This window comes from Clostridium polyendosporum (assembly GCF_018332455.1).
Taxonomy (GTDB): domain Bacteria; phylum Bacillota; class Clostridia; order Clostridiales; family Clostridiaceae; genus Clostridium_AY; species Clostridium_AY polyendosporum.
On the sequence record NZ_BOPZ01000017.1, the window covers coordinates 1 to 57,671 of the forward strand.

Sequence of the window (57,671 nt, forward strand, 5' to 3'; positions counted from 1 at the left end):
TTGCAGTTGGCAGACCGCAATTTTATTATATCAAAAGGAGTTTTTATATTGTGTCCCATAGCTAAAAGCTTCACTGAACCCCTGGTCTAACCAGGGGTTTTCTAATACAAAAAAGCAAGACGATATAATACGTCTTGCTTAAAGATACACAACTTGAACCGTTAACGAATTTTAATGAAGGTTTAACCTCGTTCTTTTAAAGAATGCTCTATAATTAAATCTAATAACTTAGAAAAACTTACACCTATACCTGCAGCACTTTTAGGGAAAAGACTATTTTTGGTCATTCCAGGAAGCGTATTAACCTCAAGAATATAAGGAATACCCTTACTTATTATCATATCAACCCTTGCATAAACACTACACTTTAGTGCTTCATAAGTATTAAGAGCCATCACTTCTACTTCCTTATGAAGGTTTTCTTCCAGTTCTACGATGAACTCATCAGCTCCTCCATCAGAGTATTTTGATGTAAAATCAAAGAAATCTGATTTCGGTTTAATTGCTAGTACAGGTAGCATTTTCCCATCTAAGATTGGACAAGTAATTTCATCTCCTTTTATATATTCTTCTATCATAACTTCCTTGTCCCATTTTAGCCCCTCTTCTACAGCAGCTTTTACTTCTTCTTTTCTATGAATAATAAATGTTGCAACAGAGGAACCACCACTATTAGGTTTTATAACCACAGGGTATCCCATATCTTCAATCTTCTTATAATCTATATCTTCAATCTTTTTCACAGTAAACCACTGTGCTGTTCTTATTCCTGAAGCCTTTAAAACCTTCTTAGTCATATCCTTATCCATGCACACAGCACTACTTAAGGTATCACAACCTGAATAAGGAATACCTAATGTTTGAAGAATAGCTTGTACCGTTCCATCTTCTCCAAACTTACCATGCAAAGCAAGTAAAGCAAAATCTATTCCCTGTACTTTTTCTACAATATCTTCCTTCTTATCAATCACTACAGGAATAACTTCATACTTTTCTTTATCTAAAAAAGCAATTACGGATTGTCCACTTTGTAATGATACTTCTCTTTCAGAAGATATTCCACCCATTACTACCCCGATCTTCATAATAATTACCTCCAGAATTTTATGTTATTAAATATATTTACCTATTAATTTTATTGATAAAAATACAAAAAAATAAACGAGACTTTTTAATATAAGTCTCGTTTATCATTATACCACTATATTTTACTTTATTAAAGTTGAAACACTCTTTTCGACCAGACAAAAACCGGCTTTAATTTTATTGTAATTAAAATAATTAACTTTTTCACAATATATCATAAGTTCTAACAAATATCATAAATATCAGAAAACTCTATGTTTATCCTTTCAATATTTGCTTCTTGCTTTTCATTAAAATTTTGATTTACATTGTCTATCTTCATTTCAATAAAAGGCATGTTTATTATAAACTCACTTCCTTTATTTATCTCACTTTTTACTGTTATTTTCCCGCCATGAAGTTCAACCAAAGATTTTACAAGAGATAATCCAATCCCACTACCCTCTTGCTCTCTAGTAAGGGATTTATCTACTTGTCTAAATCTTTCAAAGATTATATCTAACTTATCCTTAGGAATACCTCTTCCTGTATCCTTTACCGAAATAAATACTTCCGTTTCATTTGCATCGATAAATACAGTAATACTTCCTCCATTATCAGTAAACTTTATAGCATTAGATAATAGATTCAATATTATTCTTTCTACTTTATCCGGGTCACAGTAAATATAAAGTTCTTCTACTAATGTATCAAAAATTACTTCTATTCCCTTATTTTCAGCATAAGTAACAACAGATATAGTTATATCTTCTATAATGCCTACTATATCATGCATTCCATAGTTTAGTTTAAAATATCCAGAATCTATTTTGGTTATATCTATAAGATTGTTTATAAGTCTTAGCAGTCTATAACAATTTTGCTTCATTACTATACTATACTTATCATAAGGCATATTGATTATGTGAGTGTTAGGTTTATATATATCTAAAACCTGTAAAGCAGAAAATATTACGTTAATTGGTGTTCTTAATTCATGAGAAATGTTAGCAAAAAATTCTGTTTTGAGTTGGTCATATTGAAGAGCTTCCAGCAATCTCTTTGTACTTATTTCATGCTCATGCTGTAGCTTAATTATCTTTCTTTTTTCCGTAACATCTCTAGCCAAACATAATATCTTTGCAAGTTTTCCACCTTCAATTAAAGGAGAGTAATTTACTTCAAGATATCTTTGTTCTCCACAATGATTGAAGGAAATTTCATGTCCTATAACTGTTAATCCCTGTTCTAAATAATTTAATATGTCTTGCTCTTCACTAAAGTCAAATCCATTAAAAACGTTGCTTGCATTTTTCTGCAATAATAATTCTTTTGACTTGCCAAGTAATTCACACATTGATGGATTCACATCTAAAATGTTAAGGCTGTTAACTTCCATTAAATATATCATATCTGGACACATATTAAAAATATCCTTATATGTCTTCTCTGTCTTTTCAAGCTTTTTCACTGCATTCTTTCTCACAGTAATATCTCTTGCACTTATTATAGCACCGCCAGTTTTCTCTTTTTCTTCTATTGGATCTATTACATATTCAACATAAATAAAATTGTTTTTATTTTGTTGAATTTTACATTCATTAGTTACAGTCTTTCTTTCTTTTATACATTGTTGAATATCATTCAATACCTTTTCTACATCATCATCATGAACATTATGAATCCAAGGAACTTTTTGATAGTAGTCATTAGATCCTCCAAATAACTTTGTATATGACGGAGAACAGTATTCTATCCTTCCCTCTTTATCTACCTTACAGATTAAGTCATGAACACTATCAGTTATCTGCCTAAACTTCCTTTCGCTTTTTTGAAGCTTTATGGCAATACTTTTATTTTCTGTTTCATCTATCATAAGGACAACATATTGTTTTTTTTCCTCATTAAAAATCCCCATAACAAAAACATTAAAATAATATTTTTTCTTATCAATTCCTGTTAATGCTATGTTATCATTCCACAGCTTATTTCTATCTACTGTTACCATAATTCTAGGAATCATTTTAGCAATATCCAATTCTACTATAAGCTCATTTATCTTTTTCCCTATAATTCCTTTATAATTAAAGCATTTTTCTATTAGTGCTACTAATGATGGGTTAGCATACTCAACTTTTCCATTTTCATCTATTATAAATATGGCATTAGGAGTCTTTTCAGTAACACTATAATGCTTTAATAGCTTATTTTCTAATTTTTTAGTTTCTTCAAACACACTAAAAACAAGATTATACTTTTCTATAAATACAATCACTATCCCCACTAAAGGAAGTATTCTATAAATAATATAGAAGCAATCTGCTGCAAAAATCAAAGAACCGCTTTCACCAAAGGAATAAAAACAATAAATATATCTTAAAATCTTAAATACATAACTTAATATTACGGTAAATAAAAATATATCTTCTTTCTTTTCTAACAACTGTTTCAATACTAAAATAGCGATAAAACAAATTGAGATATTAATACAACCTAAAAGAATTTTTCGCCAAATCTCTTGATTATATATAAAGTTAACTAAAATTTTCACATCTAAATAACGAATTAGGATTCCTAGTATAAAAGTAAAAACTGTAATTAAGCAAAGTTTTTTATAATTAATCTCCTTTACTTCTTTACTTTTGTAGCAACCATATATAATGACCATGCTAACTATAGAGTAGGATACGTTTATTGTATTGTTTAAATAAGGGAATATTTGAACATTTGTATTAGAAAACAGAGATATCATATCTCCCAGTTTCAAGCCTGAAAGTACTATATAGTCTAAGGTTATAAACAAAACGTACTGTTCTTTTGACAATATAAAATAAATTAGACAAACTAAAGAAAGTACAAGGGTTAATATAAATTGAGTTGTAATTGAACTCAAAAAATATGTGTACGTAAGCTGTAATTCCTTACCTCCAATAAAAGTCAACAATACTAAAAAAAATACTATTATGCATATGCTTATATGGGCAATTCTGTTTTCTAATTTACTTATGTTCATACTGCATATCCCCTTCTGCTTATATTATATGTTCTACTTTGTGCCCTAGAGCTATATATCTAGTTAATATAAATTTTTATATACATTTCTTCAATGTTTTGATGTTTAATTTTTAAAAATAATAATCCTTAATAAAAACTTTAATTTTTTCTTTAACCAAGGATAAGCAACTTTAATCCTTAGATAACTAAATTATGAAATTCTCTATCTATAGACATATCAGGTAATCCTTTACACTGCAAGTTAATATAGTACCCACTATAATTATACTATTTCTCTCCACTTTTCCTCTACTTTTTTTACACTTTTTTTACATTTTATTTATCGCAATTATCGATATTTTTTTCATAATTTACAACATATTATAATATTTATCTCCATTCTCTTAGAATGGAGATAAATGTAACTTATTGTTATGCAGCTATTGTTCGAAACAATCTTGTTAACTCGAGTAACCTTGCTCCGTTGGGAGTATTAACCGAGAAGTCCGCTCTTCTAAAGCAGGCATGATTTACTGAATTTCATATATATCAGAAAACTCTATGCTTATCCGCTCAATCCTTGCCCCTTCTTTTTCACTTAAACTTCCAGTTACTTCTCCTTCTACTTTCTCCATAAAAGGTATGGTTACTATAAACTCACTCCCTTTATTTTCCTCACTGTATACTACTATTTGTCCATTATGAAGTTCAACTAGAGATTTCACAAGAGATAATCCGATTCCACTTCCTTCATGATCCCTTGTAAGTGATTTATCTACCTGCCTAAATCTCTCAAAGATTATATCTAGCTTGTCCTTAGGAATTCCTCTACCTGTATCTCTTACTGAAATCACTACTTCATTCTCACTTGCCTTCATAAATACATTAATTCTTCCTTTACTTTCCGTAAACTTTACAGCATTGGCCAATAAATTTAATACTATTCTCTCTATTTTATCAGCATCACAGTACATATAGAGTTCCTCTACTAATGTATCAAAAACCACTTTTACTTCCTTATTTTCAGCATAAGTAACAACAGATGTAGTTATATCTTCTACAATCTTTACTATGTCATACTTTCCGTAATTTAGTTTAAAGTAACCTGAATCTATTTTCGTTATATCAATAAGATTGTTTATAAGTCTTAATAGCCTATAGCAATTTTGCCTCATAACTCCACTATACTTCTCGTAAGGCATATTTATTATATGAGCACTTGATTTATATATATCTAAAACCTGCAAAGCAGAAAATATCACATTGATTGGTGTCCTTAACTCATGGGAAATGTTAGCAAAAAACTCCGTTTTAAGCTGATCATACTGAAGGGCTTCAACTAATCTTTTTCTATTTCTTTCATGTTCCTCTCTTAACTCTATTATCTTCTTTTTTTCCGTCACGTCTCTAGCTAAGCATAATATCTTTGTAAGTCTTCCCTCTTCACTAAAACGGGAATAATTTACTTCTAAATACCGCTGTTCCCCGCAATGATTAAAACAAACCTCATGTCCTCTAACTACTAATCCATCTTCTAAAGAATTTATTATGCTTTGTTGTTCATCCAAATTAAATCTATTAAAAATAGTTCTCGCATTTTTCTGTAATAATATTTCCTTTGGCTTGTCAAGTAATTCACACATTGATGGATTAACATCTAAAATGTTAAAGTTATTAACGTCTATCAAGTATATCATATCTGGACACATATTAAAGATATCCCTATATCTCTTTTCTGTCTTTTCAAGCTTTTCCATTGCGTTTTTCTTTATAGTTATGTTTCTTGCACTTATTATAGCACCCTTAATTTTTTGTTTTTCTTCCACAGGATTTATTACATACTCTACATCAATAAAGCTATCCTTGTTATGTTTCATTTTACATTCATTAGTTACAGTTTTGTTTTCTTTAACAGACTGCTCAATATCCTTTACAACCTTTTCCGCATCCTCAATATGAATATTATGAACCCATGGAAGCTTTTCATAATCTTCATGAGATCCACCAAACAACTTTGTATATGAAGGAGAGCAATACTCTATTCTTCCTTCTTTATCTACTTTACATATTAAATCATGAACACTGTCAGTTATCTCTCTAAACTTTCTTTCACTCTTTTGAAGTTGTAAAGCAATATTTTTATTTTCAGTTTCATCTATCATAAGGACTACATATTGTTTTTTTCCCTCATCGAAAATCCCCATAACAAAAATATTAAAATAATACTTCCTGTTATCATTGCCTGTTAAAACTATTCTATCATTCCACATTCCTTTGTTATCTACCGTTACCATAACTCTAGTAACCATTGTCATAATATCTGGCTCTAGTTTAAAGTCGTTTATCTTCTTCCCTAAAATATTACCATAATTGAAGCATTCTTTTACCAGCTTTATTAATGATTGATTAACATATTCAATTTTTTCACTTTCATCAATTATAAATATAGGATTAGGAGTTTTTTCGGTAACACTATAATACTTTAAAAGCTTATTTTCTAATTTTTTGGTTTCCTCAAACATCCTATAAACAAGGTTATATTTTTCTATAAACACAATGACTATACCCACTAATGGAAGTACCCTATAAATAATATAAAAACAATCTGCAGCAAAAATCATAAATCCATTTTCACCAAAAGAATAAACCAAATAAATATTTCTTAAAATCTTAAATACATAACTTAATATTACGGTAAACAAAAATATATCTTCTTTCTTTTCTAACAATGACTTTAATACTAAAATAGCTATAAAAGAAATTAAGATATTAAAAAAACTTAAAAGAATCTTTCGCAAAAGCTCTTGATTATATATAAAATAAATTAAAATCTTTACATCTAAATAACGAATGAACAGTCCCAGTATAAAAGTAAAAATTGTAATTAAACAAAGTTTTTTATAGTTAATTTCTTTTACTTGTTTACTTTTGTAGCACCCATATACAATAATTATACTAAATAAAGTGTATGCTATGTTTACTGTATTATTTAAATAAGGAGATATCTCAACATTAGTATTAGTAAACAGTGAAATAGCATCTCCCAGTTTAAATCCTGAAAGTACTATATAGTCTAAGGTTATAAACAAAACGTATTGTTCTTTTGACAATATAAAATAAATTAAACAAACTAATGATAGTACCAGTGTTAATATAAACTGAGGCGTAATTGAACTCAAAAAATATGTATAAGAAAGCTTTAATTCCTTATATCCAATAAGTTCTAAAAGTGCTAAAAATAATACCATTATATAGATGCATATATGAGTAACTTTTTTTTGCAATTTACTTATGTCCATACCACGTATCCCCTTGTGCTTATATTACATAATCTAATATTGTAACCTTGAACTGTATCAATGTAATTTTTCATATATATTTTTTTCTCCAATCCCCTAATATTTATTTTTAAAAAATAAACAAAAATATTCCGCTGAATTTAAAATCTTCAGCGAAATATCAATAGTATATAAATATCTAGCTATTTAGCTACTAAAAATTATCTTTTGGAATGTTACTATAATAGTTAATTATATTTCCGTCATATTCTCTTTCCATTAGACTTGATGTTAGGAGAAAATCTGCTGTAGCTTGGTTCATTGCTACTGGAATATCGTATAGCACCGCAATTCTTAGAAGTGCTTTCACATCTGGATCATGAGGTTGTGAAGTTAAAGGATCCCAGAAGAATATCATAAAATTAACTTCCCCATCCACTATCCCTGCACCAATCTGCTGATCTCCGCCTAAAGGTCCACTCTTGAAAGCTTTTACAGGAAAGCCAGTGTGTTTTGTAATTAGATTTGCCGTAGTGCCTGTACCACAAAGAAAGTGTTTACTAAGAAATTCACTATTTTTCTTCACCCAGCTTACCAATTCTACTTTTTTATTATCATGTGCTATTAAGGCAATATGCTTTTGTTTTCCTATCTTAATATTATTCATAAACATCTCCATCTAATTCTATAAATTATATAAACATATTAATTACTAATACTCCGATTAATCCCATAACAGAAATTATTGTTTCCATCATTGACCATGAAGCTATAGTTTCTCCTATGGTTAGATTAAAGTATTCCTTGAATATCCAGAACCCTGGATCGTTTACATGTGAGAAAATTAGACTTCCTGCGCCAGTTGCTAACACCATAAGTGCTGGATTTGCACCACTTGTGGCTATCATTGGAAGTACAATTCCTGCAGTTGTCATTGCTGCAACAGTAGCTGATCCAAGTGCTAAGCGTAGTATAGCAGCAATTAACCACGCTAGTACTAATGGTGATATATTAGTGCCTGCCATCATAGTAGCTATATACTTACCTACCCCACTGTCTATAAGTACTTGCTTTAAAGCTCCACCACCACCAATGATTAGGAGAATCATTGCAACACTGCTTATTGAGCTAGAAACAATTTTCATAATATCTTCCATTTTCTTTCCTCTAGCTAAACCTAGAGTATACATAGATACTAATACTGAAATTAACATAGCCATAACAGGATCTCCAATGAAATGTACTAACGCTCTAGCATAAGTTCCATTGGCAAGAGTCATTTCTCCTATAGCAGAAGCACCCATTAATACAATTGGAATTAGAGCAGTGAACATGCAGGTACCAAAGCTTGGCATCTCCTCTTCTTTAAATATTCTAGGGTTAAATAATCCCTTTGGCGGTTCTTTTTCAAATCTCTTTAAGAGTTTAGAAAATAATGGTCCTGCTATAATAACAGTAGGTATGGCGATCATTATGCCGTATAATAAAACCGTGCTTACATTTGCCCCATAAATTACAGCTATAGCTGTTGGACCTGGATGTGGAGGTAAGAATCCATGTGTTACAGATAATGCTGCTGCCATCGGTACACCTACGTATAATAATGGCAATTCTGCTGATGCACAAACTGTAAATACTATTGGAATTAATAGTACGAAACCAACTTCATAGAACATTGCAATACCAACTACAAAACCAGTTATAAGTAGTGCCCATTGAACATTTTTCTTACCAAACTTATCTATCAAAGTTGTAGAAATTCTTTGAGCGGCACCACTTTCGGCTATAAGATTTCCGATCATGGCACCAAATCCAACTACCAACGCCATATGGCCTAAAGTTCCTCCAACACCACCTTCAACAGACTTAACAACTTTGTCTAATGGCATTCCTTCTGCAACAGCAACAAACAAAGAAACTAAAACTAAAGATATGAAACCGTTTATTTTAAAACCAATCATTAACAGAAGTAATATTGCTACTCCAATAGCTACTATTATTAAAGGCATAATTGTATCCTCCTCATTAAATTACTTTTTTATTAATACCCTTTTATGTTTTAGTGGGAGATATAGAGTATTTCTACTCCATATCTCATTGCTAGTCGTATAACTTTAAATTCAAGGTAGAAATCTATTGAATAGATTACTCCATATATCCGCCCTTCATTGGAGATACTGCTAACTTCGTATAAATTCCTAGAGCACCTTTTGTGTACTTTGGTGCTGGCTTAACCCATCTAGTTTTTCTTTCTTTTAGAATTTCTTCAATTTCTTCTTGAGATTTTTCAACTCCATTTACACCAATTATATCTAATGTTCTTGCATAAATATCTACCTTTATTAAATCACCATCTTCTACTAACGCTATTGGTCCGCCTTCACAAGCTTCAGGTGAAACGTGTCCGATTGCTGGTCCTCTAGTAGCTCCTGAAAATCTACCATCTGTAATTAAAGCTATTGACTCTACTAAGGTAGGATCCGAGGCGATTGCTTCAGTAGTATAGAACATTTCTGGCATTCCTGAACCCTTTGGTCCCTCATATCTTATAAACACCGCATCTCCTGGGTTTACTGCTCTAGTAATTACAGCCTTGTATGCATCTTCTTCACAGTTAAATGTTCTTGCTTTAAGTACAACTTGCATTAACTTTTCAGAAACTGCTGAATGCTTTACAACCGCACCTTCTGGAGCAAGATTTCCCTTAAGTATTGCAATTGCTCCTTGCTTCTTAATTGGGTTCTCTTTTGTCTTTATGATATCTTCTTTCTTTACTCCAACAGCTTTTAAATATTCGTTACATCTGTGGTAGTAACCATTCTCTTTAAGTTCCTCTAAGTTTTCACCTAAAGTTTTTCCTGTTACTGTCATAACATCTAAGTGTAAGAATTCTTTAATTTCTTCCATTATTGCCGGAACCCCACCAGCATACCAGAAGTAATTGCCTGGATAGAATCCACTTGGTCTTATATTTAAAATGAAAGGAATCTTTCTGTGTATCTCATCAAAAAGGCTTGGCTCAATTTCAAAACCTATTTCATGTGCTATAGCAGGAATATGAAGTAAGCTGTTACTTGATCCTGCTATAGCTGCATGCACCATAATAGCATTTTCAAAAGTCTTCATTGTTAATATATCAGAAGGTTTTAAATTATTGACTGCAATATTTAGTGCATGTCTCCCAGCATTCTTTGCTGCTTCCTTTAACTCTTTTGAAGTAGAAGGCATTAATGCTGTTCCTGGTAAAGCTAATCCTAAAGCTTCAGCCATTACTTGCATTGTAGACGCCGTTCCCATGAAAGAACAAGCTCCACAGCTTGGACACGCATTATGCTTATAATATACATATTGCTCTTCAGTTATTTCTCCTCTTTCCTTCATCGCACTGTACTTCCCTATTTGCTCTAAGGTTAACATATCAGGACCAGCATTCATTATTCCCCCTGGAATAACTACTGATGGCATATTCATTCTTGCAATAGCCATTAAATGAGCTGGCATTGACTTATCACAACTAGCTATAAATATACCTGCATCGAAAGGAGTTGCTTCTGTTTGAATTTCTATCATATTAGCAATCATATCTCTTGATGCTAAGGAATAGTTCATTCCATCATGCCCCTGAGCCTCTCCATCACACATATCTGTAACAAAATACTTTGCAGGACGTCCTCCTTCTTTGAAAACTTCTTGAAAAGCTTCCTCCACTAAAACATCAAGATGAGCACTTCCTGGATGACTATGACCAAATGAACTTTGAATTACTATCTGAGGTTTTGATAAATCCTCAACCTTCCATCCAGAGCCTATTCTTAAAGAATCTATCTCTGGTGCTTTTTGTCTAATTTCTTGACTTCTTAACATTCTCTTCACCCCTTAATCATTCTTGTACTACAAGCACATAAGCTATAACGCTATATTCCTTTAATATCAAGTATATTTTCGGTATTTTCACTTTAATATTAATCAAGTTGTATTACAACCTCTAACTATATATTAATATGTAAACGATAATATGTCAATACTTTTTTCACTTCATAAAATTAGGTTTCATAATGCAAAACACCACTGTAATCTAATATCACAGTGGTGTTTTAAAGTTAAAATTAACTAATCATTATTTAAGCTTTTCAAATCCCTAATTGTTCTTTCTATATGCCTTCTTATAAATATAGCTGCAAGTTCTGAGTTTCTATTTTTTAAGGCATCTAATATCAGTTTGTGTTCTCTTATACCTCCTAAAGGTCCTAAGCTCTTATAAAGACTTTTTTGATGATATGATAATAAATCCATTAATATTTCATATACCTTTACCACTTATGGATAATAATTAATCTATCTTTGAACACTACCTGATGTATTTCCATTTAACAACTCAGTAATTTCTGCTTCTGTAGAAAGATTAAAGTCTCCAGATATGGTATGTTTAAGTACTGATGCTGCAACTCCAAACTCTAATGCTTCTTTGCAGTCTTCCCCTTTTATAAGCTTGTAAAGTAAACCTGAAGCAAAGGCGTCTCCACCGCCAACTCTATCTTCTATGTGAAAAGTATATTTTTTTGATTCATGTAATTCATTTCCGTCATAAATTATTGCTGATAGTCCATTCTTAGATGCAGAATAGTTTTCTCTAAGAGTAGTTGTAATATATTTTATATTGAACTTTTTTCTCATCCGTGAAAAAATCTTTATAAACCTTTCTTTATCTAAATCCTTGCTAGTAAAGTCTTCTATACCAGTTGTAGCAACTTCTTCTACACTAGATAACCAACCTATACATACATCTACACCTTGGATTAATGGAATCATCACTTTTTCAAATTCTTTCTTGCTCCAAAGTCCTTTTCTATAATTTAAGTCCACACTTATAGGTATTTTTAATGCTTTAGCTACTTCTACTGCTTTTTGTATAAATCTTATACAATTTTCTCCCAAGGCCGGAGTTATACCTGAAAAGTGAAACCACTCAACATCCTTAAATATCTCTATAAAGTCGAAATCATCTACATTTATCTTAGTAATTGAAGATGCTGCTCTATCATATACAACCTTTGATGGTCTAACTGAAGTTCCTTTTTCTAAAAAATATATACCTACTCTTTTTCCACCTCTAGCAATATAATCAGTTTTTACACCATATCTTCTTATATAATTCACTGCACTATCACCTAAAGGATTATCTGGTAACTTAGTTACAAAATAAGAATCTAACCCAAAGTTTGCAAGAGCAACAGCTACATTTGCTTCCGCTCCCCCATAAATAGCATCAAAGCTTTCTGATTGAACAAATCTCTTTTTATCTGGAGTTGAAAGTCTAAGTAATATCTCTCCTAAGGTTACAACTTTTTTCGCCATAACTTCCTCCTATTCCTAGCTCTAACAGCTTTTAATCTTACTTCTTGACTTTTTAACATTTTCTTCGCACTTAAACACTCTTGTATTACAAATTTACAAACATAAATGCTATACTTCTTTAATATTAAGTGTATTTCAGGTATTTTTACTGTGATATTAATTAAGTTGTATTACAACTTCTGAATATATATTAATATGTAAACGTTGATAAGTCAACATTTTTTTCACAATGCAAAAATCTATTTCACAATACAAAACACCACTGTGATATTAAATCACAGTGGTGTTTTTAACATTAACTAATCATTGTTTAAGCTTTTCAAATCTCTAATTGTTCTTTCTATATGCCTTCTTATAAATATAGCTGTAAGTTCTGAGTCTCTATTTTTTAAGGCATCTAATATCTGCTTGTGTTCTCGTATACCTCCTAAAGGTCCTAAACTCTTATAAAGGCTTTTTTGATGATATGATAATAAATCCCTTAATATTTCATATACCTTTACCACTAGTGGATTACCACTTCCTTGTGCTATTTTTATATGAAAATCAAGATCTTTAGCAGTAAACTTATCCATGTCATCCTTGAAATTAATCATTTCATGATAACATTCTTCAAGCTCTATAATAATTGAATCATCGCATCTTATAGCGCAAAATCTAGCACTTTCTACTTCAATCATCAATCTAAATTCCAATATATCCAAATAATCAGTTATATCTAATGTAATCATAGGCAGAAGGCTATTTAAATAAACAGGTGCACTTAATTCATTTACAAAAGTTCCTTCTCCCTGTCTTTTACTTAAAATACTTAAAGCTACCATTTTTTCTATAGCTTCTCTTACTGATACTCTACTTACCCCTAACTCTTTAACTAGCTGAGGCTCAGACATAATCTTCGTACCTTTAGTCCACTCTCCACTAATTATCTTATCTTTTATTTCATTGAAAACCTTATCACTTGTTCTACCAGTATCCATAATATACTCCTTTAACTCACATAATCAGTACTATTTAATTATAATATATTTTTAACTACATTATAATTAAATAGTTAGGTATTATGGATAATAATTAATCTATCTTTGAACACTACCAGATGTATTTCCATTTAACAACTCAGTGATTTCTCCTTCTGTAGAAAAGTTAAAGTCTCCAGATATAGTATGCTTATACACAGATGCTGCAACTCCGAACTCTAATGCTTCTTTGCAGTCTTCCCCTTTTATAAGCTTGTAAAGTAAACCTGAAGCAAAGGCGTCTCCACCACCAACTCTATCTTCTATGTGAAAAGTATATTTTTTTGATTCATATAATTCATTTCCATCATAAATTATTGCTGATAGTCCATTCTTAGATGCAGAATAGTTTTCTCTAAGAGTAGTTGCAATATACTTTATATTAAACTGCTCTCTCATCCTTGAGAAAATCTTTGTAAACCTTTCTCTATCTAAATCCTTGTTAGCAAAATCTTCTATACCAGTTGTAGCAACTTCTTCTACACTAGATAACCATCCTATACATACATCTACACCTTGAATTAATGGAATCATTACTTTTTCAAATTCTTCCTTGCTCCAAAGTCCTTTTCTATAATTCAAATCCACGCTTATAGGTATTTGTAATGCTTTAGCTACTTCTACTGCTTTTTGTATAAAGCTTATACACTTTTCTCCTAAAGCTGGAGTTATTCCTGAAAAATGAAACCACTTAGCATCTTTAAATATCTCTATAAAGTCAACATCATCTATGTTTATATCAGTTATTGAAGATGCTGCTCTATCATATACAACCTTCGATGGTCTAACTGAAGTTCCTTTTTCTAAAAAATATATACCTACTCTTTTTCCACCTCTAACAATATAATCAGTTTTTACACCATATCTTCTTATATAGTTCACTGCACTATCGCCTAAAGGATTATCTGGTAATTTAGTTACAAAATGAGAATCTAACCCAAAGTTTGCAAGAGCAACAGCTACATTTGCTTCTCCCCCTCCATAAGTGGCATCGAAGCTTTCTGCTTGAACAAATCTCTTTTTATCTGGCGTTGAAAGTCTAAGTAATAGCTCTCCTAAGGTTACAACTTTATTAGCCATAAATTCCTCCTATTTAGCAGCTCTAACAGCCTTTACTTTTTCAACAAAAGCCTTTGCAGTTTCAGTAACTAATTCATAATTTCCAGTTTTTGCACCTTCGATTAATTTTCCGCCTACTCCTACTGCTATACATCCATTGTTAATCCATTCATGTACATTTTCTAAGCTAACTCCTCCAGTAGGCATTATTGGTGCTTGTGGTAATGGTGCTTTTATATCTTTTACTATGCTTGGTCCATAAGCACTTCCTGGGAATAACTTTACTACATCAACTCCTGCTTCCATAGCTTTTATTACTTCTGTAATTGTCATGCAACCAGCCATGTATGGTATTTGGTATCTATTACATAGTTTTGCAGTTTCTAAGTCAAAGCCAGGGCTTACTATGTAAGCTGCGCCTGCTAAAATTGCTATTCTTGCAGTTTCACTATCAAGTACAGTACCAGCACCTACTACTAGTTCTTCTTCATCAAACTTTTCTTTTAATGAGCTTATTACTTTATCTGCGTTTGGTACTGTGAAAGTAACTTCTATAGCACTTATTCCACCTTCTAAGCAAGCCTTAGAAATCTTTTCTGCCATATCATCATTTTCTGCTCTAACTACTGCTACTACTCCTACGTCAGTTATCTTTTTTAATGTTTCTATTTTTTTAATCATAATTATATCCCCCTAATAATAATAAGTTTTCGTGTTATCCTTTTCTAATTTTATTATACAGAACGTAGTTTCATATATCAAAACCGAAAAAAACTTATCTGTTGTGTTTTTCTGTAAATATCTTAAAAAATCGATGTATATCTTATGATTTGCTTATTTTATTATACAAAACTTTGTTTCATATTATGAAACAAAAAAATTCATGAAAATAGCCTCGACATGCAATGCTTTTTCATGAATTATAAGTTCAGTTATGAAGTTGTGTATCTATAGCTTTAGTCAAATTTCATGACAATATATAAAGGAACCTGGTTAGATTCCTTTATAACCAAGTTCCTTTGATATTTTATTAGCATATTCTTTTAAAAGTTGTGCATATGCTTCAATTTTATCCTCTGTGAAGCTTATTATAGGACCTGATACACTTATTGCTCCGCATACTTCTTCCTTATAATTAAATACAGACGTACCTATGCATCTTACACCTAATTCATTTTCCTGTTCATCAACAGCATATCCTCTTTCTCTCACTAATTTAAGATGTTCCTTAAACTCGTTTAAATCCGTAATAGTATATTGAGTTAACTGCTTTATTTCACTAGTATTCCATATTTCTTCTACTTCTTCATCACTCATATGTGAAAGCATAGATTTTCCAACAGCAGTACAGCAAACAGCTGCTCTCCTCCCAATTCTAGAATGCATTCTTATGGTATTTTCTGATTCTACCTTAGATACATAAACTATTTCATTACCTTCTCTTACAACAAGGTGAACAACCTCATTAGTCTTTTCCATTAATTCATGTAGAAATGGCCTAGAAACTGTTACCACATTTAATTTCTCTACCTTTTTACTTCCTAATTCAAAAAGTTTTAGTGTAAGTTTATATTTATTAGTTGTGCTGCTTTGCTCAACATAGCCTTTATAAATTAGTGTTGCTAACAATCTATGTATAGTACTCTTATGCAGACCTACTTTTTCACTTATTTCTGTTATTCCCAGCCCATCTTCATATTCAGATAAAACTTCTAATATTGAAAGAGATCTATCTACTGATTGAACGACTTCTTGCATTATACGACATCCCTTCTCCCTTATAAATTACTATAATATATTATAGTTAATACACACCGTTTTAAAAAGACATTTTTAAAAGAATTATTAAATTGGAGTCAGATTTCACTTTGTGAAATAACAACAAATTACATATAAAAAAAGTATGTTTGTTTTCCAACATACTTTTTATCAACAAATCCTAAGTCTTAGATACATTATCATAATATTTGCAGTAATCTCTTACAGTGCAGTTTCCACACTTAGGAGCTCTTGCAGAACAACATCTTCTTCCATGAAATATTAGAAGATGATGAGCAAGAGACCATTCTTCTTTAGGAAGTTCTTTCTGAAGCTGCATCTCTACATCATAAACATTTTCTGAATTTGCAAGTCCAATTCTATTAGCTACCCTAAATACATGTGTGTCTACTGCTATAGAAGGTACACCAAAAGCATTGGATAATACTACATTAGCAGTCTTTCTTCCTGCACCAGCAAGTGATGTTATACCTTCCATAGTATTTGGTACTTCTCCATTATATTTATCCTTTAACTGTCTACACATCATCATTAGATTCTTTGCTTTATTTCTATAAAGTCCTATACTTTTAATTCTTTCTTCTAACTCCTCCTGAGTAAGTTTTAAGAAATCATCTACTGTTGGATATTCCTTAAAAAGACTTTCAGTAACTTCATTTACTTTCTTATCAGTGGTTTGAGCTGAAAGTATTGTAGCCACTAAAAGCTGAAATGGAGTTTTATAATTTAACTCACATTTTGCATCAGGATAGTGCTCTTTTAAAAGTTCTAATATCTCTTTATTGTTTTCCTTCATATTTATCACCTTTGTTAAATACACAGGTTCAATTTGAAAAACATTAAAACATAGATATCTTTAATTTTATTTGTTCTCACTTCACAAAGTAAATCCTTAATAAAAGCTAAGCAACTTCAATGTCACTCAATTTCATTCATATATTGAACTTGTGTATATTTATTATTAACGATAATATCCTCTGTACTCCTCTGGAAGAAGCTTTGCTACTGACTTCATCATATAATTTAAAACTCTATCTTCATATTGATTTTTATCTTCTTCCTTATTTTTATTAGGAAAAGTTATTGGTTCACCAATATTTATTCTTACCTCTGTATTATGCCATGTCTCTTTTGCCATATCTCCTTCCTTATTTACAGGAAGAAGCTTATCAGTTCCACTCATACCAATAGGAACTATTGGTGCTTTAGTAAGTTTTGCAATTAGAAGTATTCCTTTTTTGGCTTCTATCATAGAACCAGTTCTACTTCTTGTACCTTCTGGAAAGATGACAAGATTGCTGCCTTCTTTAACAGCCTTAACAATCCTAGTTAAAGCTTCCTTATCTGCAGAATTAGGTTTTATTGTAATTGTCTTTACAACCATTGTACCTATATTAGTAACAGGATCATTTGAAAGCTTAACTCCTGCAACAAAATATGGATCATATTCCTTAAGTACTTTATCTAATACTAACCCATCAGAATTGCTTAAATGATTACATATAAATATTTTTGCCCCTTGTGCCTTTTTTATATTCTCCATTCCTTCAACTTTAATATCTGCATACTTATTCAAGTAGTAATTTACCATCTTATTAGCAGCAAATCTAAACCAGCTTTCTGGAAGATGATTTAATATCTTAGCTGTCAAAACATTCATTTAAATCTCCCTCACATTCCTTTTTATATATGCACACAAGTTCATAATTAAATATAGACTTTAGAAAAACCATAAAAAGCCTACGCTATCCACAAATTCAATTATATTACAATTTCTTAAACTTTAAAAGTCTCTCTTGATATCCTTTAACATATGGAGAACTTATAACTTCCTTAGAAATATCTTTATTTTCATATAAAGCTTTTCTAATTAAAGCATTTCTCTGGAGAACATTTTTCCCTCTCCATCCACAAGAAGTTTTTTTCAAACTTTCCTTAAATCCCCCATTGTTTATAGTGATTATCTTATCATAATCACTATCATTCATAAATTCTAAAGGATAAAACTCATTGAGTACAGACAACTGAACCTTATTATTGAAAGGACATCCTTTTTGGCAACTATCACATCCGAAAACTCTGCCATCTAAAAGTTTTATCCAGTTATCGTCTATTTCCTTCTTTTGCGTAATATAAGATAAACATATATTTGAATTTATTTTTGCTTTATTAATTGATTTTGTAGGACATTCATTAAAACATATTTCACAACTTTTACATTCTTTAAACTCTAAGATATCATGAAATTGTCTTTTAGTTGAAGAAGGAATCTGCATATCAGTTATTATTTCTCCTAAGAATACATATGAACCATATTTTTCTGTAATTAACATATTATTTTTCCCTATAAAACCTAGACCACAAAGATATGCAATATATCTCTCTGGGAGAGTATTGCTATCTACAAAACTTATAGCTTTTCCACCAAGACTTTCAATATAATCACATATTTTATTTAAATATTTCTTAACTAAAACATGATAATCCTGTCCTCTTGTATAAACTGAAAAACCATTATCTACATAATCTACTCCATGAAGATAAGGGAAAGCTATAGAAATAATAGTCTTTCCCTCATCCATATAGTGTTTAGGATTTATTCTTTTTTCGATTTCCTCTTCTTCAAACTCATTTTCAAGGCCTGTTGCTTTTCTATTTTCATAAAAACTCCTTAGTTCATGAAAAACTCTACATTCCGTAAAACCAACTAAATCTAAGCCCAATTTATTACAAAAACTCATTATATTTTCTCTTAAATCCATTGTTTTCAACCTTCTATATTATCATGTTGTTATATATTGTTTTCTTAGATCCTGACTCATCTTCTATCTCTACTATTATTGCTATTTCTCTTTCTTTGATAATATTTTTTGCACGTATTCCAACTGCAGTTGCACCTGCTGGAACATCTTCAAGAACTACAGAGTTAGCACCTATCTTAGCACCATCACCTATATTTATAGGCCCAAGTACTTTTGCTCCACATCCTATTGTAACATTGTTTCCTACAGTAGGATGCCTTTTCCCCTTATCCTTTCCTGTTCCTCCTAAAGTAACACCATGATATATGGTGACGTTATCCCCTATTTCAGCAGTTTCTCCAATTACTACGCCCATTCCATGGTCTATAAATAGTCCCTTTCCTATTTGGGCACCCGGGTGTATTTCAATACCTGTTATAAATCTTGATAGTTGGGATATAAATCTAGCTATAAAGAATCTTCTTTTAGTAAAAAACCAATGAGCTATTCTATGAGATATAATAGCATGAACATTGGGATAAAGTAAAAGAACTTCTAACCAATTTCTTGCAGCAGGGTCATTTTGAAGTATATTATTTATATCATATTTTAAATTCTTAAACACTATCATCACACCTTTTATTATTCAATTAATCCCGTTGAGAGATACTTTTCTCCTCCATCTGGTGATATTGCTAAGATCTTCTTACCCTTACCGAATTCCTTAGCTAACTTTAATGCAGCCTTAATTGCCGCACCAGATGATATTCCTACTAATATGCCTTCATTTGCTACAAAATCCTTTGCTACTGTAAAGGCCTCCTCATCCCTAACTTTAACTATCCTATCAACAACATTCTTGTCATATATATCAGGTATAAAACCTGCACCTATTCCCTGAATTTTATGTGGTCCTGGAATACCACCTGAAAGTACTGGAGATCTTTGTGGTTCAACTGCAACTACAATAATATCCTTTTTAAACTCCTTAAGTTTCCTTCCTACACCTGAAATTGTTCCACCACTACCAACACTAGCAACAAATATATCTAAATCAGGTATATCCCTTAATATTTCTTCTGCAGTAGTTTCATAATGTTTATCTGAATTAGCAAAGTTAATAAACTGTTGTGGCATAAAATATCCATGTTCTTTAACAAGTTCTTCAGCCTTATCAATGGCTCCTTTCATTCCTTTCATACCTTCTGTTAACACTAATTCTGCTCCGTAAGCCTTTATCATATCTCTTCTTTCTTTACTCATATCTTCAGGCATTGTTATAATAACTTTATATCCCTTAAGTCTTCCTATCATAGCTAATCCAATACCTGTATTTCCACTTGTTGGTTCTACAATAGTATCGCCTTCTTTTAAAATTCCCATCTTTTCTGCTTTTTCAATCATACCAAGAGCTGCTCTGTCCTTTACACTACCGCCTGGATTATATTTTTCAAGTTTTACATAAACCTCTGACATAGAATCATCTACAAGTTTATTAACTTTTATTGTAGGAGTATTACCTACTAAATCTAACGCATTATTAAATAACATAATATTAATCCTCCATTTTCGTATATTTTGTATACCTTAACCAAATTCAATCTTATAAATACACAACTTCATAACTAAATTTATGAATTGTAAAAAGATTGAAGTTACTTATCTTTAGAACATCTTAATATAGTATGATACTAAAAATAGTATATAATTTTTGATAAAATAAAAAACTCCATCTCCTCCTAGAGACGAAGCTAACTCCGCGGTTCCACTCTAATTAGATATGAAATCTCCCTTATCTATCAAGCACAATACATGCTCCATTACTGTAACGGGTACTCCCGGGTAACCATACTAAGGATACGCAAGTTCAATCTTTAATGAATTTAAAAAACTCTAAATTCATTAAAGAACTTATGCAGCCATAAATTCCGGCACCTGCTCCAAAGGGCACTTCATATAAATTCCTGTAGAAACTTCTCACCCTAGTTTCCTCTCTGTAACATTCCCTTATATTACTTTTCTTTTTCAACGCATTTAATTCTTACCATTTTGATATGATTTATATTAACTATATTATATTATATTCCTCTAAAAAGTCAACTAACAAATTTTGAGATAGAAATTATAATCTAATTATAATTTAAAACAAAAGGAATTTAGCAGCAACTAAATTCCTAAGGCTTAATTATGAAATGTCCATATTTATACTGCTTTTTTATATTTTTTCTTCCATGATGGAAGCAAATATTCATCGATTATATCGTGTATCAATACTATTCCAACTAACTTATCTTCATCATCTACCACAGGTATTGAAAGCAAATCATATTTAGTAGCGAGTTCGATAGCGTTATCAATAGACATATCGTATTTTATTTTAATAATTGAAGTATTCATTATATCCTTAAGTTTAGCTGAAGAATTATGCATTATCAAATCTCTCAGTGAAACTACACCTTGAAGTTTTTCTTCTTCATCTGTTATATATACATAATACATGACTTCTTCATCTGGCTGAATTTCTCTAATAAGATCAATGGTCTCTCCTACTGTAACATCTATATTAAATGATATAAAATCTTTATTCATTATACTTCCAACTGTTTCATCTTCATATCCTAGGAGTTCTTTAACTTCTTCAGCATCTTCGCTCTCAAGGGTTATAAGAATTTTTTCTCTCTCCTCATCATCTAGCTCATCTAAAAGATCTGCTATTTCATCATTAGGCATATTCTCCAAAATTTCTGCTGCTTTACTTTCACTAAGATCTCTAATTATTGCACCCTTAAATTCCGGTTCAATTTCCTCTAAGGTATCAGCAACTAAATCCTCATCTAAAGTTTCAAATATCTGCCTTCTCTGTTTATCATCTAATTCTTCTAAAATATCTGCAAGATCTGCTGGATGAAGAGTAGAAAGCTTTTTATATGGAACAGATATCTTAAGATTATCATTTACCATCTCTAGTGTTTCAACGTCATCCCACATAAGAACTGTATCCTTAGCTTCCTTTCTAAGCACCTTAAAGCATATCTTAGCTAAATTTTCTATTCCCATTCTTCTATATCTTGCTAAATCCCCAGTTTCTACTGCAACAACTCTATATTCACCAGCTATCTCAGCAATTCTTAAATCGTTAACTCTTACAACCTTCTTATCATTTATATCAACAATCTTTTTATCCATTAAATGTTGATAAAGAAGATACGTATACTTTCTTGGAATTATTTCCTTACTGCCTCTTGTCTGAATTCTTATCTTATTATTGTCGTTAACATATATAACTATATTTCTAAATTCATAATCAAAGATAATTCCATCTGTTTTAACTTTGTAACCTATAATTCTTGGATATCCATCTTCAGTAGTTACATAAACATCTTTTAATATACCTAAAACCTCATCGAATTCATCGTAAATCTTTTTATTTAAAATGGAGCTATAAAGAAACATAGATAACTTTTTCATCTTACTACTCCTCCTCTTTCACCTTAAAGAGAAGTAATAGTTTTTATGGTGTTATTCAACTAGCAATATATTTTAAACTATATCAAATTCAAAATATACTGATGTCCCCCTCTTTAAAGGTTCAATATTCAATTTTAACTTGGACCTACTCTGAGGGCCACCCTCCATTTAATTTCACCACCTTAAGCCGAAAATATAATTATTATTATTTCATACACCTTGGCGTATAAAAAAACTTACATAAGTTGCCTACAAAATTAATTTAGAATAAATCTCTATAAAAATATAAAAAGGACCCTAAGGCCCCTAAAATTCAACAAAGAATAGATTCAATCGTTGAGTTTTAGCACTACAGGGCTTAAGACATATGTATGTCCAGCTGCATTAAGTAATACCTTGAGCCGATAATACCTGTTGACCCATTGGCATCTCTCGATGTTTCCGGGCAGCAGCGTGTATCCATGTAGGAGCCTCACCTAACAATTCATTATTTCATTTTCCTAATATATATTATATTACTTTATTATGAAAATGCAACCATATTTCCTCTAATTTTTAAAATATTTTTGTTTATCTCTTAATACGACCCAAAACTTCTATATTCCTCTCATTTTCTTTAATTTTTTGCTCATTACCAATATTTACAACCAAAAAAAATCTTCATTATTTAGTTACTTTTATTTTTTAATTTGTTGTGCTAATATTGTTTATACTAAAGATAAACAAATTGATAATTGTCAAGTAATAAAGGAGTTTTACAATGAACTTAACAAAAGAATTTTTACCTGTTTCAAAAGAAGATTTAAATAAAAGAAATATAGATCAACTTGATTTTATAATAGTAAGTGGAGATGCTTATGTAGACCATCCGTCCTTTGGAACTGCCATCATAGGAAGAACACTTGAGGCTAGTGGATTTAATGTAGGTATCATTGCTCAACCTAACTGGAACAATGCTGAAGATTTTAAAAGACTTGGTAAACCTAAATATGCTTTTCTTGTTAACTCTGGAAACATTGATTCTATGGTTAACCATTATACTGCTGCAAAGAAAAAAAGAAGAGATGACCTATATTCTCCTGGTGGAGAAGGAGGCCATAGACCTGATAGAGCAGTTATAGTTTACTGTAACAGGATACGAGAAGCTTTTAAAGATGTTCCTATAATAATAGGAGGTATTGAAGCCAGTCTTAGAAGATTTGCTCATTACGACTATTGGGATAATAAAGTAAGAAGAAGTATTCTATTAGATTCCAAAGCAGATCTTCTGATTTATGGTATGGGTGAAAAGACAGTAACACAGTTAGCAAACCTTCTTCAGTATGGTATGGATATCAATAAAGTAACAGATGTTAGAGGAACCTGCTATGTTACAAAAAATCTAGAAGACTTAAAGAATTATATAGAAGTTCCTGCTTTTCAAGAAGTAAATACTGACAAAATTACTTATGCTGAAAGCTATAAACTTGAACATTATGAACAAGATCCAATAAGAGGAAAAACTTTGGTACAAAAACACGGTGATAGATACTTAGTACAAAATCCTCCGCAGGTTCCTTTAACACAAGAAGAAATGGACTTTACATATAACCTTCCTTATACAAGAACTTATCATCCTATATACGAAGCTAAGGGTGGTATACCTGCTATTAATGAGGTGAAATTCTCTATAACAAGTCATAGAGGATGCTATGGTTCTTGTTCCTTCTGTGCATTAACCTTCCATCAAGGTCGAATGATTCAAAACAGAAGTGGAGAGTCTATAGTAGATGAAGCAAAACTACTTACTACTTTAGATGACTTTAAGGGATATATTCACGACATCGGAGGACCAACTGCTAACTTTAGACATAAGTCCTGTAAGCTTCAAGAAGAACATGGAACCTGTAAGCATAAACAGTGTATGTTTCCAAATCCATGTAAAAACCTAATTGTTGATCATAAAGAGTATTTAGGAGTACTTAGAAGAGTAAGAGCTCTACCTGGCATTAAAAAAGTATTTATACGTTCAGGTATACGATACGATTACCTAATACATGATAAAAATACAGAATTCTTCACGGAGCTTTGTAAGCATCATATAAGTGGCCAATTAAAAGTAGCACCTGAACATGTAAGTGAAAAGGTATTAGCTCAAATGGGTAAACCAACAAAAGAGGTTTACGATAGATTTAGTCAAAAATATTTTGATGTAAATAAAAAAATCGGTAAAAAGCAATTTTTAGTTCCGTACCTCATGAGTTCTCATCCAGGTAGTGATTTACACGCTGCTATAGAACTTGCACAATATATTAAGGAAATGGGCTATACACCAGAACAAGTTCAGGACTTCTATCCAACACCAGGTAGTCTTTCAACTACAATTTATTATACTGGTATAAATCCATTGACTGGAGAGAAGGTATATACACCAAAAACACAAGAGGAAAAGAATATGCAAAGGGCACTACTACAATTTGCTCTTCCTCAAAACTATTCTTTAGTTAAGAAGGCTTTAATGCAAGCTGGAAGAGAGGATCTTATAGGTAAAGGACCTAAATGCCTTATAGACTGGACTCCTCCAAAAGGTCAAAAAAATAGTCATTCTTTTAAAAACAAAAAAACTACTCCCAAAAATACTACAGTTTTAAAATCAAGTAAAAACAATAAATTTAAAAAATCTGAAAGATAAAAAAATAAAATTTAATAGGCATCGAGCCTATTAAATTTGAGGAAATTTCATTTTGTGAAATTGCAGTATATAAGCATGAGGAAGGATTTCTTTCTCATGCTTTATCTTTTTAAAATATTAATAGAATATGTGGTAATTAATAAAATTGCTAATTCACTAAATAGAGCATAAGGAAATAAATAAATTCCACATAAATGACTCAGGTTCTCAAAGATAGCTATTATAATACAAATGGCTAAAAATATAAGGCCTTTTTTGTTTACAAAAGAATTATCTAATTGAAATATTAATACAAATAATATAAATGTAAGTATTGAAATAAAAGTTAATCCAAATACCAATTCCTTTGAAATACTCATCACATATCCATAACTTGAGGAAATTTGAATTATACCTTTAAGAAAATACATAGCAGCTGCATATCCAGCTAACAATACTCCAAGAAGTATAAAACTTAAGTTAAAGTTAACCTTATCATTTCTCCAGAATATATAAAAAGCTACAATCAAAGCCATTGGAAGATAAATAACATGAAGGAAAATTAAAGGCTTAAGTAAAAACAAATACTTTTGTGCTTGTATTAGAGACATTAAGATAAGTGTAAAACTTCTTAATAACTCTAAAATTAATATTAAGGTCATTATCATTCTTATTTTTCTAGGTGAATATTTTTTGTTTTTGCTTAATAAATTTAAGCATAAAAAAATTATAAGTAACAATATCATGAAGTAAAGAAAAACTTTTGGCATACCTTCCCCATTCTCACAGTATTGTTACTTATAATTATTATTAAAATTATTGTTTTATTCCTAAAACCTCAATTCCACCTTTAACACATTCAATATGAAGTGGGAAATCTGGTCCTCTTTCCCCATCTATATCTGTTGCTATATCCTCTAGAGTTTCAATCATAAGTTCTTTAGTTTTATAATATATAACCTTAGAACTATCTTGATGCTCGCCTCTTAATACCTTTATAAAGAGAGGTATTAAATCTTTTATTGATACTGCCTTAAATACTATAACATCAAGATAACCATCTGTTACATTAGCGTTTGTAGCAAGCTTAAAGTTACCTGCTGTTTGGCCATTAAATACTAACATTAAATACATATGACCATCATATTCAAATTCTTTTGATGTAATCTTAACCTTAAGTTTTCTAAAATTCGGAAGCTGCTCTATTCCTTTTAAATAGTATGCAAGCTTTCCAATAGTATTTTTAAGATTTGCATCAGTTTTTTGTGATACATCTGTAAATAATCCAGTACTAGCAACATTTACAAAATATTTTTGATTTATTCTTCCTATATCCACTTGTTTAGGTTCACTTTCTAGTATTTGCACACAAGCTTTGCCTACATCATGTGGAATTCCAATAAACCTTGCAAAATCATTCGCTGTTCCCACAGGTAGTATTCCAATGGGAAGATTAATATTTCTTTCCTTCATAGCATTTACCACTGAATCTACAGTACCATCTCCACCTGCTATAAGTATGTAATAATATTTATCATCTATACAATCTAAAGCTTCCCCAACATCTGATTCCTTATCTATTCTGTAGGGTACAATTGAGTAACCATATTCTTGATGTATCTTTATAACATTATCCAGCTGCTCTAATATCACATTTTCACCCGAAAATGGATTATATATAAACTTAACTTTTTTCATAGTACCCCTCCAATTTTCTTGCTAAGCTAAAATACTGGAAAATACTGCAATAAATCTTTTACATTATATCAAAATTCTTAATGGATGTCGAGGTTGTCCAAACAGTCTAATTAAATTATTTAGTTCATGCCCATTTATTATTATTTGTAAATACTAATTAATTATATATAAAAAATTATTATATATACATATAACATTCCCCTATATTTATATAATATTTCATACTTTAATTAAATAATTATGGTAATTTGTAAATTTACCTCTTATACTTTTTTTTAAAATGCGATATAATTATTTATTGAGGTGGAATTATATTTATTATATTTGGGAGTGATTATATGAAAAAAAGTACATTACCAAACTTTTTTACCTTCAGTAACCTGTCCTTTGGACTATTATCGATATTAGCAACTTATAATAGTAATTATTTTTTATCTGGCTTATTTATAATAATAGCAGGAGTTATTGACAGATACGATGGTAGAATTGCACGCTTATTAAATGTTTCAAGTGAATTAGGAAAAGAGTTAGATTCATTAGCGGATTTAGTTTCCTTTGGTGTTGCACCTTCAATATTAATTTATATTCTATATAGCTTTGAAAGTCTTGGTCCAAAAGGACTTTTAGGTTATGCTTTAGTTTTACTTTTCCCAATATGCGGAGCATTCAGACTTGCAAGATATAACACATCACAGTTTGATGGAGTTTTTACTGGCATACCTATCACAATAGCTGGAAGTTTCTTGGCTTTATTTGCATTAATAACTGCAAATAAAACAGCACCTATAGTGTTACCAGTTATATTGATGATAGCATTTTCTTACTTAATGATTTCTAAATTTCAACTAAAGAAGTTTTAAAAAGAGCCTAATCACCATTAGGCTCTTTTCCTTTATCATCATCATTATGATTGTCATCATTCTCTTTGCATTTATCATCTTTACATTTATCATCGTTAATATTCTTCTTATTATCATTTTTAGAATTTTTCTTAATATCTTTCCCTTTCTTTTTGTTTCTACCTTTAGGAAAAATGTTTTTAAAATTTTTAAAATTGTCTCCTAGTCCTCCTAGCCCTCCTAGTCCTCCTAGTTGGCCTGTTGTAAAAAAAGGATGATCTTCAGGTAACAACTGACTTAATACTGCTAACAATAAAATTGATTCTCCAAAAGATTCCCCAAAACATTCCTCTGAAGTTTTTTGTGCTATAACATTAGCCTTAAGTCTTATGTAGTCTAAATAGCAACATTCAATATTTTCTATTGTGTCGAGTAATACATCTATAATATCACCAAGCTGATTAGCTCTTTTTATTGCATTTCTAACATCCTTTTTCCTTGCTAATGCTATGCCATTAAGTTCTCCAGCACTACCTATAAGAGTTCTATATGCTGTAACATATTTTACCAATAAATCTGAAATATTGTTTACTTCTATAAAATATCCATCAAATAGCTGCTTATAGTCTTTCATTAAACCACCTAAACCTATGTTATCATAACATTTATATTATCTTTTTTATTATTTAATTACTTATATTGTTCGCTATAAAAAGACAAAAAAATGAAATTACAAATAAAGATAAACAACTTCAATCCTCAACAAACTTCAGGAAAATAATACGAAAAGGGCATCAAGCCCTTTTCGCGTTACTTTCTTACCATTTCAGCAATAAATTCTTCATCTATCTCATTAAATAGTCTATTATAAGTACTATTATCTAATTTCCTTACAGTAACTTCATCTAAGAAATTCTCTATAAAATTAAACTCAGCATTGTCTTTCATAATAACAGGAAAGATATACTCTTCAGGATATGAGAAATACATTACCGCCCCTCCTCCTTACTCTACTTCACATTCACAATAAGGTTCAAAATATGCCCTTGGGAATTTGCATAATGGACAATATTCAGGAGCTTCAAATCCTTCATGAATATATCCGCAGTTCATACATCTCCACATACTTTCCTTATCACTCTTAAAAACTGTTCCCGCTTCAACCTTCTCATAAATTGCTTTAAATCTCTCACTGTGACTTTCTTCAACTTCTCTTAGTTCCTTATAAAAATCTGCAATTTCATCGAAGCCTTCATCCTTTGCTGTATCTTCAAATTCCTTATATAGTTTCTTTGCTTCTTCTGTTTCTCCCATAACTGCATCCATTAAATTATCAGCAGTAGATTTAGTCATACATAAGTATCTACGAAAAACCTCTCTAGCATGAGCATATTCATTGCTAGCAGTTTCATCAAAAATATACGCTATCCATTGATAACCTTGTTCTCTTGCCTTTTCCCCATAAAAATTATATTTATTTCTTGCTCTAGATTCACCAGCAAAGGTTTTTAATAGATTTTTCTCTGTTTTACTACCTTTTATATTCATTTTAGTCTCCCAAGATTACTCTCAACATTATAGTATTCATACCATCTAAATTTTGTTACGATGTTTACTTACTCTTAATTTTTAATAAAAAAATTGCCAAGGCGACTATGGAGCTGTCGATTTTTTTACGCATCCGCTTTTCCGAACACATGTGAGGAAAAATTAGCAGGCGAACTATATTTTATTTTTTACTCTTTAGGTGTTGTAATTAAACTGGACGTCCTAAATTACATTTCAAGTTATCCGCAATTCTTGAATCTTATAATTTCCTATAAAGAGTAAAAAAAAGACGACCATCGCCGTCTTTTTTACTTTGTTGATATCTTCTTTCCATCATCACATATTATACTTAATTCTGAACCTTCTTTATTCTTTGTTAATAATACTACCTTATAGCCCCAAAGTTCATACATATGCTTTAAAGTTTCCTTAGCATAAATCATGTCCAGTTCCCTTCCGTCAAATACATGTTCTAAGGTTAATGTGTAGTCTTTTGTATTCATATCTACAACTCTTATATATGGTATACTTCCCATTCCACAGCTAGAAGCTAAAGTATCTCTTATCTTCTTCCATCCACCCTCATCAGATACCTCATCAACAACATAGTCAAATCCCTTTTTGCCATATTGGAACAGGTTAAGTTCCGCACAGAGTTCTTCAGTTAAGTATCTTCTCAAGAATGAATTATCTCTTTCAATAGCTCTAACTTCAAAAATCTTTTCTCTACCATACCTTTTTTCAATATCTTCTAAAAGCTTAAAGCCAATATAATAAGGATTTAATCCTCCTAAAACTGGAGCAACTACATCATTATGTCGCTTTAAGAACTCTATATGAAGCTCTTGTGGTAAGTCTAGCTTCTTTAATATATTGTAATGCCAGTAGCTAGCCCATCCTTCATTCATTATCTTTGTTTCAATCTGAGGAATGAAATAGAGGGTTTCTTTCCTTACAATTTTCAGTATTGTCTTTTCCCAATCTTGAAGCTTTCCATAATCAATTATAAATTGAATCACATCATCTTCTGGGCTTAAAGGAATTTTAGAAATATCAGGCGGTTCTATCACTACATTTTCATCTAATATTCCTCGGTCATCTAATTTTTTTGAATAATCTTGAATTAACCTTTTTTGTTGTTCTGCTTGAGAAATTTTCTTTTCCCCTATTACTCTAGAAATCTGGAATCTTATTGCATGTGCTGCATCTAAAATTCTTTCAACTCTCTCATATCCAATGCTTGGATCATTAATGCATCTTCTTATAGTATCTGCATTAAGCTTAAACGTCTCAAGAGTTTGATTAGCATCTGTACCGCACTTAAAAAGTCTATTATTTTTAAAGAAATCATTATGTCCATAAACATGAGCCATAGTTAATATCTGGAGTAAGAGGGTATTGTCCTTCATGAGGTAACCAAGGCAGGGGTTGGAATTTATAACCATTTCATAAGGCAATCCTGTAAGATTTAGTGAATATAGTGTTTTACTTTTCTCATAGGATTTACCAAAACTCCAGTGAGGATACCTAGAAGGCATTCCCACATAGGCTTCATAACCCAACATCTCATTGTATCCTATAACTTCAAACTCTTGTGGGTAATAATCAAGCCCTACTGAATTAACTACCTCTTCTATCCTATCATTCCACTTTTCTAACTCCCTAACGGTATAATCCATCATGCTTCCTCCTCTAGTTCCTTTGACAGCATTAACTTAAGAGCATGCCATAGGTCCTTCTTTTCTTTAACAATTACAGAAGCAAAATTCTTTTTCTTTATTTCCTTTAAGAATCTAACATACATAGTGGTTGAATAAGTAGAAGGAAGAAGTTCTGCATAACCAAGAAGATTACTTATATCACAGAGCTCATTAACTGCCTTTATTGCTCTTTCATTATCTTCACTCCAGTTATCTCCATCAGAAGCATAAAACGGATAAATGTTCCATACACTTGGAGGATATTTTGTTTTTATAAGTTCCAAGGTCTTGTAAAGTCCAGAAGAGATATACGTTCCCCCAGACTCAGCCTTATGAAAGAACTCATACTCACTTACAATTTTTGCCGTAGTAGTATGGGATATAAACTCAAAAGCTATATTATTATATTTTCTTTTTATAAATCTTGAAAGTACAAAGAAGAATGACCGAGCAAGAAATTTCTTTGAGTTGTCCATAGAACCTGAAACGTCCATTATAAATATCATAACAGCATTACTTTCTTTTTTAGGCTTCATCTTAACTTTATAATATCTTAAATCTTCTTCTCTGAATGGGAATCTTTCAAGAACTGTATTAGAACCAAGTTCTTTCAAGGCCCTTCTCTTCCCTTGCTTTCTTGCAATCTTAGACATAACTGTTCTTTTTTTAGCAAGCCTTGGATTTATACCATATCTTTGATATCCCCTTTTTCTTCCACTACTTTCTACAATGATTTCCGAGTACTTCTTTCTATCAAGGTTCGGAAGATCAAGATCTTCTACAATGTAATCAAGAAGTTCTTCAAGAGTGATTTCAGTTTCATATACATCTTCACCTTCTTGATTACCTGCAGAACCTGTGCCTGATCCACTTTGCTCTCCAGCACTGCCGAGCTTATCGCCTCTTTTTTCTCCTCCAGCACCAGATGCTACTCCCTTATTATTTTTTCCATATATAAATTGATATTCCTTTATTCCTCTTATTGGAATCTTAAACTTTTTATTTTTACTTTCTCCTATAATACTTTCCTCTGATAATATATCTCCAAGATTTTCTTTTATTGATTTTTCTACAAGCTGCCTATGTCTTCTTCTGTCCTCAATAGATCTATCATGCTCAAGAGGATTTTCACCATGATCTCTAAAAATAGCCATAGTTATCAGTCCTTCCACAAGTTGTTTGCAGCATATTTTAATATAACGTCGCAACAGTGAGAACAATACCCATTTTTCTTCATTTCCTCTACCATGACGCTATATTTTTCATCCTGCTCCTTATCTCTAACTCTTGATTTAGTTATAATTCTTGATAAGTCTTTGACAGAAGCAGTTAGCTTCTTTTCTATAGCTTCCTTTAGTGGTTCATAGGAAGTATAATCTATCTTTCCACCATTTCTAACTACATAGAACATATAGGATGTAACATCTGATCTAAACCCTTTAGATGAACTTTCAGAAATTCCTATCTGCTCTTCAATACTTCTCATAAAGCTTTCATCAGGATTAAGCTCTTCTCCAGTAGAAGTATCTTTAAGCTTAGCCTTATTAACATAAGCCTCTGCATTATCTAGATAGTTGTTAAATAAGCTTTCAGCTTGCTCTCTGAAAGAATGAATAAATGCCTTGGTAATTTCCTTTTCAAGGATTTTATTATATTCCTTTCTGATAGTATCCTGAATAAAACCAAGATACTTTTTCTTATCTTCTTGAGAGATGTCTAAATCCTTTACGGACTTGATCATACTTTCCATTATACTTAGAGCATTTATGCAGTGGAAATCTGAGTTGGAAAGAGCATTATCTATGGCTTTTACAATAAATCTAGTAGATATACCCTTCATACCTTCAGTTGGACCTGCTTCTTCTCTTAATTCCATCATGTCGATCTTCTTAGTACTTCCCTTCTCCACAATATCTTCTCCGTTATAAATCTTAAGTTTTGTCATTGGATCAACCTTTGATGAAGGAGAAAGTCTTGAAAGTATAGCTAGCATTGCAGCTACTTCTATAGTATGTGGAGCTATATGGGCTTTGAAATTACTCTTTCTTAATATCTTTTCATATATCTTCTTTTCTTCATTTAACTCTAAGCAGTACGGAACTTCAATCTTAACAATTCTGTCTAGTATAGCTTCATTCGTATGATCTGACTTGAACTTATGCCACTCTGCTTCATTGGAGTGTGCAATTATAAGTCCATCAAAATAAATCATTGACCCCTTACCTGGAGATGGTATAGATTTTTCTTGTGTAGCGGTAATTATTGTATGAAGGTATTCAACATCATTCTTAAATACTTCTATAAACTCAACTAAACCTCTGTTACCTACGTTAAAGGCTCCATTTAGTGAGAATATTCTCGGATCATCTTCTGGATACATATCCATTTTAGAAATATCTATTGAACCAGTTAAAATAGAAGTATCCTGATTATTTGGGTCAACTGGTGGAACAACACCTATTCCTTTTCTTGATCTTATAGAGAAATTTTTTGTCTCTACAGGAAAATCCTCATATCTTCCCTCAAATTCATTCATTAGCCTGTAACGACATACTGGGCAAAGATCACCTTCGATCTGCACTCCGAGCATATCTTCAAACTGTTTTCTTAAATGCTTTGGAATAAGATGTAGAGGTTCTTCATGCATTGGACATCCTTTTATAGTATATATTGGATCAGATTCTTCTAAAGCTTTCTTTAATGTTTCTACTAGTGATGATTTTCCAGCTCCTACAGGTCCAACTAAATAAAGAACCTGTCTTGCTTCTTCTCCCTTCATCGAAGCAGAATAGAAATAATTAACAAGCTTCATTAACACCTTATCAATTCCAAAGAAGTCATTCCTAAAGAAGTTATACCTCTTTATAATGTCATTTCCGTAGATTTTTTTAATTCTTGGATTTTCCTCTGGTTTTAATGATTCACTACCCTTACTTACTATCATTTCATAAATTCTTTTATGAGATAGTTTTGCGATGTCTGGATTATTCTTTATTATTTCAAGATATTCTATAAACGTCCCTTCAAACTTTTCTTTATTATGCCTTTCTCTATCACTCTCAATAAATTGTTTAAAATTCATACATCCTCCCTCCTTTTGTAAAAATATATTCAACAAGATACTCAATCTATGACAAATAAAAGAATGAATATCTATTAAAAATAACGTTTTTTTTTATTTCCAATAACAAATACCTAATTTTTTCACAAAAATAAAGTTGACCAGGCATCGAACCTGCTCAACTTTAACCACATTTCACCTAATAAAATAACAAAAAATAAAATTGAATAAGCTCAATGCCTATTCAATTTCAGCTAAATTTTATTTTATAAAATAATAATAAATAAAGAAATTACCTCTTAAACCTTATCTAGTTACATGATCGTTAATTAAGTTTAATATAAATTCGCCATATCTTTGAAGTTTTTTCTCTCCAACTCCTCTTATTGATAAAAGTTCTTCTCTGCTTCTAGGCTTAAAATTTGCAATTTCTATAAGGGAAGCATCAGAAAAAATAATATACGGCTTTACCCCATCTTTTTCTGCCATATTCTTTCTTAAGATTCTCAATTTTTTAAATAGAATCTCATCTTCTACTACCTCTATTGCACTATTTTTTAATCTTAAAATTGCCTTTTCCTTTCCCTTAAGTATCTTAATAGATTTTTCATTGAGTTTAAGCATAGAATATGTCCCTTGCTTTAAGTTCACATATCCTTCCTCAATCATAGAACTTATTATATCTTTTATAAACCTTGAACTATAATCCTTCATAATTCCATAAGTAGAAAGCTCATTAAGCTTATTTTCTATAATTTTTGCACCAGAATAACCTCTTAAAATATCTATTAAAACTGATATACCAAATCGTTCTCTAGTTCTATATACACAGGATAAAATTTTCTGAGCTTCTATGGTTATATCTCTAAGCTCGTCATTACTTAAACAATTACTACAATTATTGCAATAATCCCTAGCATCATTATCTCCAAAATAACTTAGTATAAAATTTCTATAACACCGCTTTGTTTCACAGAAATCTACTATAGCTTGAAGCTTTCTTATCTCTATTTCTCTCCTACTAATAGATGATGAGGTATTTATTATATACTCCTGCCTTGGTATGTCTTCTCTTGAATAAAGGAGATGACACCAGCAGTTTTCTCCGTCCCTTCCGCCTCTTCCTATTTCCTGATAATAGCTTTCTAAATTCTTTGGAATAGAAAAATGTATAATAAATCTTACATTAGATTTATCTATGCCCATACCAAAAGCATTAGTAGCAACCATAACATAGAATCTTTCAAAAAGAAAATCATCCTGAAACTTCTCTTTTTCCTGATCCCTAAGACCTCCATGATACTTCCCTATACTAAATCCCCTTTCTCTCAGATATTCATATAAGCTATCTACTTCCTTTCTTGTAGCACAGTATATAATACCTGATTGTTCAGGATTGTCTCTTAAGAAATCCTTTATAAACTCCAGTTTATCTACTTCTTTATGTATATTTATTAAAAGATTATCTCTATTAAAGCCACCTAAATAAGTAAAAGGATTAGTGAGTCCTAAAAGAGCTACTGAATCACCCCTTACCTGTTGAGTAGCTGTAGCTGTAAAGGCAGTAACCACTGGCCTTCTTTTTAAGGATTCCACAAAGGAAAAAATAAATCTATAGCTAGGTCTAAAATCATGTCCCCATTGAGATACACAGTGTGCTTCATCTATTGCAACTTGTGCAATATCTAAAGTTTTTAGAAGCCTTACACAGTATTCTGATTCAAGTCTCTCTGGCGCGATATAAATAAGCTTATATCTTCCTATAACTCCACCATCTATAATTTCTCTTATTGCATCCATTTTCAGAGTACTATTTATGTACGCTGCAGGAATACCTATAGAATTTATACTATCTACTTGATCCTTCATAAGAGAAATTAAAGGAGATATTACTATTGTTACACCCTGCATAAGCACTGCTGGAACTTGATAACAAATAGACTTACCACCTCCTGTTGGCAGTACACCAAACACATCTCTTCCCTTTAATATGTTTTCAATTATTACGTATTGGCCTTCTCTAAAGCTGCTATATCCAAAATATCTTTTTAACACCTTAAGTGCTCTTTCCATATATACTCTCCTTACATAGAAAGTTTATATAGATAAACAACTTCATAACTTAATTTATAATTCAGAAAAAAGTACTGCATGTTAGGGCTATTTGCTATTATTTCACAAAATGAAATCTAGCTAAAAATTAGTAAATTCCATACCTATTAACTTTTATTTTTCCTGAATTGGTTAAGTTTTTAAGTCACTTATCTTAATGAATTAATTCTTATTTGCTGCGATTTCACTTTGTGAAATCTCTCTAAAAGTGAATAGGTTTGATACATATTCACTTTTATTTTACATCACTATTTAGTAAATGTAAGTTTCTAGATACGAGACATCATTATTAAAAATATTGCCTAAATAATCTAAACTTATAAATAAAATTATCTTTGTCCATATTATACTTTTTAACGAAATTCTTTGCTATATAAATGCATAAATTAATAACCAATTTACAGCTAACTATGGCTTGAAGTTGTGTATCTACAGCTTGAGTGAGATTTCACTTCGTGAAATGACAGCTTATCCACAATTCTTGAATTTTATAACTGGTCTAAAGAGTAAAAAAAAGCAGACTCAAAGCCTGCAATAATAAATTATAAAATTAACTTTTTAGTATAATATTTAATCTTACTTCTCTGATAAAATGCCAGCATTTTTATAAAGCTCATAAAAATGATTTGTTGGCCCTACTCCCTTACCTAGTTTAAAACCATGCTCAATAGCAATCGTTATATAATTTTTTGCTTCTTTAATAGCTTGTGCTATAGGCATTCCTTTTGCAAGGTTTGCTGCGATAGTTGAAGAGAGAGTACATCCGGTGCCATGGGTATGGTTATTTTTAATTTTCTCTCCCTCATAAACTAAAACCACTTGTCCATCATATAAAAGATCGGTAGAGGTATCTTTTAAGTGGCCGCCCTTCACCAATACGTACTTTGAGCCAAACTTCTTCAATTCTTTAGCTGCTTTCTCCATCTCCTTTAAAGAGGTTATTTCTCTCCCTAAAATCTCTTCTGCTTCTGGTAGGTTAGGAGTTATCAATGTTGTCAACGGAAAAAGCTCCTCTATAAGAGCTTCCTTTGCATCCTCAGATAAAAGTTTAAAACCGCTTTTGGAAATCATAACTGGATCCAATACTACTGGTGGAAGTTCTTTTACCTTCCTTAAGGCTGCTGAAATTGCTTTTATTGATTCAACTTTAGAAACCATCCCTATTTTTACAGCATGAACTTCAATATCCTCAAAAATAACTTCAATTTGTTTAGATATCATTTCAGGATTTACATCCTGAATTCCAAAAACCCCTTGAGTATTTTGTGCTGTTATTGCTGTTATTACACTCATGCCATAAACCCCATTAGCAGAAAACGCCTTAAGGTCTGCTTGAATTCCAGCTCCGCCACAACTGTCTGATCCTGCAATAGTTAGTGCATGAAACATAATCTATACCTCCTTATGTATTGATAGTAAATAAAAAGTGTAGCCTAGGCTACACTAATACATTCGTTCTATTAATGCTTCCCTACGCTGGGTCTAACCAGATCAGGTGTTAAGAGTCAGAGAATACCGTTCTCAATCTCAGCTGGCAAATACCAACTCCCCTAGCACATTTTTAATTTTATAAAAAAACTTTAACATATTAATGAAAATTTATCAATAAATATAGCTAAACAATTTCATAACTCAATTTATAATTAATGATATACACATTCATATTAACTTAAGGATTTTAGGAAAATTATTAATTTCGGAGACTTTCCCTTAAAACTTGTTAAAGGTTGAAGTTGTTTATCTTTAGTATGAATACTATTCTCTTAAACTTCAGAATTATTATTAAAAACTTTATCTCTTAGCTTTAATCCTGTTTTTGTGACTGCAAGTCCGCCCATTGCAGTTTCTCTTAATTCACTAGGAAGGCTCTTTCCAACTTTAAACATAGCTTCTACAGTATCATCAAAAGGAATTTTAGAATTTATCCCTGCCATAACTATATCTACTGTTGTAAGAGCACTGACAGCTCCTGCAAAGTTTCTCTTTGCGCAAGGAACTTCTACAAGCCCAGCAATAGGATCACAAACAAGTCCCAATATATTTTTAATTACAATTGCCGCTGCATCAAGGCTCATCTCGGGAGTGCCCCCCATCATTTCCACTACAGCAGCTGCTCCCATAGCTGCAGCAGACCCACATTCTGCCTGACACCCACCTTCAGCTCCAGATACTGTTGCATTTTGAGAAATCATCATACCTACTGATGAAGCAGCTAATAACCCAAGTATAAGGTCATCGTCTTCTAGACCTAATTTTTCTCCTGCTGTAAGTATAACTGCTGGTAAGATACCACAAGAACCCGCTGTAGGACAAGCCACTATTTTTCCCATAGATGCATTAACTTCAGCACATGAAAGTGCTCTCGCCATAGCCTTCACCATAACCTCACCAGTTAGTGAATTACCTTGGTTTAAATAGTTATTAAGCTTATATCCATCTCCACCTATTAATCCACTCACAGAATACACTTTTTCTTCACATGCTTCTGTAGCAGAATTCTTCATAACATTTAAGTGTCTTCTCATTTTTTCAATAACATCTTGTTGTGAGCATTCATTATACTCTATTTCAAGGTTGATAGCATAATCACTTAATTTCCAGTTCTTTTCACTACACAACTTAAGTAATTCTTCACCATTTCTTGCTATCATGTTATATCCCTTCCTTTACTGGATTTATAGTCGTAACCTTTGAAATAGCTTCTATTTTTTTTATAGTTTCAACTATCTCTTCAATAATAGCACTATCTACCCCAAAAACCATTGTTGCTTCCTTACCCTTTTGAGTTCTAAAAACGCTCATAAATGCAATATTAATATTATTATCATAAAGTATTGCTGTTACTTTAGATATAACCCCAGGAATATCTCTATGAGATATTATTACTGTTGGATATTCACCAGTGAAATAAACTTCTTGATTATTTACCTCTGTTATTAAAATACTTCCGCCGCCAATAGAAGATCCAATTATCTCACATTCATTGTCAGCTCCACTATTAATAAGGAACTTCACTGTATTGGGATGTCTTTCTCCTAAATCAGCTTCTTTAAACTCATATTTAATTCCTAAATTATTTGCAATTTCAAGTGAATTTCTTAACCTTAGATCACTTGGTTCCATACCAAGTATACCAGCAACTAAAGCTCTATCAGTACCGTGTCCCTTGTAAGTTTTTGCAAAAGAGCCATGTAAAAAAAATTTTACTTCTTTTATATCTTCCCCAGCTATAGCCCTCGCTACTTTCCCTAATCTTGCTGCACCTGCAGTATGGGAACTAGAGGGTCCAATCATTATAGGTCCAATCACATCAAATACTCCATATTTTTTCATATGTTTTCCTTCATCCTTTATATAAAATGTTACTCACTTTTCTCTTAATAATACTTTATTATAACATCTTTTTATGATTATTACCGCGAAAATTTTAACGATAAAATTATTTTTCATATCTATAATATTGATAATTAATTTTTAACATTATAGATAAACAACTTAACATTAATTTTCTCTCAAATTTTATATGTTAATTCATAAACTATAAATATTAATATTTATAAAAACAACTGCCACCTATAAATTCTCTTAAAATTGAGTTTTCAGGAACCCTATTACTTTCTATTTCTTTAAAAAACTTCAAAAATGAAATAAGTCGTAATGATTCATAATAAACAGGACTATCAGATTGTATCTTTAAAAGCTCCTCTATGACATATTTTTTCAAAACAGAAAGTTCATATACTAAAACTGAGTTAAACATAACATCAGCCTGCTCTTGATAGATAAAAATATTTTTTTCTTCTCCTCTTTTAATTGCTGGCCACATTAAAAGAGTTACTTCTCCTCCATATCCTCTTGAAAGATAGTCTCTTACTATTCGTCTCACTTTTCTAACATCAGTTGTTGCTATTCTATTATGATTATCTATATTAAGTTGTGTTAAAGCACTAATATATACTTTAAACTTATTATGATCCGGTATAGAAGATGTAAGCATATCATTAAGTCCATGAATTCCTTCAATGAGTAAAATTCCATTTTGAGGAAGATTTATCTCATGTCCTATCCACTCTCTGTTACCAGTTATAAAATTATAACTTGGAAGTTCTACCTTATGCCCTTCTAATAAGAGATTTAAATGTTTATTAAAAAGCTCCAAATCCAGTGCATGTATAGATTCAAAATCAGGATTCCCATCCTCATCCAGTGGTGTACAATCTCTATTTATAAAGTAATCATCGAGAGAAATAGAAATAGGTATTAATCCATTTACCCTAAGTTGAATAGCTAATCTTTTTGAAAAGGTAGTCTTCCCTGAAGAAGAGGGTCCCGCTATTAAAACTATTTTAACCTCTTTTCTATCATGTATCATATCTGCAATGTAGGCTATTTTCTTTTCATGCAGAGCTTCTGATACCATAATTAAGTCGTTAAGTTCCTCGCTTTCTACTTTATCATTTAAAGAACCTACATCAGCTACATCTAAAATATTAAGCCACTGCTCAGTCTCATTGAATATTTTCTCAAGTTTTTTCTGTTCAATAAAAGCAGGTAATTCTGTTGGGTTAGTTTCTTCTGGAAACCTCAAAAGTAACCCTGGTTCATGATACATTAAGTCAAAGTACTTTAAAACACCTGTTGAGTAAGCTAAAGATCCATAAAAATAATCATACCTACCATCAAGTTCATAAAGTTTTATCTCATCATTCTTTACATATTTTAATAATTTTACCTTATCTAACATCCCATAAGAGCCGAAAATATTAATAGCAGTTTCTCTTTTTATAGAGATCTTCTTTATTGGAATATCTTTTTTTATTATTTCATTCATTCTTTCCTTTATTTTTAATACATCTTCTGTATCTAACGCCTTTTCTTTATGAATTTCTCCAAAAATACCTTTACTTAAGGAATGCTCTATAGTTATTTTGGAATTAGGAAATAAATCAAATACAGCTTTGATAAGTACAAATTGAAGAGTTTTTGCATAGGCTCTATTAGCTATTTTGTCATCAATTCTAACCACATCAAAATACCCTTCCTCCTCAATAGGTGCTGTAAGCTCAAATAGTTTATTATTGAGCTTTCCTAAAATTACAGGTAATTTTTCATCCTCATAATTGTTCTTAATTAGAGTATAAAACTCTACACCTCTTTCAACTTCTACAATTTTTCCAATGCTTAAAGTGATCTTTAATCTTGTCATAACATCATCCCCTTAACAATCTACACATAACTATCCATAAAAAATTCCACAACCGTTAAATACACTAACTTATTTAAGTCTACTATTATTATACAATTTACTCTTTAAAAAAATTATAACCTCTGAATAATTTGAACCAACCTTACAAACTATATTTAAAGAGAGGTGGTTAAATGTTTATTGTACTGATAAGAACAATAATTCTTTACTTCCTTGTAGTGCTTGTTATAAGACTCATGGGAAAAAGACAAATAGGTCAACTTCAACCATATGAATTTGTAATAACTATAATGATTTCAGATTTAGCTGCTCTTCCTATGCAAGATACAAGGCTTCCTTTAATATTAGGCATTATACCAATCATAACTTTATTAATGGTTAAAACTATACTTTCAGAAATCCAACTTAAAAGCACCATAGCAAGAAAGATTATTGATGGTACACCATCAATTTTAATTAAAGAAGGAAGAATTAATTTTTCAGCATTAAATACCCAAAGGGTAAACATAGATGATTTAATGGAAGAGCTTAGATTAAATGGATACTTTAATATTGATGAAATTCAATATGCAATTCTAGAAAATAACGGACAAATATCTATTATACCAAAGAAAAAAGTATCCCCTGTTACTAAAGAAGATTTAGGAGTTAAAGTAAAAGAAGAAACCTTACCAATAGTACTTTTACATAATGGAAAAGTAAATAAGAAAGCACTTATAACACTTAATAAGAATGAGGAATGGTTTTTTTCCCAGCTTAAGGAACACCACATTAAAAATCAAGAAGATTTACTTATAGCTATGCTAGATTCTAACGGTAAATTCTTCTATCAAACTAAAAAATCTTTACAGGATTTTGGAGATGAAAATCTATGAAAAATACTATTATTTCTCTTTTAATTTTTTTGATACTTTTTGGATTTATATTCCGCTCTCACAACACTCTTTTAACCATCTGCGGAAGTATTTCCGAGAAATGCGAGACTCTTGAGGACCTAATAAAAGATGACAATTGGAATAAAAGCTATGAACTCGCAGTAGAACTTAAGGATCAAATAGAAGAGAGCTTTGAATATATCTCTGTTTATATGAATCACCAAGATTTAGATATCCTAACTAATGAAATCTTAAGACTTTCTCAATATACTAAATACAAGAATAAATCTGAAGCTTTAGCAAGCATTCATGTAATAAAATATTCAAATAAGTCAATACAATCGCTTCAAACTCCAACTATACAAAATATTTTTTAATTTAAATATATAATATTATCCTTTAGATAAAACCAACCTTTATGTAATATATTGTAATACATTTAATTTTGTTGTAAAAATTGATATAATTATAAATATAACCAAACTCAGTTACTTGTAAATATCAGAAATTGTTGTATAAATTCACATAATGATACAATTTATTCCATTTTATCTTTGTGCAAATATTATAAAAGTTTTCTAAATTTATATTATTTATGTAGAAAATATACAAATAATATTATATAATATATTAGACGGGTAAGTCCCAGTGGGACACTAATAATCCCGTTACTATAAAATATTTTCTTTAAAATAGGAAGATAATAATAGGTAAGATATTATTTTATCTAAAAATCCTATATGAAAATAAAGATTTTGAGGAGGTAACGTATGTTAGTTTCAGCTAAAGAAATGTTAAACAAAGCTAAAGAAGGAAAGTATGCTGTTGGTCAATTTAACATCAACAACTTAGAATGGACAAAAGCAATTTTATTAACTGCTCAAGAAAATAATTCACCAGTAATCTTAGGTGTATCTGAAGGTGCTGGAAAATATATGGGTGGTTACAAAACTATCGTTGGAATGGTTAATGGTTTACTTGAAGAATTAAACATCACTGTTCCTGTTGCATTACACTTAGATCATGGTAGCTACGAAGGCGCTTTAAAAGTAATCGAAGCTGGATTCTCTTCAGTTATGTTCGATGGTTCTCATTACGCTATCGAAGAAAACATTGAAAAGACAAAAGAAATGATCAAAATTGCTGGAGAAAAAGGTATTTCTGTAGAAGCAGAAGTTGGTTCAATCGGCGGAGAAGAAGATGGTGTTGTAGGTACAGGTGAAATCGCTGATCCAGCTGAATGTAAAGCAATCGCAGGTTTAGGCGTTACAATGTTAGCTGCTGGTATTGGTAACATTCATGGTAAGTACCCAGCAAACTGGAAAGGACTAGACTTTACTGCTTTAGCTGCTATCAAAGACGCTACAGGTGAAGTTCCACTAGTTTTACACGGTGGTACAGGTATTCCTGCAGAAATGATTAAAGAAGCTATTTCTTTAGGTGTTGCAAAAATCAACGTTAATACTGAACTTCAATTAGCATTCCAAGAAGCTACTCGTAAGTATATCGAAGCTGGTAAAGATTTATCAGGCAAAGGTTTTGACCCACGTAAATTATTAGCTCCAGGATTCGAAGCAATCAAAGCTGGAGTTAAAGAAAAGATGGAGTTATTTGGTTCAGTAAATAAAGCTTAATATATAATAAAAAAATCGCGACATATGCCGCGATTTTTTTTATTTTAACCGAATACAAAGAGACAACATATTTACAACTCTTTTACCATTCTATATAGATTTTTATCCTCAAGCTTCATTACTTGCTCTATCGTAAAACCTTCAGAAATATAATACTTTATAACCTTTTCGTCCTTGGTAGTTAGAGAAAGTTTATCAAACCCTATAAGATATGCTTCTTCTTCTGCTTTTTCAAACAAAGCCCGTCCTATGCCCTTACCTCTAAATTCATCAAAAACAGCAATATTTGAAATATACAGTTCTTCTCTTTCAGCTTCCTCTAGATTGTAAGATAACTCTTTATATTCAATAAACCTTTTTCTAAAATCTTTATGTTGATATTTAAGAAGTATTTTATCTGTATTTTTACTTAACCTCCTCAATTCCACATAAGGTATAAGAAGTATCATTCCTACAACCCTATCATTTAACTCTGCAACCATTACAAGCTTGGAACTGTATCGGTTATCTTCATCCTCTAGCAATTCTAAAATTCTTTCTAAAATTTGTTCCTTTTTACCCTTTCCCCAAATTACCTGTGGAAAAGGCTCCGTTGAGTAAATAAGCTCTGCAATCATACCAAAATCATTACTCTTTGTTTTCCTGACCTTTACCTTCATAAAAACTCCCCATTATTTTCATTTGGGTTTCTACACTTAATTATATGATGATTAAAATTTATTAGTTCAAATAATTTTCCTAAAATTCTTAATTCAATTATGAACTTGTATAGCCTGAATTATAAGTTCAGTTATAAAGCTGTGTATCTATAGCTTAAGCCAGATTTTACTTTGTGAAATCACATAAAATGAAATCTAACTAAACTAAGCAGGCATTAGGCCTGCTTAATTCTAGTACTATTTCTCAATATAATTAATTACATGCTTTATAACCATATTGATGCTTCCATCACCATTTCTTTGAATCTCAAACCTTGTTGGATCATGATATACATCTTCATTTAAATAAAGATCTATATCCTTATCAATCTTAAGTCTTATCCTTTTAAGCTTCTTTTCTACCCACTGCTTATCAACAGCAATCTCCTCATCCAATCCATGTGAAGCTACAAACTGTGTAAAATTTTCTTTTGCTTGTGGCTCTTCTTTAAAAAGTTCATGTGAAAGCTCTTCAATATTAATTGTATCTGCTTCTTTCAACTTACTTTTAATAGAAGTTCTTATCTTTTCTGCCTTATCAGCATCTTCATACACATTGTTTCTTGTCCATGTTTCTGCAGCCTTTAAAAAGGTTTTAGTCATATCCCTTTCATTAGTTACTATGCTACATCCAAGAAAATTGTTTATAAAGTAGTTTGCACCGTACTCATCCTCATCTTTTGACTTCTTTTGTTTATCTATAACCATCAAGTTAATATCTTGCTCTGGTCTTAGGGGCTTTATAAAAGCACACTTTTGTATTCTTTGACTACTTACAGGCAGCCCTGCCCCATGAGGAACGATGTCAATTCCTATTTTCTCTCCAATAAAATCGATTTTATGAGTAAAGTTTTTTACATAATCCATCTTTAATATACCAAGCATTGGCCCTTGATCCGTTGATAATGAAACTACAATTAAATCACAGGAAGGTATGTTTCCATTTCCCTTCATTACGGCAAACATTTGTCTTGCCAACTCTTGAGATACAATAACTATATCTGTATTAATTCCATTTAAATACTCCTGAGTAACTTCCTTAACTATATTTCTCTCAGGGTTAAAAACAGCATACTTTAGCTCTTCATCTCGGAATGATCTTTCTATATGTCTGTGAAGAAATTTATATATTTCTTCAGTAAGTTCCAACTTATACCCATTTAATATGGGTTCATCTCCATTATTATCCAAAATGTGAATTACAGCTTCTACAATATTTATGTCGCTAACATATTCCATTTGCTCACCATCCTAAGTTAGTTCTTTTTTACCGCCTTTGGGTTAAATAAACGGCAAGTATCTATAAATTCATCATTTGGTACAAATAAAACCTGTGCTCTTTGATTTCCTTCAGTAACTAGTGCAGCATACACCTTGCTATTATTTCCCTTTGGTACTGCATTTATTATTTTTTCAGGCTTATTTGTAAAATCCTTATATTCATTACTTTCAAGAGGTGTAAACAGAGAAACTTCTTTCATATTAAAAGTTATTTTTGGCTTTCTTGATTTTGCTTCAAATAATGAATCTATATCCACTTCTCCATTGGTTATACTATATTCATACTCAACATATAGAAATCTCTTAGCATAAAATATTATACCTGAAGATACCAAGAAAATTAAGCCTGGTATAACTCCTCCTAATGTCATACATAATAGTGTAAAAATTAAACATACTATCATGCCACCATTAGCTAACTTATAGAGACCTAAGTCTTCCGTTGTTACAAACTGCTCTTTGAATTGATCCATTGCCACTTCCCCCTTGATACTTTTATTTTCATGTAATATATTATATCATAAAAGTATATCGTTTTCTTTAAACGTGACTTATACATTAAAATTCTACAAATCCTCCAAAATAAGTATGCTAGAAATATTTATTTTGTCTAAAAATAAACGACTTCGCTCCTTACTAAAATTGAACAAGTATCAAACCTATTCAATTTTGGTTAGAAATAATTTTTATAATTACAAGAAAGAGGTGCCCAATGCAAGAATTAGAAACAAGGATTATTGATATTGATGTAGATACTATACGCAAAAAGTTAATTGAAATGAATGCCGTTAAGGTAAAGGAAGAACACCAAGTTAATAATATTTATGATTATCCAGATAGAAAATTATTGAATCAAAAAGGATATGCTAGAGTTAGAGAGGTTTTTGATTCTCTTAATAATAAAAATGTTTATTTCATGACTACAAAAAAAATGCTTTCTCAAGAAAAATTTAAAGTTATGGAGGAAAATGAAGTTATTGTTGATAACGGAGAAGCTGCAAAAAATATTTTTAAATCTTTAGGGCTTACCTTAGTTGAATCCATAAAAAAATATAGAGAAAGCTATAAATACAAAAATACCTTAATTGAAATTGATATAAATGATGAAAGTTTTTGTCCTTTTCCTTACATTGAACTTGAAACATCTTCTGAGGAAGAACTGGAAGAAATTGTACTACTTTTAGGCTATACTATGGAAGATACTACTTCTAAAACTATTTATGAGCTTTTAAAAGATAAAGGCATAAGAAAAGAAGGTCCAAAAGGATTATAATTAATACTTTAAGTGCTTGCTAGAAAACTGAGCAGGCTCGATGCCTGTTCAGTTTTTTTATAAAAAATTTTAAATTATCTAATATTTGTAATAAATAACAATATATTTTATGGTATAATATTCTACAAATGTAATCTAAAGTATATTTGTAGAAAACTAATATTATTCTCTATAACGATAATTTTTGACGTATTATATCAATTTTTTATTATGACAAAGCCATATATCCCCTGCTTATACATGTTGCATTATACGTCATATATTGATATATTATTATATATACAACAGGTGTATATACACCTGTAAAAGGTAGGTGTAATGACATAATGGATTTAGTAAATGAAATAAAAAGATTAAAAAAAGAAAAGAATGCAATAATATTAGCTCACTATTATCAAAGACCAGAAATTCAAGAAATAGCAGATGATATAGGTGATTCCTATTATCTAAGTAAGGTTGCAAAGGACTGTCCTGAGCAAACAATAGTTTTCTGTGGAGTAAAGTTTATGGCAGAAAGTGCAAAAATCCTATCTCCTCACAAAACTGTTCTTTTACCAGCATATGATGCAGGTTGCCCTATGGCTGATATGGCCGCTGCTGAAGATGTCGTAAAATTAAAAGAAAAACATCCAAATGCTAAAGTGGTTGCATATATAAATTCTACAACAGAAGTTAAAGCAGTAACTGATGTATGTTGTACTTCGTCTAATGCTGTTAATATTATAACAAACTTGGACACAGATGAGATTATTTTCCTACCAGATAAGAATCTAGGATCCTTTATTCAAGAAAAAATTCCTAACAAAAAGATGATTCTTTGGAATGGCTTCTGTATTACTCATAAGAGATTACAACCAGATGAAATAATCAAAGCAAAAGAATCTATAGAAAATGTTATAACTCTTGCTCACCCTGAGTGTGAGAAGGAAGTTAGAGATCTTGCTGATTTCGTTGGAAGTACACTTGAAATATTAAACTACGCAACAGCTAGTGATAACAAAAACTTCTTAATACTTACAGAAGAAGGAATAATGCATCAACTTAAGAAACAAAATCCTGATAAAAAGTTCTACACACCAAGAGGCGGAATGATGTGTGTAAACATGAAGAAAACACATCTTAAAGATGTATATGAAGCACTTTTAAATAATCAACATGAAATAACTATTGATGAAGACATTAGACTTAAAGCTTACGGAAGTTTAATGGAAATGCATAGATTAGCAAAATAAAATAATTGGGGAAAAAATAATATTGAGATTTACCTAAGCGGCTTATGTTTTACTTAGGCCGCTCTTATTTTTTGGGGGGTAATATGATGAATATCCATACTGATGTTTTAATTGTGGGTACTGGGGCTGCAGGTCTTTATTGTGCATTAAATCTTAGAAAAGATTTAAACATAACTTTATTATCAAAATCCTCTGCTAATGAATGCAATAGTTTCTTAGCACAAGGAGGTATTTCTGTTGCTCGAGGCGAAAAAGATTTCCCATCATTTATTGATGATACCTTAAAGGCTGGTAATCATAAAAATGATAAAAAAGCTGTAAAAGTTCTAGCCAGTGAATCTATGGATGCAATTGACAACTTAGTATCACTAGGAGTACCCTTCGACAGCGATTTAGAAGGAAATCTACGTTATACTAGAGAAGGTGCACATTCTATTAACAGAATTGTACATTGTGAAGATAGAACCGGTGAAAAAGTTCATTCTTACCTTTTAAAAGAAGCTTTAAAGAGAGATAATATAACTATGTTAGAGGATTCTTTTTTAGTAGATTTAATTACTAAAAATAATAAATGTATTGGAGGGATTGCCTTCAGTAAAAATAGTCCTACTAATATTTTTGCAAAATCAGTAGTTATCGCTACTGGCGGTATAGGTGGTCTTTTTAATAACTCTACAAACTTTCAATCAATCTCAGGAGATGGAATAGCTATTGCTCTCAGAAGAGGTATAGATGTAGTTAATATGAATTATATCCAATTTCATCCTACATCTCTTTATGATGGCTCCTCTATGAATAGAAAATTTCTTATATCAGAAGCTGTAAGAGGAGAAGGCGCTAAACTATTAAATGTTAATGGTGAAAAATTCGTAGATGAACTACTCCCTAGAGATAAAGTAACAGCAGCAATTTTTAAAGAAGAAATGAAAACTAGTTCAAACTTTGTATATTTAGACACTACTTTTATGAAAAAAGATTTTCTCGTAAAAAGATTTCCAATGATTTATAATGAGTGTTTTAAAAGAGGTATAGATATTTCCAATGAGCCAATACCTGTAACCCCAGCACAACATTATTTCATGGGAGGCATAAACGTAGATCTTAATTCTAAAACTTCAATGGAAAATCTTTATGCATGTGGTGAAGCAAGTTGTACTGGCGTACATGGTTCAAACAGATTAGCAAGTAACTCTCTGCTTGAGGGATTAGTATTTTCAAAAAGAGCCGCCACTCATATAAATAATAATATAAAACCATATAGTATATGTTTTTATGACTCAACACCTTCTATTGAAGGTGATAAAGACTATTATAAAAAACTTTTCAAAAATATTTTAATACGAGCAATTTGTGACGTGAGAGGAGATATTGTAAATGAATTGGTTGCTTTATGATGATATATTAAAGAATGCTATTAAGGAAGATGCTCCTTTTGGAGATGTAACCACCTCCTCTATTGTAGATGAATCAAATATGTCCCAGGTTGAACTTCTTTGTAAAGAAGATGGTATTATTGCAGGACTTCAAGTATTTAAAAGGGTCTTTCAACTTATTGATGATGTTGATATTGAATTCTTTGTAAATGATGGAGATGAAATAAAAAAAGGTCAGCTTCTAGCAATTATTAAAGGAAAAACTCATGTATTACTTACAGGAGAAAGAACAGCACTAAATCTTCTACAAAGAATGAGTGGTATTGCGACACTTACAAGTAAATTTGTAAATGAGCTAAAAGGTACTAGTACCAAGCTATTAGATACAAGAAAAACAACACCTAACTTAAGAGTTTTTGAAAAATATGCTGTAAAAGTTGGTGGAGGCACAAATCATAGATTTGGCTTAAGTGATGGAGTTATGTTGAAGGATAATCATATCGCTGCAGCTGGTGGTATAAAGAATGCGGTGGAACTAGTACGAAAAAATGCTCCTTTTGTTAGAAAAATTGAAGTTGAGACAGAAACTCTTGAACAAGTTCAAGAAGCTTTAGACGCTGCTGCCCATATTATAATGCTTGATAACATGGATATTGAAACCATGAAAAAAGCAGTAAAATTAATTAGCGGAAAGGCAGAAACAGAAGCTTCTGGTAATGTTTCATTAGATAATATTAAAGAAGTAGCTACATCTGGAGTAGATTTTATTTCAACAGGTGCTATTACTCACTCTTTTAAGGTTTTAGATTTAAGCCTAAAAAATCTTAAAAACATATAACTTAAAAAAATCGCCAAGGCGACTGTGGAGTTATCGATTTTTTTACGCATCTGCCTTTCCGAACACATGTGAGGAAAAATTGGCAGGCGAACTATATTTTATTTTCTACTCTTTAGGTGTCGTAATTAACCTGGCAATCCTAAATTACATTTTTAAGCTATCCACAATTCTTGAATTTTATAAATTTCTAAAGAGTAAAGAAAGCAGTTTGAATGCAGCCATGATTGGCTTTGTTCAAACTGCTTTTTAATTTGCTGTAATATATATAAAATATTTATTTAGCAATTAACACAATATATATATAGATACAAAACTTCATAACTAAATTAATTAAAGATTGAAGTTATTTATCTTTACATATAAAGGTAGGTGAAAGATATGGATTTAGTTAAAGAAATACAGAAACTAAAAAAAGAAAAGAATGCAATAATACTAGCTCATTATTATCAAAGACCAGAAATTCAAGAAATAGCTGATTTTGTAGGTGATTCCTATTATCTTAGTAAAATAGGGAAAGATTGTGATGAACAAACTATTGTTTTCTGTGGAGTAAAATTTATGGCAGAAAGTGCAAAAATTCTCTCTCCTCAAAAAACTGTTCTTTTACCCGCTTATGATGCTGGCTGTCCTATGGCAGATATGGCTGTTAGCGAAGATGTCTTAAAATTAAAAAAAGAACATCCCAATGCAAAAATAGTTTGCTATATAAATTCTACTACTGAAGTTAAAGCAGTTAGTGATGTATGTTGTACTTCTTCTAATGCTGTTAAAATAATACAAAATATTGATGCAGATGAAATTATCTTCTTACCAGATAAAAATCTTGGTTCCTATATCCAAGAGCAAGTTCCAGAGAAAAAAATGATACTTTGGAGTGGTTACTGTATTACTCATAGGAGAATAAGTCTAGAAGAAATCAAAAAGGCAAAGGATTCTATAGAAGATTTAATTATTCTTGCCCACCCTGAATGTGAGAAAGAAGTTAGAGATATTGCTGATTTTGTTGGCAGTACTCTTGAGATAATAAATTATGCAACTTCTAGTGAAAAGACTAACTTTTTAATCGGCACAGAAGAAGGAATACTTCATGAGCTGAAAAAGAGAAATCCTAACAAAAAGTTTTACACACCTAGGGGAGGAATTATGTGTGTAAATATGAAGAAGACAGTGTTAATAGACGTTTATAATGCACTTCTAAAGAACCAACATGAAATACATGTAAATGAAGATATTCGAGTTAAAGCTTATGAAAGTCTTATGAAGATGCACATTTTAGGTAGGTAAATATCTTGACCATTTATACTGACGTTTTAATAATTGGAACAGGTATTGCTGGTCTTTATTGTGCATTAAATCTTAGAAAAGACTTAAATATTACTTTGATATCAAAATCCTCTGCTCAAGAATGTAATAGTTATTTAGCACAAGGAGGTATTTCTGTTGCTAAAGGAAAAGAAGACCTCCCCTTATTCGTCGAGGATACTTTAAAGGCTGGTGATTATAAGAATAACAAATTAGCTGTTGAAGTTTTAGTTAATGAATCTATAGGGGCAATCGACGGTTTAATAAAGTTTAATGTGCCCTTTGACAGAGATGATGAAGGCAATCTTCTTTATACTAAAGAAGGTGCTCACTGTACCAATAGAATTGTACACTGTAAAGACAGAACTGGTGAAGAAATCCACTCTGCCCTTTTCAAAGAAATCCTAAAAAGAAATAACATAACTGTATTAGAAAACACTTTTTTTATAGATTTTATTACTAAAGAAAACAGCTGCCTTGGAATCACTGCTATTAAAGATAACAATGCTTTAAACATTCTTGCTAAAGCAGTAGTGCTCTGTACAGGAGGGATAGGTGGTATTTTTATTAATTCTACTAATTATAAATCAATCTCAGGAGATGGAATAGCTATTGCTCTTAGAAGAGGAGTAAAAATTAAAAACTTAAATTATATTCAATTTCATCCTACTTCTCTTTATGATAATTCATCATCTGCACGAAAATTTCTTATCTCAGAAGCAGTAAGAGGAGAAGGTGGAAAACTATTAAATATTTTTGGTGAAAGATTTGTAGATGAGCTTCTTCCAAGAGATAAAGTGACAGCCGCAATTTTTAATGAACTGAAAAATACTGATTCAAAATTTGTTTATTTAGATGTTACTTTTATAGATAAAAATTTCTTGATAAAAAGGTTTCCTACAATTTATAATGAATGTTTAAAAAGAGGAATAGATATCTCTAAAGACCTTATACCTGTAACTCCAGCTCAACATTATCTAATGGGTGGTATAGAGGTAGACCTTAACTCTAAAACTTCAATGAAAAATCTTTATGCATGTGGTGAGGCTAGCTGTACTGGAGTACATGGTGCTAACAGATTAGCAAGCAACTCTCTGCTGGAAGGCCTAGTTTTCGCTAAGAGAGCTGCTATTGATATAAATAAAAATATTGAGTATAATTCTATTCAATCTACTGAATTTATCTTTGCTCCAGAAGGTAACATAAACTTTTACCAGGAGTTCTATAAAAGTATTTTAGTTCAAGAAATATGTAAAATTAGAGGAGATATTATTGATGAATTAGTTCCTATTAGAATAATCTATTAAAAATGCAACTAAGTGGCTACGCTACGCTTTTTAAGTTGTAAAAATTTATACTTTCTTAAACAATAAAAAATCTCCTAGGGAGGACTATTTATAGAGTTATCCATAGATTACAAATTTTATAACTGACCTATAGAGCAAAAAATAAAATTGAATAGGCATGGAGCCTATTCAATTTTAGCCAAACTTCATTTTGTGAAATAGCAGAAATAAATTATTTATAACTTTATTAAACTTTTACTTTATTAAATCCTATACAAACTACCTTTATATTCTTATTAAAAGGAAAAAACTCATTTTACATAGACTTTTTTAATTATAGCTACTCCGTTCAGAAAGGAATCAAAATATATGTAAAAAAATTAAACAAAAAAGAATAAATGTGAATTCTTATAAAAATAGCTTAATTATTAAAGGTATGGTAATCACAGAAAATAATGTAGAAAAAGACACCATAAGGGCAGAGTACTCTTTTTCCTTGTTAAAATTCTCTGCAAAAATTGATATTGTTGCACCTGTTGGCATAGCTTGCATCAAAATAAAAGTTTTCATAACTATAGATCTTTCATTAAACAAAGTTGATACGAAATACAATGTTATAGGTACTACTAAAAGCTTTATAAAAACTCCATAGTAAATGCTTATATCCTTAAATGCCCTTCTAAAATTAGCTGTTGCAAGTAGACTGCCTATAATTAGCATAGAAATAGGAGTTGCCATGCCACCTACCATCCTCATGGTATTTGATAGAACAACAGGTATTTTTATAGGAGACAGCATTACTAAGAAGCCAATGAATACTGATATTATTCCTGGATTTATTAACCCCTTTGTTATCCCCTTTAAATTCCTAGCTTCAGTAAATAGCATTATACCATACGTCCATGCAAAGATATTAAAAAACATGTTAAATATTGCGGCGTAGATGATTCCTTCTTGTCCAAAAACACTCTCTACTAAAGGAAAGCCCATAAAACCACAATTTGAAAATACAATAGCAAACTGTAAAATATTCTTTTTTCTATCTTCTGTTTTTGATAAGAGGATTCTTGCAAATACTGGGGTGACTATAAATATAGCTAATCCATATATAAAAGACTTTATTAAATTGTTGAACATCGAAGAATTAAACGTAATGTTAAAAGAGCAGATAACTAATAAAGGAATACATATATCTAGTAATAAATTAGACAGCCCCTTCGTTAAAGCTTCATTAATTATATTTCTCTTTCTACCATAAAAACCTATTAACATGATTATAAATAATGATATTACTTGATTTATTATTATACTTAAATCCATCAGTTCCCCCCTCCCTTCTATATTCCATTCTATTGCTTCTTCATATTAAAATCAAATCTAACAGTTCAGTTATAAAGTTGTAGTTGTGTATCTATAAAGCTGAGCATACTCAATGTCTGCTCAGCTTTAGTATTATAGGATTATGCTAGTTGGTCTTTTTCAATATTTTCTATTGAATCTTTAAATTGTGGCAAGTACTCCTTATGTGCTACTAACATTTCATTTAATAATGTTTTTGCAATCTTACCACTAGGAACTAATGGATTGATTGTGTTTACAATCTACTAAATTTATTCTAAAAAAGATAAAAGCCCATTTTACATGGGCTTTGTCTGTTAGATATCTTTTAACTTTTTAAGGTATAAACTACATTTAACAATTTTTTATTTATAACGAGTTTTTATAGCTTTATATACTTTACTTATTATATTTCTTTTCAATCTCTTCTACTTGACTTAATCTTGCCTTATGCCTTCCGCCCATAAATTCTGCATTAAGCCATGTATCTACAATCATTAAAGCAAGCCCTTCACCAACAACTCTTTCACCTATACAAATAATATTTGCGTTATTATGTTCCTTTGTAGCTTGAGCCGTAAAGCAGTCACCTACAACTGCCGCCCTTACTCCCGGAACCTTATTCGCAGCGATAGATATTCCTACGCCTGTACCACAACAAAGTATTCCACTTTCACATTCTCCAGATTTAATTCAACTTTAGACTTTAAACTCCCATAAGCTCCTATTAATCCGCTAAAAGCACTATTAATTACAGTATTACTCTGTTCTTTCTCATTCTTATTTAATTCAGTGTTAATATTTTCATTTTCTTGCTGATAAAATAAAATTTGTTCCTGCATGTTCTTAATATATCTAGATACTATATTTCTTGAAATATCAAATCCAATCTCGTTAAGTCTCTTAGTCATCTCTCTTTCTGATATATGTGGTGAACTTTCTAAGACTCTTTTCATTTCGCTTTCTAATATCTCTTTTCTTCTCTCTCTTGAATCACCTATATTTAATGAATCTCTTAACTTAATTACCTCACCTCTCGTTATTCCTAATATTTTAGAAATTTCTTCATCTGTTAGAGGATTTTTTCTATCTTCCTTTTTTATTAACTCTAGTATATCCTTCATGCCACTCATCCTTCCATAGTAAATAGTATAGCAAATCTTATACCAACTACTGGCATATTTTGTTATAAGCTTTATATATGTGCACTATATGAGTTCCTTAAACCTTTAGCATATTTTGTTGTAAAGTTCATATGCATAAATTGTATAAATTGTTAATTAAATGGAATATTTTGTTTTATACTGCAATTCTCTAATACTTTTTTCTATATCTTCATAAAAAGTATTAGAAGGTACATATTTTCCCTGTTAAAGTAGAAAATATTCTACTTTAGAATTCTATCACACTTTGTAAACATTTTCTCATACAAATTACATTTTCCATAAACTTCTAAATAATAGGGTAGGTGTGTACTTTTACTAGTTTTTAGTATCCTTTTCTTTTACTATGATTTCACTTAATGAAATCAAATAAAGCTGAACAGGCTTAGTACCTGTTCAGCTTTATTTATTGAATATTATTTAAATACCTAAATGCACCTAATTATTTATTTTCAAAATATCTTTTCAATAATCCCTTGAATGCCATACCATGTCTTGCTTCATCTTTACACATTTCATGAACTGTGTCATGAATAGCATCTAAGTTAAGTTGTTTAGCTAATGTAGCCAATTCCTTCTTACCTGTACATGCACCATACTCAGCATCAACTCTTAATTGAAGATTCTTCTTAGTATCAGCGTTAACAACTTCTCCTAATAACTCTGCAAACTTAGCTGCATGCTCTGCTTCTTCAAAAGCAATTCTCTTATAAGCTTCAGCAATCTCTGGGTATCCTTCTCTATCAGCTTGTCTGCTCATAGCAAGGTACATACCTACTTCTGTACACTCTCCTGTAAAGTTAGCTCTTAAACCTTCTATAATTCTTGGATCAACACCATTTGCAACTCCTATTTTATGTTCATCAGCCCAGACCATTTCATCTTTTTGTTCAATAAACTTCTCTGCCCCTACACCACATATTGGACATTTTTCTGGAGCTGTTTCTCCTTCATATACATAACCACATACTGAACATACAAATTTTTTCATAATTATATCCTCCTAAAAAATCTATTTATTTTTATTTATTTTTAATTATTTTTAATTATTATTATCTATGTAGTATCTTTATTATATAATAATAATTATTATTTGTAAAGAACTTTTTATATTATTTTTCCAATTGTTTGTATTAAAAGTAAATACCTTTATTCTTTAACGAACTTTAGACAGATTTCATTTTATGAAATGTCAATAAATAGACTCTACATTCAATGCATTTTGCTGAATATATAATTTAGCATATATAAGTCAATATTGAATTAAGAATTAAACTTATATATACCTAGAGACATTATACGTTTAGCAATATACTTTCTATCTTTTGGGCACACTAATAAAAATATGTTCAAAGGAGATGTAATATGATTTTAAATATAACATTAGGTTTTGTAATTCCTTGGATATTTGGAATTATACTCTACTTTAAGGACAAAAAAACACTATTAGTAGTTGCACCTTTTCATGGATTAATTTCTTATACAGTCAATGAATTTGGATATCACTTTAATTTTTGGAGGCTTATACCGGTACATATTCATGATGACTACACGTCTTTATCAACCAATATAGGTTTATATCCGATACTGGGAAGTTACTTAATCTACTACATCCAAAAGAAAAAAAATAATCCTCTTATATATATTTTCATTTTTACGTTTATAACTACAGTGATGGAGTACGTTGGATTTTTAACTGGATTGGTTACCTATGGTAATGGATGGAATGTCGGCTGGACATTTCTATCTTATCTACTACCCTATACTGTAGCCTACTTGTATTATAAAAAATTAAGAAAACTTGGC

49 protein-coding genes, 1 pseudogene, 2 riboswitches and 1 other annotated feature (1 of these 53 running past the window's edge) are annotated in these 57,671 nt (G+C 30.8%); of the genes and pseudogenes, 12 read left to right on the forward strand and 38 right to left on the reverse strand.

Translation table 11 applies throughout. The annotated features are described in order from the left end of the window. Nucleotides 1-182: 182 nt before the first annotated feature. The 18 genes from CPJCM30710_RS10340 to CPJCM30710_RS10425 form a co-directional block, all read right to left on the reverse strand. Entirely contained in the window at nt 183-1,085 is a 903-nt protein-coding gene (locus tag CPJCM30710_RS10340) for a D-alanine--D-alanine ligase (protein WP_212904094.1), read from the reverse strand. A 224-nt stretch (nt 1,086-1,309) separates the two neighbouring features. After that, nucleotides 1,310-4,078 (reverse strand): PAS domain-containing sensor histidine kinase, encoded by a 2,769-nt coding sequence (locus CPJCM30710_RS10345; protein ID WP_212904095.1) that lies wholly within the window; start codon nt 4,076-4,078, stop codon nt 1,310-1,312. 511 nt (nt 4,079-4,589) lie between these two features. Beyond that, a complete protein-coding gene (locus tag CPJCM30710_RS10350; RefSeq protein ID WP_212904096.1) occupies nt 4,590-7,358 on the reverse strand; it encodes a PAS domain S-box protein in 2,769 nt (922 codons plus the stop codon). 193 nt (nt 7,359-7,551) lie between these two features. Continuing rightward, nucleotides 7,552-8,004, reverse strand: a complete 453-nt coding sequence (locus tag CPJCM30710_RS10355) for a methylglyoxal synthase (protein ID WP_212904097.1) — start codon at nt 8,002-8,004, stop codon at nt 7,552-7,554. A gap of 25 nt (nt 8,005-8,029) precedes the next feature. Next, nucleotides 8,030-9,346: a gluconate:H+ symporter gene (locus CPJCM30710_RS10360; protein ID WP_212904098.1), complete on the reverse strand. Its 1,317-nt coding sequence runs from the start codon at nt 9,344-9,346 to the stop codon at nt 8,030-8,032. Between the two features lie 136 nt (nt 9,347-9,482). Continuing rightward, nucleotides 9,483-11,201: a dihydroxy-acid dehydratase gene (gene ilvD, locus CPJCM30710_RS10365; protein WP_212904099.1), complete on the reverse strand. Its 1,719-nt coding sequence runs from the start codon at nt 11,199-11,201 to the stop codon at nt 9,483-9,485. 246 nt (nt 11,202-11,447) lie between these two features. After that, nucleotides 11,448-11,630, reverse strand: coding sequence for an FCD domain-containing protein (locus CPJCM30710_RS10370; RefSeq protein WP_212904100.1), 183 nt, complete (start codon nt 11,628-11,630; stop codon nt 11,448-11,450). Nucleotides 11,631-11,672: 42 nt separating this feature from the next. After that, entirely contained in the window at nt 11,673-12,692 is a 1,020-nt protein-coding gene (locus CPJCM30710_RS10375) for a sugar kinase (RefSeq protein WP_212904101.1), read from the reverse strand. Nucleotides 12,693-12,991: 299 nt separating this feature from the next. After that, a complete protein-coding gene (locus tag CPJCM30710_RS10380; protein ID WP_212904102.1) occupies nt 12,992-13,672 on the reverse strand; it encodes a FadR/GntR family transcriptional regulator in 681 nt (226 codons plus the stop codon). Nucleotides 13,673-13,771: 99 nt separating this feature from the next. Continuing rightward, nucleotides 13,772-14,791, reverse strand: a complete 1,020-nt coding sequence (locus CPJCM30710_RS10385; protein ID WP_212904103.1) for a sugar kinase — start codon at nt 14,789-14,791, stop codon at nt 13,772-13,774. Nucleotides 14,792-14,800: 9 nt separating this feature from the next. Then, nucleotides 14,801-15,451, reverse strand: coding sequence for a bifunctional 2-keto-4-hydroxyglutarate aldolase/2-keto-3-deoxy-6-phosphogluconate aldolase (locus CPJCM30710_RS10390; protein ID WP_212904104.1), 651 nt, complete (start codon nt 15,449-15,451; stop codon nt 14,801-14,803). 312 nt (nt 15,452-15,763) lie between these two features. Next, entirely contained in the window at nt 15,764-16,528 is a 765-nt protein-coding gene (locus CPJCM30710_RS10395; protein ID WP_212904105.1) for an IclR family transcriptional regulator, read from the reverse strand. A 181-nt stretch (nt 16,529-16,709) separates the two neighbouring features. Next, complete coding sequence (nth, locus tag CPJCM30710_RS10400; protein WP_212904106.1) at nt 16,710-17,345, reverse strand: endonuclease III; 636 nt, start codon at nt 17,343-17,345, stop codon at nt 16,710-16,712. Between the two features lie 165 nt (nt 17,346-17,510). Continuing rightward, the gene (locus CPJCM30710_RS10405) at nt 17,511-18,209 is read right to left on the reverse strand and encodes a lysophospholipid acyltransferase family protein (protein ID WP_212904107.1); all 699 of its coding nucleotides are present in this window, start codon (nt 18,207-18,209) and stop codon (nt 17,511-17,513) included. 106 nt (nt 18,210-18,315) lie between these two features. Beyond that, complete coding sequence (queG, locus tag CPJCM30710_RS10410; protein ID WP_212904108.1) at nt 18,316-19,311, reverse strand: tRNA epoxyqueuosine(34) reductase QueG; 996 nt, start codon at nt 19,309-19,311, stop codon at nt 18,316-18,318. A gap of 13 nt (nt 19,312-19,324) precedes the next feature. Further along, nucleotides 19,325-19,915: a serine O-acetyltransferase EpsC gene (gene epsC / locus CPJCM30710_RS10415; RefSeq protein WP_212904109.1), complete on the reverse strand. Its 591-nt coding sequence runs from the start codon at nt 19,913-19,915 to the stop codon at nt 19,325-19,327. Nucleotides 19,916-19,932: 17 nt separating this feature from the next. Then, the gene (cysK, locus tag CPJCM30710_RS10420; RefSeq protein WP_212904110.1) at nt 19,933-20,841 is read right to left on the reverse strand and encodes a cysteine synthase A; all 909 of its coding nucleotides are present in this window, start codon (nt 20,839-20,841) and stop codon (nt 19,933-19,935) included. A gap of 187 nt (nt 20,842-21,028) precedes the next feature. Beyond that, nucleotides 21,029-21,328, reverse strand: a binding site (T-box leader). 164 nt (nt 21,329-21,492) lie between these two features. Further along, nucleotides 21,493-22,758, reverse strand: a complete 1,266-nt coding sequence (locus tag CPJCM30710_RS10425) for a magnesium transporter (RefSeq protein ID WP_212904111.1) — start codon at nt 22,756-22,758, stop codon at nt 21,493-21,495. A gap of 321 nt (nt 22,759-23,079) precedes the next feature. After that, nucleotides 23,080-23,249: riboswitch (M-box (ykoK) riboswitch) on the reverse strand. 269 nt (nt 23,250-23,518) lie between these two features. Between CPJCM30710_RS10425 and CPJCM30710_RS10430 the strand changes: the two genes are divergently transcribed. Continuing rightward, nucleotides 23,519-25,429: a YgiQ family radical SAM protein gene (locus tag CPJCM30710_RS10430; protein ID WP_212904112.1), complete on the forward strand. Its 1,911-nt coding sequence runs from the start codon at nt 23,519-23,521 to the stop codon at nt 25,427-25,429. A gap of 101 nt (nt 25,430-25,530) precedes the next feature. On the opposite strand, the gene CPJCM30710_RS10435 is transcribed toward CPJCM30710_RS10430, so the two are convergent. Together CPJCM30710_RS10435 and CPJCM30710_RS10440 are read right to left on the reverse strand one after the other, a co-directional pair. Then, on the reverse strand, nt 25,531-26,178 hold the full coding sequence (locus tag CPJCM30710_RS10435) for a hypothetical protein (RefSeq protein ID WP_212904113.1): 648 nt from the start codon (nt 26,176-26,178) through the stop codon (nt 25,531-25,533). Nucleotides 26,179-26,224: 46 nt separating this feature from the next. Next, nucleotides 26,225-27,106 carry a YegS/Rv2252/BmrU family lipid kinase gene (locus CPJCM30710_RS10440; RefSeq protein WP_212904114.1) on the reverse strand — a complete coding sequence of 294 codons (882 nt, stop codon included), beginning with the start codon at nt 27,104-27,106 and terminating at the stop codon, nt 26,225-26,227. 338 nt (nt 27,107-27,444) lie between these two features. On the opposite strand from CPJCM30710_RS10440, the gene pssA reads away from it, so the two are divergent. Beyond that, nucleotides 27,445-27,966: a CDP-diacylglycerol--serine O-phosphatidyltransferase gene (gene pssA, locus CPJCM30710_RS10445; RefSeq protein ID WP_212904115.1), complete on the forward strand. Its 522-nt coding sequence runs from the start codon at nt 27,445-27,447 to the stop codon at nt 27,964-27,966. A gap of 7 nt (nt 27,967-27,973) precedes the next feature. On the opposite strand, the gene CPJCM30710_RS10450 is transcribed toward pssA, so the two are convergent. From CPJCM30710_RS10450 to CPJCM30710_RS10500, 11 genes are all read right to left on the reverse strand, one after another. Then, complete coding sequence (locus CPJCM30710_RS10450) at nt 27,974-28,579, reverse strand: hypothetical protein (protein WP_212904116.1); 606 nt, start codon at nt 28,577-28,579, stop codon at nt 27,974-27,976. A gap of 176 nt (nt 28,580-28,755) precedes the next feature. Next, on the reverse strand, nt 28,756-28,935 hold the full coding sequence (locus tag CPJCM30710_RS10455; protein ID WP_212904117.1) for a hypothetical protein: 180 nt from the start codon (nt 28,933-28,935) through the stop codon (nt 28,756-28,758). Nucleotides 28,936-28,950: 15 nt separating this feature from the next. Further along, nucleotides 28,951-29,493: a rubrerythrin family protein gene (locus CPJCM30710_RS10460; RefSeq protein WP_212904118.1), complete on the reverse strand. Its 543-nt coding sequence runs from the start codon at nt 29,491-29,493 to the stop codon at nt 28,951-28,953. Nucleotides 29,494-29,801: 308 nt separating this feature from the next. Next, a complete protein-coding gene (locus CPJCM30710_RS10465; protein WP_212904119.1) occupies nt 29,802-31,172 on the reverse strand; it encodes a SpoVR family protein in 1,371 nt (456 codons plus the stop codon). Then, nucleotides 31,172-32,347, reverse strand: a complete 1,176-nt coding sequence (gene yhbH / locus CPJCM30710_RS10470) for a sporulation protein YhbH (RefSeq protein ID WP_212904120.1) — start codon at nt 32,345-32,347, stop codon at nt 31,172-31,174. The genes CPJCM30710_RS10465 and yhbH overlap by 1 nt, the downstream gene beginning before the upstream one ends. A gap of 5 nt (nt 32,348-32,352) precedes the next feature. After that, nucleotides 32,353-34,275, reverse strand: a complete 1,923-nt coding sequence (locus CPJCM30710_RS10475; protein WP_212904121.1) for a PrkA family serine protein kinase — start codon at nt 34,273-34,275, stop codon at nt 32,353-32,355. Between the two features lie 285 nt (nt 34,276-34,560). Then, entirely contained in the window at nt 34,561-36,327 is a 1,767-nt protein-coding gene (gene recQ, locus CPJCM30710_RS10480) for a DNA helicase RecQ (protein ID WP_212904122.1), read from the reverse strand. A 615-nt stretch (nt 36,328-36,942) separates the two neighbouring features. After that, the gene (gene thiD, locus CPJCM30710_RS10485) at nt 36,943-37,755 is read right to left on the reverse strand and encodes a bifunctional hydroxymethylpyrimidine kinase/phosphomethylpyrimidine kinase (RefSeq protein WP_212904123.1); all 813 of its coding nucleotides are present in this window, start codon (nt 37,753-37,755) and stop codon (nt 36,943-36,945) included. A gap of 62 nt (nt 37,756-37,817) precedes the next feature. Then, nucleotides 37,818-37,928, reverse strand: a riboswitch (TPP riboswitch). A 201-nt stretch (nt 37,929-38,129) separates the two neighbouring features. Continuing rightward, nucleotides 38,130-39,017, reverse strand: a complete 888-nt coding sequence (sdaAA, locus tag CPJCM30710_RS10490; protein WP_212904124.1) for an L-serine ammonia-lyase, iron-sulfur-dependent, subunit alpha — start codon at nt 39,015-39,017, stop codon at nt 38,130-38,132. Between the two features lies 1 nt (nt 39,018). Further along, nucleotides 39,019-39,699 (reverse strand): L-serine ammonia-lyase, iron-sulfur-dependent subunit beta, encoded by a 681-nt coding sequence (gene sdaAB, locus CPJCM30710_RS10495; RefSeq protein ID WP_212904125.1) that lies wholly within the window; start codon nt 39,697-39,699, stop codon nt 39,019-39,021. 214 nt (nt 39,700-39,913) lie between these two features. Further along, the gene (locus tag CPJCM30710_RS10500) at nt 39,914-41,572 is read right to left on the reverse strand and encodes a nucleoside kinase (protein ID WP_212904126.1); all 1,659 of its coding nucleotides are present in this window, start codon (nt 41,570-41,572) and stop codon (nt 39,914-39,916) included. A 173-nt stretch (nt 41,573-41,745) separates the two neighbouring features. Here CPJCM30710_RS10500 and CPJCM30710_RS10505 point away from each other — a divergent pair, with 173 nt between their 5' ends. The 3 genes from CPJCM30710_RS10505 (at nt 41,746) to fba (ending at nt 44,081) form a co-directional block, all read left to right on the forward strand. Next, nucleotides 41,746-42,447, forward strand: a complete 702-nt coding sequence (locus CPJCM30710_RS10505; RefSeq protein ID WP_212904127.1) for a DUF421 domain-containing protein — start codon at nt 41,746-41,748, stop codon at nt 42,445-42,447. Next, nucleotides 42,444-42,824, forward strand: a complete 381-nt coding sequence (locus CPJCM30710_RS10510) for a DUF4363 family protein (protein ID WP_212904128.1) — start codon at nt 42,444-42,446, stop codon at nt 42,822-42,824. Before CPJCM30710_RS10505 ends, CPJCM30710_RS10510 begins: the two co-directional genes overlap by 4 nt. A 393-nt stretch (nt 42,825-43,217) precedes the next feature. Further along, entirely contained in the window at nt 43,218-44,081 is an 864-nt protein-coding gene (fba, locus tag CPJCM30710_RS10515) for a class II fructose-1,6-bisphosphate aldolase (RefSeq protein ID WP_212904129.1), read from the forward strand. Nucleotides 44,082-44,152: 71 nt separating this feature from the next. On the opposite strand, the gene CPJCM30710_RS10520 is transcribed toward fba, so the two are convergent. The 3 genes from CPJCM30710_RS10520 to CPJCM30710_RS10530 all read right to left on the reverse strand — a co-directional run bounded on the left by CPJCM30710_RS10520 (nt 44,153) and on the right by CPJCM30710_RS10530 (nt 46,533). Then, nucleotides 44,153-44,740, reverse strand: a complete 588-nt coding sequence (locus CPJCM30710_RS10520) for a GNAT family N-acetyltransferase (RefSeq protein WP_212904130.1) — start codon at nt 44,738-44,740, stop codon at nt 44,153-44,155. 237 nt (nt 44,741-44,977) lie between these two features. Continuing rightward, nucleotides 44,978-46,018, reverse strand: coding sequence for a nucleoid-associated protein (locus tag CPJCM30710_RS10525; protein ID WP_212904131.1), 1,041 nt, complete (start codon nt 46,016-46,018; stop codon nt 44,978-44,980). 17 nt (nt 46,019-46,035) lie between these two features. Next, entirely contained in the window at nt 46,036-46,533 is a 498-nt protein-coding gene (locus tag CPJCM30710_RS10530) for a hypothetical protein (RefSeq protein WP_212904132.1), read from the reverse strand. A gap of 239 nt (nt 46,534-46,772) precedes the next feature. Here CPJCM30710_RS10530 and CPJCM30710_RS10535 point away from each other — a divergent pair, with 239 nt between their 5' ends. The 6 genes from CPJCM30710_RS10535 (at nt 46,773) to CPJCM30710_RS10560 (ending at nt 53,385) form a co-directional block, all read left to right on the forward strand. Continuing rightward, on the forward strand, nt 46,773-47,333 hold the full coding sequence (locus tag CPJCM30710_RS10535; RefSeq protein WP_212904133.1) for a class IV adenylate cyclase: 561 nt from the start codon (nt 46,773-46,775) through the stop codon (nt 47,331-47,333). Nucleotides 47,334-47,659: 326 nt separating this feature from the next. Beyond that, complete coding sequence (gene nadA, locus CPJCM30710_RS10540; RefSeq protein WP_212904134.1) at nt 47,660-48,565, forward strand: quinolinate synthase NadA; 906 nt, start codon at nt 47,660-47,662, stop codon at nt 48,563-48,565. 86 nt (nt 48,566-48,651) lie between these two features. Then, nucleotides 48,652-49,959: an L-aspartate oxidase gene (locus tag CPJCM30710_RS10545; RefSeq protein WP_212904135.1), complete on the forward strand. Its 1,308-nt coding sequence runs from the start codon at nt 48,652-48,654 to the stop codon at nt 49,957-49,959. Next, nucleotides 49,940-50,776, forward strand: a complete 837-nt coding sequence (gene nadC, locus CPJCM30710_RS10550) for a carboxylating nicotinate-nucleotide diphosphorylase (protein WP_212904136.1) — start codon at nt 49,940-49,942, stop codon at nt 50,774-50,776. Before CPJCM30710_RS10545 ends, nadC begins: the two co-directional genes overlap by 20 nt. Nucleotides 50,777-51,154: 378 nt before the next feature. After that, nucleotides 51,155-52,060 carry a quinolinate synthase NadA gene (gene nadA, locus CPJCM30710_RS10555; RefSeq protein WP_212904137.1) on the forward strand — a complete coding sequence of 302 codons (906 nt, stop codon included), beginning with the start codon at nt 51,155-51,157 and terminating at the stop codon, nt 52,058-52,060. A 5-nt stretch (nt 52,061-52,065) separates the two neighbouring features. Then, nucleotides 52,066-53,385 carry an L-aspartate oxidase gene (locus CPJCM30710_RS10560; protein ID WP_212904138.1) on the forward strand — a complete coding sequence of 440 codons (1,320 nt, stop codon included), beginning with the start codon at nt 52,066-52,068 and terminating at the stop codon, nt 53,383-53,385. 387 nt (nt 53,386-53,772) lie between these two features. Here CPJCM30710_RS10560 and CPJCM30710_RS10565 read toward each other — a convergent pair whose 3' ends face one another. The 4 genes and pseudogenes from CPJCM30710_RS10565 to CPJCM30710_RS10580 all read right to left on the reverse strand — a co-directional run bounded on the left by CPJCM30710_RS10565 (nt 53,773) and on the right by CPJCM30710_RS10580 (nt 56,856). Next, nucleotides 53,773-54,684, reverse strand: a complete 912-nt coding sequence (locus tag CPJCM30710_RS10565) for an AEC family transporter (protein ID WP_212904139.1) — start codon at nt 54,682-54,684, stop codon at nt 53,773-53,775. Nucleotides 54,685-55,101: 417 nt separating this feature from the next. Further along, nucleotides 55,102-55,395 (reverse strand): annotated as a pseudogene (locus tag CPJCM30710_RS10570) (RpiB/LacA/LacB family sugar-phosphate isomerase); the annotation flags it as partial. Further along, nucleotides 55,344-55,835, reverse strand: coding sequence for an RNA polymerase factor sigma-54 (locus tag CPJCM30710_RS10575; protein ID WP_308442613.1), 492 nt, complete (start codon nt 55,833-55,835; stop codon nt 55,344-55,346). The pseudogene CPJCM30710_RS10570 and the gene CPJCM30710_RS10575, both read right to left, overlap by 52 nt. 472 nt (nt 55,836-56,307) lie before the next feature. Continuing rightward, the gene (locus tag CPJCM30710_RS10580; protein WP_212904141.1) at nt 56,308-56,856 is read right to left on the reverse strand and encodes an NADH peroxidase; all 549 of its coding nucleotides are present in this window, start codon (nt 56,854-56,856) and stop codon (nt 56,308-56,310) included. A 374-nt stretch (nt 56,857-57,230) separates the two neighbouring features. Between CPJCM30710_RS10580 and CPJCM30710_RS10585 the strand changes: the two genes are divergently transcribed. Then, nucleotides 57,231-57,671, forward strand: the 5' portion of a protein-coding gene (locus CPJCM30710_RS10585; RefSeq protein ID WP_212904142.1) for a CBO0543 family protein. Its footprint extends 12 nt past the window's final position; the window shows 441 of its 453 coding nt (coding positions 1-441); its start codon is at nt 57,231-57,233; the stop codon falls past the right edge of the window.

Coding starts and splice junctions, on each gene's coding strand:
- CPJCM30710_RS10340 (WP_212904094.1), bottom strand. CDS start 1,085: ATGAAGATCGGGGTAGTAATGGGTGGAATATCTTCTGAAAGAGAAGTA.
- CPJCM30710_RS10345 (WP_212904095.1), bottom strand. CDS start 4,078: ATGAACATAAGTAAATTAGAAAACAGAATTGCCCATATAAGCATATGC.
- CPJCM30710_RS10350 (WP_212904096.1), bottom strand. CDS start 7,358: ATGGACATAAGTAAATTGCAAAAAAAAGTTACTCATATATGCATCTAT.
- CPJCM30710_RS10355 (WP_212904097.1), bottom strand. CDS start 8,004: ATGAATAATATTAAGATAGGAAAACAAAAGCATATTGCCTTAATAGCA.
- CPJCM30710_RS10360 (WP_212904098.1), bottom strand. CDS start 9,346: ATGCCTTTAATAATAGTAGCTATTGGAGTAGCAATATTACTTCTGTTA.
- ilvD (WP_212904099.1), bottom strand. CDS start 11,201: ATGTTAAGAAGTCAAGAAATTAGACAAAAAGCACCAGAGATAGATTCT.
- CPJCM30710_RS10370 (WP_212904100.1), bottom strand. CDS start 11,630: ATGGATTTATTATCATATCATCAAAAAAGTCTTTATAAGAGCTTAGGA.
- CPJCM30710_RS10375 (WP_212904101.1), bottom strand. CDS start 12,692: ATGGCGAAAAAAGTTGTAACCTTAGGAGAGATATTACTTAGACTTTCA.
- CPJCM30710_RS10380 (WP_212904102.1), bottom strand. CDS start 13,672: ATGGATACTGGTAGAACAAGTGATAAGGTTTTCAATGAAATAAAAGAT.
- CPJCM30710_RS10385 (WP_212904103.1), bottom strand. CDS start 14,791: ATGGCTAATAAAGTTGTAACCTTAGGAGAGCTATTACTTAGACTTTCA.
- CPJCM30710_RS10390 (WP_212904104.1), bottom strand. CDS start 15,451: ATGATTAAAAAAATAGAAACATTAAAAAAGATAACTGACGTAGGAGTA.
- CPJCM30710_RS10395 (WP_212904105.1), bottom strand. CDS start 16,528: ATGCAAGAAGTCGTTCAATCAGTAGATAGATCTCTTTCAATATTAGAA.
- nth (WP_212904106.1), bottom strand. CDS start 17,345: ATGAAGGAAAACAATAAAGAGATATTAGAACTTTTAAAAGAGCACTAT.
- CPJCM30710_RS10405 (WP_212904107.1), bottom strand. CDS start 18,209: ATGAATGTTTTGACAGCTAAGATATTAAATCATCTTCCAGAAAGCTGG.
- queG (WP_212904108.1), bottom strand. CDS start 19,311: ATGGATTTAAGAGAAAATATAATGAGTTTTTGTAATAAATTGGGCTTA.
- cysK (WP_212904110.1), bottom strand. CDS start 20,841: ATGTTATTTAATAATGCGTTAGATTTAGTAGGTAATACTCCTACAATA.
- CPJCM30710_RS10425 (WP_212904111.1), bottom strand. CDS start 22,758: ATGAAAAAGTTATCTATGTTTCTTTATAGCTCCATTTTAAATAAAAAG.
- CPJCM30710_RS10430 (WP_212904112.1), top strand. CDS start 23,519: ATGAACTTAACAAAAGAATTTTTACCTGTTTCAAAAGAAGATTTAAAT.
- CPJCM30710_RS10435 (WP_212904113.1), bottom strand. CDS start 26,178: ATGCCAAAAGTTTTTCTTTACTTCATGATATTGTTACTTATAATTTTT.
- CPJCM30710_RS10440 (WP_212904114.1), bottom strand. CDS start 27,106: ATGAAAAAAGTTAAGTTTATATATAATCCATTTTCGGGTGAAAATGTG.
- pssA (WP_212904115.1), top strand. CDS start 27,445: ATGAAAAAAAGTACATTACCAAACTTTTTTACCTTCAGTAACCTGTCC.
- CPJCM30710_RS10450 (WP_212904116.1), bottom strand. CDS start 28,579: ATGAAAGACTATAAGCAGCTATTTGATGGATATTTTATAGAAGTAAAC.
- CPJCM30710_RS10455 (WP_212904117.1), bottom strand. CDS start 28,935: ATGTATTTCTCATATCCTGAAGAGTATATCTTTCCTGTTATTATGAAA.
- CPJCM30710_RS10460 (WP_212904118.1), bottom strand. CDS start 29,493: ATGAATATAAAAGGTAGTAAAACAGAGAAAAATCTATTAAAAACCTTT.
- CPJCM30710_RS10465 (WP_212904119.1), bottom strand. CDS start 31,172: ATGGATTATACCGTTAGGGAGTTAGAAAAGTGGAATGATAGGATAGAA.
- yhbH (WP_212904120.1), bottom strand. CDS start 32,347: ATGGCTATTTTTAGAGATCATGGTGAAAATCCTCTTGAGCATGATAGA.
- CPJCM30710_RS10475 (WP_212904121.1), bottom strand. CDS start 34,275: ATGAATTTTAAACAATTTATTGAGAGTGATAGAGAAAGGCATAATAAA.
- recQ (WP_212904122.1), bottom strand. CDS start 36,327: ATGGAAAGAGCACTTAAGGTGTTAAAAAGATATTTTGGATATAGCAGC.
- thiD (WP_212904123.1), bottom strand. CDS start 37,755: ATGTTTCATGCACTAACTATTGCAGGATCAGACAGTTGTGGCGGAGCT.
- sdaAA (WP_212904124.1), bottom strand. CDS start 39,017: ATGATAGCAAGAAATGGTGAAGAATTACTTAAGTTGTGTAGTGAAAAG.
- sdaAB (WP_212904125.1), bottom strand. CDS start 39,699: ATGAAAAAATATGGAGTATTTGATGTGATTGGACCTATAATGATTGGA.
- CPJCM30710_RS10500 (WP_212904126.1), bottom strand. CDS start 41,572: ATGACAAGATTAAAGATCACTTTAAGCATTGGAAAAATTGTAGAAGTT.
- CPJCM30710_RS10505 (WP_212904127.1), top strand. CDS start 41,746: ATGTTTATTGTACTGATAAGAACAATAATTCTTTACTTCCTTGTAGTG.
- CPJCM30710_RS10510 (WP_212904128.1), top strand. CDS start 42,444: ATGAAAAATACTATTATTTCTCTTTTAATTTTTTTGATACTTTTTGGA.
- fba (WP_212904129.1), top strand. CDS start 43,218: ATGTTAGTTTCAGCTAAAGAAATGTTAAACAAAGCTAAAGAAGGAAAG.
- CPJCM30710_RS10520 (WP_212904130.1), bottom strand. CDS start 44,740: ATGAAGGTAAAGGTCAGGAAAACAAAGAGTAATGATTTTGGTATGATT.
- CPJCM30710_RS10525 (WP_212904131.1), bottom strand. CDS start 46,018: ATGGAATATGTTAGCGACATAAATATTGTAGAAGCTGTAATTCACATT.
- CPJCM30710_RS10530 (WP_212904132.1), bottom strand. CDS start 46,533: ATGGATCAATTCAAAGAGCAGTTTGTAACAACGGAAGACTTAGGTCTC.
- CPJCM30710_RS10535 (WP_212904133.1), top strand. CDS start 46,773: ATGCAAGAATTAGAAACAAGGATTATTGATATTGATGTAGATACTATA.
- nadA (WP_212904134.1), top strand. CDS start 47,660: ATGGATTTAGTAAATGAAATAAAAAGATTAAAAAAAGAAAAGAATGCA.
- CPJCM30710_RS10545 (WP_212904135.1), top strand. CDS start 48,652: ATGAATATCCATACTGATGTTTTAATTGTGGGTACTGGGGCTGCAGGT.
- nadC (WP_212904136.1), top strand. CDS start 49,940: ATGAATTGGTTGCTTTATGATGATATATTAAAGAATGCTATTAAGGAA.
- nadA (WP_212904137.1), top strand. CDS start 51,155: ATGGATTTAGTTAAAGAAATACAGAAACTAAAAAAAGAAAAGAATGCA.
- CPJCM30710_RS10565 (WP_212904139.1), bottom strand. CDS start 54,684: ATGGATTTAAGTATAATAATAAATCAAGTAATATCATTATTTATAATC.
- CPJCM30710_RS10575 (WP_308442613.1), bottom strand. CDS start 55,835: ATGAGTGGCATGAAGGATATACTAGAGTTAATAAAAAAGGAAGATAGA.
- CPJCM30710_RS10580 (WP_212904141.1), bottom strand. CDS start 56,856: ATGAAAAAATTTGTATGTTCAGTATGTGGTTATGTATATGAAGGAGAA.